This window comes from Psychrobacillus lasiicapitis, assembly GCF_006861795.1.
Lineage (GTDB): Bacteria > Bacillota > Bacilli > Bacillales_A > Planococcaceae > Psychrobacillus > Psychrobacillus lasiicapitis.
In genome coordinates this window covers 63,982-121,652 of record NZ_VDGH01000010.1, presented here as the reverse complement: position 1 = coordinate 121,652, position 57,671 = coordinate 63,982, and the positions used below count along the sequence as shown (strand labels likewise).

51 protein-coding genes and 4 pseudogenes (1 of these 55 running past the window's edge) are annotated in these 57,671 nt (G+C 33.9%); 24 read left to right on the top strand and 31 right to left on the bottom strand.

What is annotated here, in order from left to right; all coding sequences use genetic code 11:
- A protein-coding gene (locus tag FG382_RS16820; protein ID WP_373287639.1) for an ankyrin repeat domain-containing protein crosses the window boundary here: on the bottom strand, positions 1-504 show its 5' portion. The gene continues 204 nt to the left of window position 1, outside the view; 504 of the gene's 708 nt are visible here — the first part of the coding sequence; its start codon is at positions 502-504; its stop codon lies beyond the left edge, outside the window.
- 113 nt (positions 505-617) lie between these two features.
- Here FG382_RS16820 and FG382_RS16815 point away from each other — a divergent pair, with 113 nt between their 5' ends.
- On the top strand, positions 618-1,493 hold the full coding sequence (locus tag FG382_RS16815; RefSeq protein ID WP_142540047.1) for a LysR family transcriptional regulator: 876 nt from the start codon (positions 618-620) through the stop codon (positions 1,491-1,493).
- A 96-nt stretch (positions 1,494-1,589) separates the two neighbouring features.
- On the opposite strand, the gene FG382_RS16810 is transcribed toward FG382_RS16815, so the two are convergent.
- The 3 genes from FG382_RS16810 to FG382_RS16800 form a co-directional block, all read right to left on the bottom strand.
- On the bottom strand, positions 1,590-2,285 hold the full coding sequence (locus FG382_RS16810) for a response regulator transcription factor (RefSeq protein WP_142540046.1): 696 nt from the start codon (positions 2,283-2,285) through the stop codon (positions 1,590-1,592).
- Positions 2,257-3,753 (bottom strand): sensor histidine kinase, encoded by a 1,497-nt coding sequence (locus FG382_RS16805; RefSeq protein ID WP_142540045.1) that lies wholly within the window; start codon positions 3,751-3,753, stop codon positions 2,257-2,259. The genes FG382_RS16810 and FG382_RS16805 overlap by 29 nt, the downstream gene beginning before the upstream one ends.
- 63 nt (positions 3,754-3,816) lie before the next feature.
- Complete coding sequence (locus tag FG382_RS16800) at positions 3,817-4,812, bottom strand: DUF4822 domain-containing protein (RefSeq protein ID WP_142540044.1); 996 nt, start codon at positions 4,810-4,812, stop codon at positions 3,817-3,819.
- Between the two features lie 608 nt (positions 4,813-5,420).
- On the opposite strand from FG382_RS16800, the gene FG382_RS16795 reads away from it, so the two are divergent.
- Positions 5,421-6,725 carry a purine/pyrimidine permease gene (locus FG382_RS16795; protein WP_142540043.1) on the top strand — a complete coding sequence of 435 codons (1,305 nt, stop codon included), beginning with the start codon at positions 5,421-5,423 and terminating at the stop codon, positions 6,723-6,725.
- Between the two features lie 310 nt (positions 6,726-7,035).
- Here the strand turns inward: FG382_RS16795 and FG382_RS16790 are convergent, their stop codons facing one another.
- The 5 genes from FG382_RS16790 to FG382_RS16770 all read right to left on the bottom strand — a co-directional run bounded on the left by FG382_RS16790 (position 7,036) and on the right by FG382_RS16770 (position 14,808).
- On the bottom strand, positions 7,036-8,520 hold the full coding sequence (locus FG382_RS16790) for a hypothetical protein (RefSeq protein ID WP_142540042.1): 1,485 nt from the start codon (positions 8,518-8,520) through the stop codon (positions 7,036-7,038).
- A 1-nt stretch (position 8,521) separates the two neighbouring features.
- Positions 8,522-9,373, bottom strand: coding sequence for a hypothetical protein (locus FG382_RS16785; protein WP_142540041.1), 852 nt, complete (start codon positions 9,371-9,373; stop codon positions 8,522-8,524).
- 333 nt (positions 9,374-9,706) lie between these two features.
- Positions 9,707-11,365 carry a hypothetical protein gene (locus tag FG382_RS16780; RefSeq protein WP_142540040.1) on the bottom strand — a complete coding sequence of 553 codons (1,659 nt, stop codon included), beginning with the start codon at positions 11,363-11,365 and terminating at the stop codon, positions 9,707-9,709.
- Positions 11,366-11,449: 84 nt separating this feature from the next.
- Positions 11,450-13,720 carry a hypothetical protein gene (locus FG382_RS16775; RefSeq protein WP_142540039.1) on the bottom strand — a complete coding sequence of 757 codons (2,271 nt, stop codon included), beginning with the start codon at positions 13,718-13,720 and terminating at the stop codon, positions 11,450-11,452.
- Between the two features lie 113 nt (positions 13,721-13,833).
- Positions 13,834-14,808 carry a helix-turn-helix transcriptional regulator gene (locus FG382_RS16770; protein WP_142540038.1) on the bottom strand — a complete coding sequence of 325 codons (975 nt, stop codon included), beginning with the start codon at positions 14,806-14,808 and terminating at the stop codon, positions 13,834-13,836.
- 194 nt (positions 14,809-15,002) lie between these two features.
- On the opposite strand from FG382_RS16770, the gene FG382_RS23030 reads away from it, so the two are divergent.
- The gene (locus FG382_RS23030; protein ID WP_211356418.1) at positions 15,003-15,320 is read left to right on the top strand and encodes a site-specific integrase; all 318 of its coding nucleotides are present in this window, start codon (positions 15,003-15,005) and stop codon (positions 15,318-15,320) included.
- 357 nt (positions 15,321-15,677) lie between these two features.
- On the opposite strand, the gene FG382_RS16760 is transcribed toward FG382_RS23030, so the two are convergent.
- Both FG382_RS16760 and FG382_RS16755 read right to left on the bottom strand, forming a co-directional pair.
- Positions 15,678-16,217 (bottom strand): sigma-70 family RNA polymerase sigma factor, encoded by a 540-nt coding sequence (locus tag FG382_RS16760; protein WP_170206560.1) that lies wholly within the window; start codon positions 16,215-16,217, stop codon positions 15,678-15,680.
- 120 nt (positions 16,218-16,337) lie between these two features.
- Entirely contained in the window at positions 16,338-16,526 is a 189-nt protein-coding gene (locus FG382_RS16755; RefSeq protein ID WP_142540036.1) for a hypothetical protein, read from the bottom strand.
- Between the two features lie 426 nt (positions 16,527-16,952).
- Here FG382_RS16755 and FG382_RS16750 point away from each other — a divergent pair, with 426 nt between their 5' ends.
- From FG382_RS16750 to FG382_RS16735, 4 genes are all read left to right on the top strand, one after another.
- Positions 16,953-18,203, top strand: coding sequence for a hypothetical protein (locus tag FG382_RS16750; RefSeq protein WP_142540035.1), 1,251 nt, complete (start codon positions 16,953-16,955; stop codon positions 18,201-18,203).
- A gap of 1,357 nt (positions 18,204-19,560) precedes the next feature.
- Positions 19,561-21,039, top strand: coding sequence for a hypothetical protein (locus FG382_RS16745; protein WP_142540034.1), 1,479 nt, complete (start codon positions 19,561-19,563; stop codon positions 21,037-21,039).
- 86 nt (positions 21,040-21,125) lie between these two features.
- A complete protein-coding gene (locus FG382_RS16740; RefSeq protein ID WP_211356417.1) occupies positions 21,126-21,608 on the top strand; it encodes a hypothetical protein in 483 nt (160 codons plus the stop codon).
- A gap of 1 nt (position 21,609) precedes the next feature.
- A complete protein-coding gene (locus FG382_RS16735) occupies positions 21,610-21,879 on the top strand; it encodes a hypothetical protein (RefSeq protein WP_142540032.1) in 270 nt (89 codons plus the stop codon).
- A gap of 99 nt (positions 21,880-21,978) precedes the next feature.
- Here the strand turns inward: FG382_RS16735 and FG382_RS16730 are convergent, their stop codons facing one another.
- The 7 genes from FG382_RS16730 to FG382_RS16705 all read right to left on the bottom strand — a co-directional run bounded on the left by FG382_RS16730 (position 21,979) and on the right by FG382_RS16705 (position 28,274).
- Complete coding sequence (locus FG382_RS16730) at positions 21,979-23,031, bottom strand: hypothetical protein (RefSeq protein ID WP_211356416.1); 1,053 nt, start codon at positions 23,029-23,031, stop codon at positions 21,979-21,981.
- Between the two features lie 63 nt (positions 23,032-23,094).
- Positions 23,095-23,289, bottom strand: coding sequence for a hypothetical protein (locus tag FG382_RS22730; protein WP_211356415.1), 195 nt, complete (start codon positions 23,287-23,289; stop codon positions 23,095-23,097).
- A 1,048-nt stretch (positions 23,290-24,337) separates the two neighbouring features.
- Complete coding sequence (locus tag FG382_RS23550) at positions 24,338-24,490, bottom strand: four helix bundle protein (protein ID WP_142540029.1); 153 nt, start codon at positions 24,488-24,490, stop codon at positions 24,338-24,340.
- A complete protein-coding gene (locus tag FG382_RS22725; RefSeq protein ID WP_211356414.1) occupies positions 24,487-24,669 on the bottom strand; it encodes a hypothetical protein in 183 nt (60 codons plus the stop codon). Before FG382_RS22725 ends, FG382_RS23550 begins: the two co-directional genes overlap by 4 nt.
- Before the next feature lie 53 nt (positions 24,670-24,722).
- Entirely contained in the window at positions 24,723-25,133 is a 411-nt protein-coding gene (locus FG382_RS16715) for a hypothetical protein (protein ID WP_142540028.1), read from the bottom strand.
- Between the two features lie 193 nt (positions 25,134-25,326).
- Positions 25,327-25,806, bottom strand: a complete 480-nt coding sequence (locus FG382_RS16710; RefSeq protein WP_142540027.1) for a hypothetical protein — start codon at positions 25,804-25,806, stop codon at positions 25,327-25,329.
- Positions 25,807-26,048: 242 nt separating this feature from the next.
- Positions 26,049-28,274: a phage/plasmid primase, P4 family gene (locus FG382_RS16705; RefSeq protein WP_142540026.1), complete on the bottom strand. Its 2,226-nt coding sequence runs from the start codon at positions 28,272-28,274 to the stop codon at positions 26,049-26,051.
- Between the two features lie 285 nt (positions 28,275-28,559).
- Here FG382_RS16705 and FG382_RS16700 point away from each other — a divergent pair, with 285 nt between their 5' ends.
- Both FG382_RS16700 and FG382_RS16695 read left to right on the top strand, forming a co-directional pair.
- A complete protein-coding gene (locus tag FG382_RS16700; RefSeq protein ID WP_142540025.1) occupies positions 28,560-29,537 on the top strand; it encodes a ParM/StbA family protein in 978 nt (325 codons plus the stop codon).
- A complete protein-coding gene (locus FG382_RS16695; protein WP_142540024.1) occupies positions 29,534-29,824 on the top strand; it encodes a hypothetical protein in 291 nt (96 codons plus the stop codon). Before FG382_RS16700 ends, FG382_RS16695 begins: the two co-directional genes overlap by 4 nt.
- Before the next feature lie 501 nt (positions 29,825-30,325).
- Here the strand turns inward: FG382_RS16695 and FG382_RS16690 are convergent.
- Positions 30,326-30,604 carry a hypothetical protein gene (locus FG382_RS16690; RefSeq protein ID WP_211356413.1) on the bottom strand — a complete coding sequence of 93 codons (279 nt, stop codon included), beginning with the start codon at positions 30,602-30,604 and terminating at the stop codon, positions 30,326-30,328.
- Positions 30,605-30,958: 354 nt separating this feature from the next.
- On the opposite strand from FG382_RS16690, the gene FG382_RS23275 reads away from it, so the two are divergent.
- Positions 30,959-31,339, top strand: a complete 381-nt coding sequence (locus tag FG382_RS23275; RefSeq protein WP_229677431.1) for a nuclease-related domain-containing protein — start codon at positions 30,959-30,961, stop codon at positions 31,337-31,339.
- A gap of 678 nt (positions 31,340-32,017) precedes the next feature.
- On the opposite strand, the gene FG382_RS16680 is transcribed toward FG382_RS23275, so the two are convergent.
- The 3 genes from FG382_RS16680 to FG382_RS23025 all read right to left on the bottom strand — a co-directional run bounded on the left by FG382_RS16680 (position 32,018) and on the right by FG382_RS23025 (position 34,057).
- A complete protein-coding gene (locus FG382_RS16680; RefSeq protein ID WP_142540022.1) occupies positions 32,018-32,998 on the bottom strand; it encodes a hypothetical protein in 981 nt (326 codons plus the stop codon).
- A gap of 64 nt (positions 32,999-33,062) precedes the next feature.
- On the bottom strand, positions 33,063-33,515 hold the full coding sequence (locus FG382_RS16675) for a helix-turn-helix domain-containing protein (RefSeq protein ID WP_142540021.1): 453 nt from the start codon (positions 33,513-33,515) through the stop codon (positions 33,063-33,065).
- A gap of 371 nt (positions 33,516-33,886) precedes the next feature.
- On the bottom strand, positions 33,887-34,057 hold the full coding sequence (locus tag FG382_RS23025; protein ID WP_244950545.1) for a hypothetical protein: 171 nt from the start codon (positions 34,055-34,057) through the stop codon (positions 33,887-33,889).
- Between the two features lie 927 nt (positions 34,058-34,984).
- Between FG382_RS23025 and FG382_RS16665 the strand changes: the two genes are divergently transcribed.
- Both FG382_RS16665 and FG382_RS16660 read left to right on the top strand, forming a co-directional pair.
- A complete protein-coding gene (locus tag FG382_RS16665) occupies positions 34,985-35,254 on the top strand; it encodes a DNA-binding protein (RefSeq protein ID WP_142540020.1) in 270 nt (89 codons plus the stop codon).
- Between the two features lie 57 nt (positions 35,255-35,311).
- Complete coding sequence (locus FG382_RS16660; protein ID WP_142540019.1) at positions 35,312-36,475, top strand: tyrosine-type recombinase/integrase; 1,164 nt, start codon at positions 35,312-35,314, stop codon at positions 36,473-36,475.
- A 17-nt stretch (positions 36,476-36,492) separates the two neighbouring features.
- On the opposite strand, the pseudogene FG382_RS16655 reads toward FG382_RS16660, so the two are convergent.
- From FG382_RS16655 to FG382_RS16635, 6 genes and pseudogenes are all read right to left on the bottom strand, one after another.
- Positions 36,493-37,234 (bottom strand): annotated as a pseudogene (locus FG382_RS16655) (response regulator transcription factor).
- A 53-nt stretch (positions 37,235-37,287) separates the two neighbouring features.
- The gene (locus FG382_RS16650; protein WP_244950542.1) at positions 37,288-38,334 is read right to left on the bottom strand and encodes a sensor histidine kinase; all 1,047 of its coding nucleotides are present in this window, start codon (positions 38,332-38,334) and stop codon (positions 37,288-37,290) included.
- Between the two features lie 64 nt (positions 38,335-38,398).
- Positions 38,399-38,653, bottom strand: a complete 255-nt coding sequence (locus tag FG382_RS23265) for a hypothetical protein (protein WP_229677433.1) — start codon at positions 38,651-38,653, stop codon at positions 38,399-38,401.
- Positions 38,654-38,709: 56 nt separating this feature from the next.
- A complete protein-coding gene (locus FG382_RS16645; RefSeq protein WP_142540018.1) occupies positions 38,710-38,994 on the bottom strand; it encodes a redoxin domain-containing protein in 285 nt (94 codons plus the stop codon).
- A gap of 403 nt (positions 38,995-39,397) precedes the next feature.
- Positions 39,398-42,229 (bottom strand): annotated as a pseudogene (locus FG382_RS16640) (Tn3 family transposase).
- Position 42,230: 1 nt separating this feature from the next.
- Entirely contained in the window at positions 42,231-42,800 is a 570-nt protein-coding gene (locus FG382_RS16635; RefSeq protein WP_142540017.1) for a recombinase family protein, read from the bottom strand.
- Positions 42,801-43,093: 293 nt separating this feature from the next.
- Between FG382_RS16635 and FG382_RS16630 the strand changes: the two genes are divergently transcribed.
- From FG382_RS16630 to FG382_RS16575, 12 genes and pseudogenes are all read left to right on the top strand, one after another.
- Complete coding sequence (locus FG382_RS16630; RefSeq protein WP_142540016.1) at positions 43,094-43,447, top strand: ArsR/SmtB family transcription factor; 354 nt, start codon at positions 43,094-43,096, stop codon at positions 43,445-43,447.
- Position 43,448: 1 nt separating this feature from the next.
- Positions 43,449-43,876, top strand: a pseudogene (locus tag FG382_RS16625) (DNA mismatch repair protein).
- A 136-nt stretch (positions 43,877-44,012) separates the two neighbouring features.
- Complete coding sequence (locus FG382_RS16620; protein ID WP_142540015.1) at positions 44,013-45,776, top strand: SulP family inorganic anion transporter; 1,764 nt, start codon at positions 44,013-44,015, stop codon at positions 45,774-45,776.
- 25 nt (positions 45,777-45,801) lie between these two features.
- A pseudogene (locus FG382_RS16615) lies at positions 45,802-45,916 on the top strand (acyl carrier protein); the annotation flags it as partial.
- Between the two features lie 141 nt (positions 45,917-46,057).
- Positions 46,058-46,399, top strand: a complete 342-nt coding sequence (locus FG382_RS16610) for a zinc ribbon domain-containing protein YjdM (RefSeq protein WP_142540014.1) — start codon at positions 46,058-46,060, stop codon at positions 46,397-46,399.
- 202 nt (positions 46,400-46,601) lie between these two features.
- Positions 46,602-48,146, top strand: a complete 1,545-nt coding sequence (istA, locus tag FG382_RS16605) for an IS21 family transposase (protein ID WP_142540013.1) — start codon at positions 46,602-46,604, stop codon at positions 48,144-48,146.
- Complete coding sequence (istB, locus tag FG382_RS16600) at positions 48,143-48,901, top strand: IS21-like element helper ATPase IstB (RefSeq protein ID WP_142540012.1); 759 nt, start codon at positions 48,143-48,145, stop codon at positions 48,899-48,901. Before istA ends, istB begins: the two co-directional genes overlap by 4 nt.
- 382 nt (positions 48,902-49,283) lie before the next feature.
- Positions 49,284-49,598, top strand: coding sequence for a hypothetical protein (locus tag FG382_RS16595; RefSeq protein WP_142540011.1), 315 nt, complete (start codon positions 49,284-49,286; stop codon positions 49,596-49,598).
- Between the two features lie 204 nt (positions 49,599-49,802).
- Positions 49,803-50,354 carry a transposase gene (locus tag FG382_RS16590; RefSeq protein WP_229677435.1) on the top strand — a complete coding sequence of 184 codons (552 nt, stop codon included), beginning with the start codon at positions 49,803-49,805 and terminating at the stop codon, positions 50,352-50,354.
- Positions 50,355-50,812: 458 nt separating this feature from the next.
- Positions 50,813-51,901 (top strand): endospore germination permease, encoded by a 1,089-nt coding sequence (locus FG382_RS16585; protein WP_142540010.1) that lies wholly within the window; start codon positions 50,813-50,815, stop codon positions 51,899-51,901.
- On the top strand, positions 51,894-53,351 hold the full coding sequence (locus tag FG382_RS16580; protein WP_142540009.1) for a spore germination protein: 1,458 nt from the start codon (positions 51,894-51,896) through the stop codon (positions 53,349-53,351). Before FG382_RS16585 ends, FG382_RS16580 begins: the two co-directional genes overlap by 8 nt.
- Positions 53,348-54,475 carry a Ger(x)C family spore germination protein gene (locus FG382_RS16575; RefSeq protein ID WP_142540008.1) on the top strand — a complete coding sequence of 376 codons (1,128 nt, stop codon included), beginning with the start codon at positions 53,348-53,350 and terminating at the stop codon, positions 54,473-54,475. The genes FG382_RS16580 and FG382_RS16575 overlap by 4 nt, the downstream gene beginning before the upstream one ends.
- Before the next feature lie 308 nt (positions 54,476-54,783).
- Here FG382_RS16575 and FG382_RS16570 read toward each other — a convergent pair whose 3' ends face one another.
- From FG382_RS16570 to ltrA, 3 genes are all read right to left on the bottom strand, one after another.
- Complete coding sequence (locus tag FG382_RS16570; RefSeq protein ID WP_142540007.1) at positions 54,784-55,107, bottom strand: antibiotic biosynthesis monooxygenase family protein; 324 nt, start codon at positions 55,105-55,107, stop codon at positions 54,784-54,786.
- A 180-nt stretch (positions 55,108-55,287) separates the two neighbouring features.
- Positions 55,288-55,437 (bottom strand): hypothetical protein, encoded by a 150-nt coding sequence (locus FG382_RS22720; RefSeq protein WP_170206557.1) that lies wholly within the window; start codon positions 55,435-55,437, stop codon positions 55,288-55,290.
- Positions 55,438-55,633: 196 nt separating this feature from the next.
- Positions 55,634-56,962, bottom strand: a complete 1,329-nt coding sequence (ltrA, locus tag FG382_RS16565) for a group II intron reverse transcriptase/maturase (protein WP_142540006.1) — start codon at positions 56,960-56,962, stop codon at positions 55,634-55,636.
- Positions 56,963-57,671: the final 709 nt, after the last annotated feature.

Sequence of the window (57,671 nt, the reverse complement as noted above, 5' to 3'; positions counted from 1 at the left end):
GTGATTCACATCCGTGTCAGAGTTAGTTAAAAGCTCCTCCACAATATCCACATGTCCTCGATCCGAAGCTGGAATGAGCGCAGTTCCACCAAAACGATTTGTGATTGTTGTATCAGCTCCTGCTTGAACAGCAAGTTTCACGATTTCCAGCAAACCTTCTGCTCCAGAATATAAAAGCACATTATCCATATTGTTATTGCGGATATCTATGTCTGCCCCTTGTTCGATAAGTGTCTTAACAGTCTCTACATTATTTTTTTGCGTTGCAGCCATTACGGCCGTAACTCCCTGATTATTTGTCGCATTAATATCTGCTCCGCCTTCTAATAATTCTAAAACGGTTTTTATGTCTCCTTCTGTTGCTGCAGTAACTAACTGTTGTTCCACATTAGTTCCCCCTTTTTTGTCTAATTTATCAGTTGAACCTTCTTCTAAGCCTGGAGTCGTGCTACATGCGGTAAGCATAACTACGAGGAAACTTAAACAAATCCCTTTCAGCTTCATAATAGCCTGCACCTCCTTTATAAACATGTTATCATTGTAATACCTATATGAAAAATATTAATAAAATTTGCTTTACTAATGTTTTTCGTATATAGAATGGAAGGATGTTAATGATGGATATTAAGCAACTACGCTATTTTATTGCAATTGTAGAAGAAAGAAAGATTTCTGCTGCTGCCAAAAGACTTCATATGTCCCAACCACCATTAAGCCAGCAACTGAAAGCTATGGAGAAGGAACTCGGTTCAAAATTAGTGGAGAGAAGTGGAAAATATTTAGAACTGACAGAGGCAGGAAATGCTCTATACAAAAATGCTTTACAAATAACCCAATTGATGGAGGAAACCAAAACAGAAGTAATGGAAGTTGGTAAAGGCTTAAATGGAAGGCTCACTATTGGAGTGAACACTTTTTCTGTTAACCGATTGCCTCATATTCTTGAGCAATTTCGAAAACAATTCCCAAATATAACATATAAAATTCAACAAAATGAATCTTCCCACCTTTGCCAATTAGTCAGGGATCGAATTGTAGAATTAGCAATTATCCGCATGCCATTAAATCTAGACGATTTTTCGGTACTTCATTTATGTAACGAGCCATTTTACTTTGTCACGTCTAAGGAACATCCATCATTTGATGAAGAAATCTCACTTACTGATATTCAACATCACCCTCTCCTCTTTCCAAGTACAGAGGGACTAGGTGTGCATTACTTGATTTTAGAAGCGTTTTCTCGTTTCAAACTACAACCTAATATTGTTGGAGAGTGTTCTGATATTAGTCTTTTGATGGATCTAGTTACAGCTGACTTTGCTGCATCTATTGTTCCAGAAACCTTACTTCAACGATTTCGAGGATATCCGGTAAATGCTTATCGGATATCAAGCACAACCAAGTTGACTGGACCAGTTGGAATAATATGGCTCAAAGATCATAATTTATCCAAGGCTGCTCAAAATTTTATAGAGATGATTCAAACTGTATAAAGTAATCACTTTAGGTTTTATTTTGCACATCCAACTAAGAAAATGACAAAGTAAAAACCCAATTTCTCCCTACTAAATAAAGAAATTGGGTTCTTTTTAGTTATTATTAAATCTATACCCAGAACCCCAGATTGTTTCTAAAAATACTGGATTTTTCGGATCGAATTCTATCTTTTCTCGCAGTCGTTTAATATGAACAACAACGGTTGATGTATCACCGAGTGAATCCAAACCCCAAACTCGTTCAAATAAGTCTTCTTTACTAAATACTTGATTTGGGTGCTTCATAAGAAATTTCAATAATTCAAATTCCTTTGTCGTCAAATTAATCTCTTGGTCAAAGGAAAATACTTTATGTGATTTTGTATTCAAACGAATATCATTGACTTCTAAGATTTCATCCGATATGGACTGAGGTCCCTTTGTTAAACGTTCAAAACGGTTTAAGTGTGATTTTACACGAGCAACTAACTCATTAGGGCTAAAGGGTTTCGTAATATAATCATCCGCACCAAATCCAAGCGCACGAATTTTATCGATATCTTCCTTTTTAGCAGATACCATCAAAATAGGTGTATCCACTTCCTCACGTAATCTTTTACAAATTTCAAATCCAGTCATACTTGGAATCATGATATCCAGTATGATTAAGTCATATTTTCCGGTGAGCCCTTCTTCTAAACCAACTAATCCATCGGCAACGATATTGACATTCATCTCATTTAGCTCCAGATAATCCCTTTGCAATTCTGCTATATCCTGATCATCCTCCACTAATAGAATTTCCTTCATTATGTCCATTCTCCTTTAAAGGCAGCGTAAAAGTGATGCTTGTACCCTCACCTAATTTGCTATCCGCTTTTATGATTCCACCGTGCTCTAAAATAATTTGCCTTGCAATAGCAAGACCTAAACCACTGCCGCCTTTATCACTATTTCTGGAGCTTTCTATACGATAAAATCGATCAAAAATCATTTCTAAATTTTCCTCAGCCATCCCTGCACCATTATCTTGTACGGTAATAATCACTTCATCGACTTCTTGTTTTGCAACAATAGTTATTTTTTTTTCATTCTTGTTCATGTGCTTTACACTATTTTGGATCATATTATCTAGCACTCGCCGAATTTGTTGTACATCTATTCGTACAATGGCTTTGTTTAAATGAACATCTTGAAAAGTAAGTTGAATGTTTATTTGCTCAAGGTCTAATTGATATTCTTCAACAAAATGGACGAGAAATTTTTTTAAGTCAATATACTCAAAATGAAACGGTAATTTTTGGAGGTCTAGTTTAGAAAATACAAATAAATCATCAATTAAAAAGTTCATGCTTCTCGCCTTATTATAAACAATATTCAAGTATTTACCTTGTTTTTCTTTTGTATCTGCTACACCATCTTTTAATCCCTCTACATAGCCAATAATCGAAGTGATAGGTGTTTTTAAGTCATGAGAGATATTAGAAAGTAATTCCTTTCTATTTTCCTCGTATTTTTTATTTTCTTTACTGACTCTGTTTAACGCCTCACGCAATTTCTCAAATTCTTGGGCAAGCTCATTCACTTCCCCTTTTTTGCCTGTTGAAATTTCAATTTTCCCTTCCAACTTACCCTCTTTTAGTTGTTGCACTTTTATACTTAAATCTCTTAATGGGATAATAATTGCCTTATTTAGAGAACGGTTAAACATAATAACAAGAAAAATAGCAATGGCTAGAATTAAGGTGATTATAAAGAACCCCCATCTTTGTAAAAATTCCGCAAAGCTATTTTCTTGTTTTAAGATCATCACACTACCTTTTTCGTTATCGGAAAAATGAAAATCAAACTTAAGATAACGATAAAGGCTGCCTTTGTTGTCAATGGTGCCTTGAGTATAAATATTTTCAATATCAAATTTTGGTGCATGAACGATTAAAGATTTTAGAACAAGGTCAGGAGAATGATAAAGGATTTCATCTTGTTTCCGGATAACAATATTCAAACCTTTCATTTCATATGTATCAATACTTTGTTGAATGTTGGGCTTCATCAAATCATCCGGATTTTCCTTAGCAATCTTACGAAAGGTAACCAACGCTTCTTGCTCGTCATAGGTAATTTGTTTTTGCTGCGCAACGGATTTATAAAGCTGAACAGGTGAGGAGACTTGTCCATTTATAGCAAACAACAAAAGCCAAAATATAGCTACCATCGAGCATATAATAACAAACAGACTACCGAGAAAAGTGATTAAAAATTTTGTACGCATATCCATACTGCCTCCTCACCCCCTAGCTATAGTAAGAACCAATTCCTCATTAGGATAACTTAAATTACTTTAAAATCCAAAGGTAGGATTAAATTCGCCTTTATAAGGCTCATGTTCCACATAGATTTCGATGTCATTTCCATCAGCATCTTTCCCCATTCGTTTATAAGTAAAGCGATCATCGTTTAATTCAGTGATTTCCAGAGCAGCACCGTATTTGTTTTCTCCAATCGATACATGTGTACGAATCTTGTTATCATTGATCACATCAAAATATCCAAAATCTCCGCGGCTTTCTCCACTAGTTACATCGAAGAATTCATATTTGCTTGTCTCCGCATCAAATTTAGCAATACTAATGAAATTACTATTGAACTCTGTTACGTCATTGCCGTCTTTATCCACGACTTTAGTACCATTCCACAAAGTATCCGCTAAAATATTAACACCTGGAATATCTTTAACAATTTCGCCCGTTTCACTAGTTAACTCAGGACCAGCGTTTGTAAACTCAAGCTCAGACTCAGTATATGGTACGTGTTCAACAAACACTTCTACTTCGTTGCCATCTTTGTCTACACCCATACGTTTGTAAGTAAAGATTTCATCAGTGATTTCCGTAATATCCACAACTGCTTGATAGCCCATACTTTGAGAAATTAATATTCTCTTTTCTCCATCCTTCGTGATGAAGAATATCCCTTCATCCCCGCGTGTTTCACCTGTTGCTTTATCGAAAAATTCATAGCGATTTGTTTCTTGATCGTATTTTGCCAATCCAATAAAATTACTATTTTCTTCAGTTAGATTATTTCCTTCTGCATCATTTACTTCAGTACCTTGCCAATTCGTAGAAGTCAGGATGTTAGATAGTTCTTCACCTTTAGAAAGCTCTACAACTGGAGCTTGCTCTTCACCATTCGATCCATTTTCAACTTGACTCTTTTCTTCCTGAGTTGGTGTTTCCTTCTCTTTGTCTTCACTTACACTTTCATTTGCACTACAACCCGCAAGAACAAGGCCACCACTCAAAATGACCATCGATAAACTTTTTTTAGTAAACATAGATTTTACATCTCCTTTAATTTTCGTATAACCAAATAATAAACAAAGAGTATAAAATCCATATAAACAATATATAAAATCAAAATGAACAATATATTAAATTTGTATAAACACCATTAGAATGACGGTATAAGAATAATAGAGGTTGCTGATCCTGCCTCTGTCACTTCTAAAAATCTGCCAGTTCTCTCTACTAGTTTTGTCCCTTACTCTTTTTTCATCACTTTTAATTATTGGCTCAGCGGAGGTTATGAAATATGTAATCTTTTGGCTGTAGCTGAAACCTTTCTGCCACAATCCTCTATAGTTACATCCATTAATGAAACCCTCTTGTATATGAAAAATATAAGAAAAACTAACTTTTTTAATATTTCCCATATGATATCAAATAGAATATCATTACTTTATGATTTCTCAATTATCAAACTCTCGTATTTTGTATAAGGATATTAGGGGCATACCTACGCTTTAGAATGTTAGAGGATTTAAGAAATTGAAGAAATTTTGTTAACAGCGGGTGCAAAATAAAATGGCCATAATCAGGAAAAACCTTGATCGTGACCAGATTTTCCCCAGCTGAAATTACATAGATTGTGCAGGTGAAAGTTTTGGATAAGAAATATATTAACGGAACACTTAGTACGTTCCAATGGTTCATCTTCCTTTTGGCGAATGCGATTGCTCTGCCGATTGTAATTGGCGGGGCGTTCGGCCTTTCCATTGATGAAATCACCTCGCTCATGCAGCGTGTCTTCTTCATCGTCGGAATCAGTTCATTCCTTCAAGGATTCATCGGTCACAGGCTCCCTCTTGCAGACGGTCCTGCTGGCTCATGGGTCAGCATATTCGTCATGCTAGGAGCAATTGCGATCCAGCAGACTGGTGACCCGCAGACAGCTTTGCCCCTCCTTATGGGGGCTGTGTTCTTTGCAGGTATTCTTTTAATCGTACTCGGCATCAGTGGACTGGTGCAAAAAATCCTGTTTCTCTTTAGTCCGCTCGTTACTGGAACGTTTCTATTACTGCTAGCTCTGCAGCTGAGTGGTGTATTCCTTGAAGGGATGCTTGCAGTAAAAGAGGACCCGGCTGTGCCTGACTATGGTATGGCAGCGATTGCCTTCTTCGTCTTCATCTTTGTCATCCTACTCTCCAACAAGGGGAAAGGCTGGGTGAAGAGCTACGCCGTTCTTATTGGTATTCTTGCAGGATGGCTCATTGCACTTGTCCTAGGCAAGGCATCAATCAGTACGCCAACACATTCAGCGATATTCCAAGTTCCGGAACTGCTTGCCTGGGGATTGCCGAAGTTGAATGCTGGGATAATTGTTACAGCAATACTGTTTTCTTTCCTGCTCATCTCCAATACGATTGCTGCGGTTACCGCAGTCCGTCAATCTCTTGGCAATGATACAAAGAATTTCGAGTCGACAATCAATCGCAGCTTGTATACAGGCGGCATATCTCATATTCTTGCATCCGGCTTTTCATCGCTCGTGGTCGTGCCACTCCCTGTCACGGCTGGCTTCTTGCAAATGACTGGTGAAAAGAAGATCAAGCCATTCCTATTCGCAAGCATGGGACTTGCTGTTCTCGCACTTATTCCGTCCATCGTCCATGTACTGTCGCTTCTTCCAGGACCGATCGCGAATGCAGCTTTGATGGCTTCTTTCATTAATATGATTGCGATTGCGCTAACGTCACTTACGAAAGAAATACTCGATCAGCGCAGACTGTCCATCCTTGGCATTACGCTTTTGATCAGCATTGGCATCATGTTCCTGCCGACCGGTCTTTTCAGCACACTGCCAGCGGTCATCCAGGATGTTGTCAGCAATGGCCTTCTTGTTGGAACCATTCTGGTCATATTACTAGAGCAGTTCTGGAAACCGCAACGTATATCAGAAAAGTATTGATTTGCCCTATTGGATCTACTTAAGTTTTTCAGAACGACATCTATTATTTATGGGATACTCCTGTGATTTGCGAAGGGAAGAAGCACCATGGATGTCGTTCTCGAAAAATGGGGGGCAGTCAATGCAGACACTGCTTTCCCGGTATTGGTGTCAGATAGCCAATTAATTTTCTTTTTGTCCTTACTCATAAAAAAAGCTGCTCAATCAAACAGCACTTTCATTTATAATTGTAATTGTGCGAGCGCTAACTTACTCAGCACTATTTTTTAAAAAATATACAAAAGACTACCTTCTTAATACCATATTAAATTTAGTTTAAGAAAAATGCCTCTAAATCAACTTCATTTTTTAAAATTCTATGCTCTTCAACACCAACTTCTCGTGCTAATTGAATCGAAGCCGCAGCTAATGTTGCTTTATTCGTATTCAAGTCAAACGCTGCATCAATTAATGTGTTAAACCGCGCATACATCACATCTATTTTTTGAATAATTTCATGATACGCATTATCTACTTTTGCTAATAATCCTGCCATATACTCATCCATATGACGCTTTAATGCAGCTTCTTTTTGACCTAGTTTCCCTTTTGCAATACCCCAAACGAAATTGGTCGTTACCGTACCGATAATCGCTCCTAGTACCGGTATTGGAATAAGTGTTTGACCAATCGCACCACCAATTGCTGCAACACCTGCTTCTAAACATAAAATTTGACCTTGCGTTACAACTTCATCTAAATCAATTTGACCTTTTTGATGATCTACTAAAAGCGAAGTAACTCCCATCGCCGCACTCGTCACTGCCCCTGCAAACGGAGCCGACAACGACGTTAAATTTGTCAAAGTATAAATTGAACCAGCTGTAACACTTGCTTTTGCACCGGCTTTTCCTGACTGTAGTCCGACCTCTTTCCAGTCATCAGCTGTAAAATCGGACAGCTTCGTACCAGATTTTACTTTTGAATAAATGTTTGTACAAGCGCTCAAAGCTGCACTAATTGCTGCGGCAGTACCCGCAACCTTCATTCCTTCTTTTAATGACGGGCCAGCATTTGCTTGTACTACTTCCTTTTTTTGCTCAGCATCTTTATCAATTTCATTTATTTTTTGTTGATTTTCTTCGACGATTTGTTCTTGATTATTTTGGAGTGTTTCGTGTGCTTTTCCTGTTTGTACTTCGCCGTATTTCGAAATAGACTGTTTTACAACATCATCAAATGAACGTCCTGTTTGTTGTTCTATCTCATCTACTTTCTGTAGAATCGATCTAATGGATTTTTCACTTAAATCCGTAGAGTTTTGACCACTGCGCAAAGCTTGAATGATATTGTATTGATCTTTAGGAATTATATAATCCATCGCCTTATCTTGGTATTTATCAAAATGCTCTAACACACTAGACAACGAATTATTCGCTCCGTTAATGAATTTCGATTGCGCTTTTACACCGTTCAAAATAAAATCTTCTGGCGCTGTTCTTCCCACACCTTCGAACATTGCAACATTTGCTTGACCGTTTAAAGCTGCTTTAGCGTTCCGGATATGCACCTCAAAATTTTCAGCGATTTCACCATGCTTTGTTTTTTGAGAACCTAAAATATTTTCTGGTGAATTTAAAAATTGGCGCATTTTTGCTACGTGCTGTAATGCTTTTTCAAAATTTTCATTTTGAATTTGTTTTTCTTTTAATGTATCGCTGACTATTGAATCTAACTGTTTTGCAATCGATTGACTCTTCCAAACATTAAATCCATCGACACCAGCTGCAACGAATTGATCTTTCCAAACTGCCATATTATTTTCCTATTTCTTTCATAAATAATTTCGACAATGAAGAAGTGTTATTAATTATTGCGATTAACTCTTGTCTTTGATCTGACGAATATTGTTCGAATGAAGTAATGTTTTGTGATGCATTCGTAAAATTCGTGATCATTTTATATAATTCATTCATTAATTTTTTTGTCGTAGAAGTTAATTCAACAATTTCATATTGAATCGCATCAATTTTACTACGTTCTTTTGCAATTTCTAATCTTTCTTTATCTGCTTTTATCGCAGCCTCTTTATTTTTTTTGCTTGCATATACGCCACCCGCTAGTAGACTTGCTGCACCAATGCTCCAACCAATTGGACCTGCTAATGCTAATAATGCGTTACCCGTAGCCATACCGCCACCACCTGCAGCTAATGCACCACCACCAAGCCAAGCCAAGGCCGCATTTGTTGCCGCCGCTCCAGTTAATCCTGAAATAGCAGCACCAGTTGAAGCTGTTCCAAAAGTTGTAGCTATTGCCATGGCTGCTGTTGGTGCAAATGCTGCTGTAGCTACACCAGCTGCTACACCGGCTACCGAACCTCCACCAGCAATTTTAATCATTAATTTTTCATCATACGTAATTTCACTTAATGCTTTAAAGCTTGCAGTATTAATGCGAATTGCATCAAATTCCTTGTCAAATTCCTTCGGTGTATTAGCAATTGAATTGATATAGCGTTCTACATTGTGAATGACTTCCAATGCCGATGTACGAGAATTATGTAAATTCACCGCAGCTTTTTGTACATTTTTTTGTGCATTTTCATAATTTGATACTTCTTTTTTTAATTTTTCAACAGCTTCTTTTTTCAATGAACCGTTTAGCATACAATCACCTCTATGTAAAAATTAATATTTTTTTTATTTCTATATACTTCACAAATTTATAATCCATAAATGCAGAATTTAATAAACCTATTATAAAAAACACCTGTATAGCGTCTCCTTCTTTAAGCGTCATCTATTTCTTCACACGACCGACTTTACGGCTTTTGCGAGTGGCTCGTAGGGGTACAGGGTTTTGTTTTGATTGAAGTATTTGAGTAAGTTAAAGCTCTGGTCAATAGAGTCCAAACGTTATTTTTTCATAATCATGTAATACTTTTTCAAATTTAAATCCCAAAGTCGACAATGTATTCGATATTTACAGCTACGTTAAGACTATTCAAACACAAACTTTGTCGTCTTATCGAGCATCTTCTTGCGAAGTTGCTCTTTTGTTTCATAACTCATATTAATATTTTCCGCTTTTACGATGGATGTGAGTATACAATTTAACTCCTCTTTTGTAGAAGCATTTTCAATTTTTTCATTATAAGAACGTACTTTACCAATTAACTCCTCAATTTCTTGGTACGTAATTTGTGCCAGCTCACTCGCCTTTTGAGCAAGTTGCTTATTTACGTTTTCGTAGTACGCTGTTTGTTCTTTAATATTGTCCCTTAACCAATATGAGAACGTAAAAAATTGTTTTACTTCTTGGGCATGGTCAATGAAATATAACAGACCAATACTAATAATCCCTGTAAGGAAAGCGCTTAAAAAGATGGCCAGTGCATCACTAACATCGTCAAATTGACCGAGGCCTGGAATTTTTAAAACCGCCTCATGAATCAGCGTTCCAAGTAACACAGTTGCAAGACCGACAAGAATCTTTGCGACAGCTTTCATCTTTTGAGAAAATGTCGTATGATCGTCACAAAAAAATAGAATTTTAGATATTTCAACGATGCTCGCCCAACATTCACGAATCACTTGTACGACACGCTTTGCTGTTCCTATGAAAATATTAACAATCGTGGTCGTAATTGAAGATAAAACCCCTGCAATCAATCCTTCCTTAAACGTCTCAATAAACTTTTTATACTTAATGATGATGTTTTGAATCGTTGATTTAAAAATATCAGCGATGGCTATGAAAAACTCTTTGATTTGGAAGTTTTGCTTCATTTTTTGAATTAAATTTTTGATGCCTTTACGAACAGAAATCCAAATCTCTGTAAAAAGCAGCCCTAACACTTGGCGTAAGCCCATTTTATAGCCTGTTATTGCTGCATCTTTCCCAGCAGGCTTTAAAAACTTGCCACTTGCATAATACGCTTTTCCAAGCTGTGCATTATAAACTGCTCGCGCTTTTTTATCAGCCTTTTTCATTAGTTCAAAATCAGCTTTCAACAGATTTTCATGCTTCTCAATTTGCTTTTGCTGTTCTGGTGTTGGATTTTTGATGCTTTTTAACTCTTTTAGTTTTTGCTCATTCGCTGCTTGACGTTGTTGTAGCCTAGCAACTACTTCATCCATCGTATCGGCATTTTTACTACGGTTAATGGAAAAATTCGTTGCGTTCAAATTGGTATCTTGGTTCGCTAGCTCGACACCATCTAAACCAGCAAGTAAACGAGCCGGGTCGCCGTGAATTTTTTTTGCTGATATAACATGATCTAAATCGAATTTCCCGTTTAGCGACTCACCAGTATAAGCATCTACTAATGTCCCATCATCACGCATTTTGCTCAAAGTTGCGTTTTTTGAACCGTAGCTCCCACTTTTACCACCACCATGATAATCATTACTGTTATACGCAGAGCGTTTGTCGTAAGCTTGGCGTGCTTGCTCATCTTTAATACCATATTTACGAGCTGTTACTAGCGTATCAACGTTACCACCATTTTGATCATTAAATAACGCCGGGTTTAATCCGAACGCTTTAAAAAGCGATGATACGACAAGATGTTCAAACTGCTCCATAATGGATTGGCTCGGTGGTTGGTTTTCATCGACTGCAATTGTATCCATTTGTTTCAAATTATTTGCTAACATCTGTAACACTTCCATTTGCTTTTAATTATTTAACAAAGAACGTTAAAGGTGATATTACAATGAAACCCATCACCTTTATGAGATTTATACCGTGTATACTAATAACCCTTGTGTAAGGTCGATTGCATACAGACGATTGTTATGATATAAAATTTCGTGGACATTTGAATTTTCAATGCCGATTTCCATCTCTGCTACCATTTCATCTGTATCAAGGTTAAATTCTAAAATTCGTTGCTTACAACTTACACCTATATGACTTCTGTAATCATCACATAGTAAGCGGTAGTCACCCGTTTCAGAATAATAATCTAACACAAACATACGCTTACCAAAAATCGTTACTTTGTTGGCTAAGCCGAAACCTAAATATTTATATAAATAATTATCACGAATTAAGTTTGAATCATAATTATTCGCATTGAAGGCAAAGTTATGAATATATTCATTGACGTTCTTTTTATCTAACATTATCTTTGCCGGTGCCTGTATAGATACAGCTTCGCCATTTTGAACGCGATATAATGCAATTGTTTGTTGGCGTTGATTTGTATATATGTTGTCAATAAAAGATCGCTCTGATGCCATATAAACAAAGCCATCTAGCTCATCACTTGGCTCAATATGAACAATCGTTTGATTCTCCTCTAATGCATTTAAAACTTTTAACGTATTGTCCCATAGCTGTCCACCTTCCTCTGTTAAGCGACCGTTTTCATAAATATATCTGTTATAGTAAACGTTTTGCATGCTGCCTGATAAGCAGCCAAGTAAAATGACTTCAACACGATTTTCTCCTACCGGGTGAAGAGCTGCGCTAATTAATTGATAGGCCGGATCAAAATAATTGAATTCCCCTAAATTTAAGTCAAACTGTGCTGACTTATTGTTTTTCGCATCGTAGATTACAAAACGGTCAAAGCCAAACGTTTTCCCGATTGTTACAATTGAATATCTGCCAGAATGATCTGTATAGATATTGTGTTTACCATCAACTTGGTTAATGCTTGCTTTCCAGTAATCTTTATCGAACGGTACACAATAATCATAAGCATCTGTAATTAAGCTCACATGTCTATATTCTGCAAAATCATGATCATAACTTTGTCTTTCAGAAGCTAACGAATAGCTCGTTGCATTGCCATTACTATAATGACTAGCATAACCTACTAATACGTCCTCAAAAGCACGTCTTACACTACGACCATCTGGCATTTTTTGAACGCTTACTAAGGCACGGTCTTCAAAATGAAGCGTTGTATACTCATCATATTGCTCCTGTAACGAATTAAGCCTCTCAGCACCATAGCTTTCTACTAAACTACGCTCCGAATCTGTAATGACTTGGAAAGCTATATCCGTATTTAACTCATTGCCCTGCTCTTTCGAATAAATTGGCGTATTTAACAGACGCACAGCTAAAGCAACCATTTTTATCACGTTATCAATTACTAAATCCGCGCGCTCATCGTATAACTCATAATCTGTTCCATAAACGTTCATCACATCCATAAACGCTTCAATTTCTGAATCTAAAAGTACTTTCGTTTTCATAAGCTCACTATTTAATGAATGCGTTAACTCGTACAGCTTTTTTAAATCATGATTAATTTTTTGTATGTTGCGGATACAGCTCACAACTTCGCTCATACATTGGTTGATTTCTTCTGTTAACGATTTTTCACGTAGCTTTAGAATCGTTGCTGTAATCGGACTTTCTTTAAACAGCGATAACACGCTAAAATCATTTTCGTAAATTTTAAGAAGTGTCGAATCTAATTTAGAAAACTCAATCCCTTGACCATGATCAATCGCCAATTTTACATTTAACTTTGTTTCAATACTTTTTAGCTTATACTCTGGCTTGTTATGTAATTTCTCAAACTCAGATGCAAAAACCGCTAAGCTATTACGGATATTTTGACGCACCATTCCGCCGTTCTCTAATTCAATAGCTACTTTACGCTCTAACACTTCTTTGTCATCTAACAAGCTATTTAACTCGTTTGCTTTAGCTGTTAAATTTGCATCTAGATCTTTTAAACGTTGCGCTGACAACCTCGCCTTACTACCTGGGAATAGAAGACCTACTAGCTTATCAGCAGGCATATCGCTCACTCGATATTTTAAATCGCTAATTGTACCTGTAGGATTATGTCGTAAGTCCGAAATGAAATCTTTCGTATCTCTCATTTTCCATCTAGCTTCAAATAATACATTTTCTTTTATATGATCCACTTTGTCATACGTTTTCGTAAAACCTTCTTCTACTTTGTCTTTCACTGCATTTCCTGCTCTGCTAGCCTTCCATGCTACTTCGTCTTTAATAGAACCCAACTTATACCAAATACTCATTGTTCACTATACCTACTTTCTAGGAATTTATATTTCAATCCTCAATTTGATCAGTAAATACTGCTTAATTGAAGTAACTTATACTTATATGACAGTTTATAGCCATAGAAAGATTACTTTGTGTACTTCTGATTGATTTTCTTATGTATGATTGCCAATTCATTTCGAAAACTTTCCGGTCCCAACACTTCCACAAACTCCCCTTGACTCAGCAACCACATCTTAATCCCCTTACCAAAAACCTCAGCTTCAAAAACCAAGCCATCGTCCAGCTTTTCTACAACTCTCGCTGTTGGTAATCGGTCAAGGACTGCTTGTGGAGAAGGTCCAGTAAACTTGAACTTAAAATTGATAAGATCTCCTGAATACATGAACTGTACGCGTTTGCGAAATTCGCCTTCTTGGAAACGTTCATGGTATGGCACTTTGAAAGGTATCAATGTTTGCTCAAATCGTTCAATTCGGTCAACCCGATAAATAGTTGGATAGTCGAAATCTTTCACGACCGGATAAGCAATCAAGTAAAAATAGTATTCAGAGAAAATGATGCCAACTGGCTTTACTTTTCGCTCACTTGCTTGTTCATCAAATTCACGTTTATAGTGTATTACTATGGCTTTTTTCGCCTGAATGGCTAACGACAGTTGCCACAACTTATCAAGTAATTCCTTTTTATGAAACAGCTCGACATATAAATGCTTTTCATTCGCCATCATTTTCTGAATCACTGTTTGGTCACCTTTTTTAGCAAGTTGCGTAAGCTTATCGATTAAGCTGTCCATCTCCTTTTTAGGAAATGCACGAGATTCAATTAAAACTTTTAGAATAGCGAAAATCTCTTCATTTCTAAGCCAGCCCGGTGTCTTTGTTTCAAACACATAGGCTTTTTTCCAGCGATCGTAATAAACATATTCGTTACTTTTTTCTAATTCTAGAAAGTCACGGATACTGTCAATATCTCGCTGAATCGACTTTTCACTTATTTGAAAACGAGTTGCTTCTTCCTTTTTAATAAGTGTTTCACCGTTCGTAAGACGCTCATACATAGACAAAATACGATGAATTTGCGGCTCCTTATCTCCTCTCATTGCATCACCTCGTTAAATCTATCTTACTAATGTAATTGGACATATTGTGACCATCCAAACAACTAAACTAAAACTATACACCTCAATTATACCAGTACTTGCATTTCTTTTGTGATACTTTATACACAGAGGTGAAGGAGTATTGTACCAGCACCATATAAAAACTTCAGCTTCTTTACCTGACTTAATTTTACGTGTTGTTACACCTTAATAAACAACATATTGAAGCACCTATATATACAACTAATAAGCGGATTTTAGAGGATGATGGAGAAGAAGCTGAATATTTCTATACACGTGAGCAACTTATTCACTTCCTATCATGCTTAGAACAGGAAATTAACTGCAAGGCCTATTCGTTATTACTTTTATTAGCGTTTAGCGGTATGCATAAAGGTGAGGCACTCGCTTTAACGTGGATTGATTTAAACTTTACTACAAATGAACTTCGCATTAATAAGGCTTTATCAAGTGGCAAGTGTAATTATTTGATATTCATTGAAATTGTTTGATAAATAAAAAATGCCAAACCCCTTATTAGTCAAGGGTTTTGACATATGACATAAACCATAAAATTTCCTTCAAATAAATCATAAAGTTTCCACTCATAGAGCCATATAGCTTTAAGTAATTTTTAAAGCTATAACATTTTTAAAGATTAACATTACGCAATTACCACAAAATATTCTTCTATTTTTCCTTTCTTCTAACTAGGTTGTAGTTTACGTAAGCTCTATACGTATGCTCTTTTGTTAACTCTTGAATTACCATTTATAAATAATCCATCTTTTTTTTCAGAAATGATTAATAAATATAGGGTTATTTACATTGGAAAGCCGACATCTCCTATCATTTGAACAAATTCTACATTATCCATTTTTTATTTCCCTCCTTACTTTCTTTAGAGCTTGATTTTTAGTTTTGGTAATTGCCTGTTGAGATACTCTAAGCAACTTTGCTATTTCAATATCTTTCATGTTATTAATATAAGATAAATAGAGAATTTGTTTCTGCCTTTTGGTAAGTTTAGAAACAATTTTATATACTATAGGGTCTTCAATGTAATCTTCTAATTTAGTATTATTCAAAAAATACACATCTGCTTTTGATTCAAATAAATTCATTATTGAATCTTCGTTATCCTCATCTTTTTTGTCTAAAACTAATTGATTTCTTTCTTTATATTCCCTATCTTTCTTGTCATATCTTTTAGCTTCAAAACCTATAACTTTAGAAAAATAGGTAATGAGTTTAATCTTATAATAAAATTCTACAAACCTTCGATTCAGTAGTTCTCTTTTTTCATTCGAAGGTTCTTGGCAATAAAGATCATATACTTTTGCATTATCTTCTTGGTTTAAAAAACCAATGAGTATAGGATTTTTAATCTGACCTCTTTCAATAATCATTCTCCGATACCACCCAACCATTAAGATAATTTTATTAAAAGGTAAAGAATAAATTCTTATATACATTAATCCCTTTAAAAAATGGAAAGACACTTTATCCTGTTGCGTCCTCCTATAAACTTATTCTTTACTTAAAAGATCAAAGAAGTTTGGAATCAAATCAACCTTTAAATTATCTATTTGCTTGAGTATTTTAATTTTTAATTCTTGTTCAAGCTCTTCTTGTTCCTGGAACGTTGTTTCCTTTAAAGCTCTCTTTATTTTAGGAGTTAAAATATCGATAATTTCTTCATAATCTATTCTTTTCATTACCTTCACCCTTTCCAAAATAGATCATATGTTCTATTTTTAGATAAAAAAAAATGGCCCTTCTATATATAAAGGGTTAAAAGTGCAACTTTTAACAACCTTTTACCAATTTTAGTCTGTCTTATTTTAGAGAATTTTGTTCTTTGTCGGCCGATGACTACACATCATTCAAGTAACTCATCTTAAACACTGTGGGATACCAATATGATATTTACCAAAACTTATTACTCCCCAAGTCATTGCCGCCACTCCATAATTTTATCTTTACTTTCGATAAATCTCAACAGTTTTGTCATTGATGCATAAGCTAAATTACTGACAACTAATTAAAAAACAAAATTTATTGAATGAGAGTTGTTAATTTAACTTTAAGTTTCCCTTTATTTAGTGAAGACCAAAAAATATAAGAATATGGAGGTATTTAAAATGGCATTACTATCTACTTTAACTGAAGCAGAAAACGCATTTGAAACTTATTTTGAATATGGAAATAGGTACAACAAGCTATTGGACCAAATTACCGGGCATCGGAACCTGGCTAATTCAACTACTAAACAACGAATGGGAATGCAACTTCAATTTTTAGCAGCTTTGTATCCTCGAACTGCTGATACTAACCGAAAATCCAGGATCGCTAGTGAAATTACTTTACTTATGAACAATTTTAACAATAGTGGGCAGTTCAATGTAGATAAACTAACTTATAGTGCAGTATTGGACGATCCAGGTCATGGTATGATTTTGTTAGGATTAGCATTGATTAAAAAGGGTTCAACTTATAATGGACTTAATGCTAATACAAAAGGCATCGTGGACACAATCGCAAAGAACCTTTTTGATAAGCTTGGTCAGCATTTATATCAGTTCTGTCTCAATGAAGTTAATACGGACACAACGCCATATAAATATAAAGGTTTAAATCCTGTGCCTAAGTTTTCACTAAATATTGCTGCATTAGTTGCAGGTGCCTTAAGTGTTTACTCAGACCTAGTCAATAAGTCAACAGCACACCGGAGTGCAATTGTGACATTTTCTAATACAGTCGTAGGAAGATATGGGACAACAAATAATTCTCGTACCTTTGTTCCTATCGGTGGTAGAAGTACTAATAGAAAGCCATTCGGTTCCTCTGGATATAATGCCTACACTGGTATGGGATTATCACTGGCCGCACATGGTCACACGGGTACTGGAGATTTAAGAATCCCTTCTAATGGTGGGCAATATTTAACACAGGCCAAACAAATAGCCGCATTCTATACATCAGTATTACTGTCGCGCCAAGCCTATGAAATTCACGAGCCATTTGATTTTAATGGAACACAGCCTACTGTAACTAGTATTAACGCAGTTGTGGAGCAAATGATGAAAGAGCCAGCGAGTCTAGTTACAAGTAAAGATACTATTGGACATGCAACAGGACTGCTGAACCATAAACAACCAACTGCTTATCTTTATAATTTAGCATGGCTAGGTGATACTACTTTTCTAGCAGCAGTAGATAAACGAGTGGTTTTGGCAGGTGAAGCAAAAAATCTAGATCAAGTTTCTGCAATGCGAGCATGTATGAATGCATTGCCTAATCCTGCAGATAACGCACCTGCAGCTAACCGAATCCTTTCAGGTTTTGCAGGATTGCTAGAACGTGGAATTAATCAGATCACTGACGGAAAGTAATTGTTGTAGTTAGTAATGGGGCTGTCGAACTGAGGCTTTCAGCCCTTCTGGTGTGTTAGTTTTCCTAGAAGATAATCGTTCAATACAAAGAAGCTAAGAGAACACTCTCTTAGCTTCTTTGTTATTCTTTAAAGTAAAGGCATTAACCATTCAAGAAATTGAACAGCTAAAAACCAAATTCTTTATAGTGAAGTAACATAAATATCCAATTAAAAATCCGCTAACCTGACGTTTTGTTTTGCGTTAATCCTTCTTTCGTTAAATTCTTGGCAATATGGCAAAGATATACTTAAAGTCACTGCTTTATCAAATAAAAATCAAGCATAAAGTTTCCAAAAGGAAATTTTATGCTTTACGTCACATTGACGTTCACTGAAACTCAATGAAGTTGCTATATGGAGACGGCGGGAGTCGAACCAACTGATTAATATAACGCTGTAATACCAGTGTTTACAAGGTTTTTGATGTAATCTAAAAATGTTTGACCATGGTTTTGACTATGGAGTGAATAAATTACTTACGGAGACAAGAGTTTTATTATGCATTCAACAAAAATGGATCTAAGTCAATATCTTGGTCACAAAAAAGTTATGTCCGTTTGTTGATAAGTCATATCGTTTAGCTGAAACATTTTACAAGTAGTTAGAAACAGTAGTTTGGGATAAAGATGAGAAGGAAGATACAAAAGAAAAGTTGAGGTTGCCATTACCGAGATTGTATCTGACAAACCTAAACGCTCACTAATTTGATTACGGCCATAAGAATGTACCACTTCTGCCATGTTTTTTATCAGCGATTACCTCAAGACTAACCACTCGTTGCCAATGAGGCTACCAATAGGGTTACGTAAAGAAAGTGCAAAATTACATCGTTAAGGATTAGTAACAAAGCTGAAGTTGCAACATTCTCTAACTTTTCCTACAATATTAAAATGTAGAGCCTTCTCATCATAATAAGTTATCTTGTACCATCGTTGGCTTTCCTTATAATAGAAGTAAAAAGTACATCCATAATTATTCTGTAATGCTTCTAAAATCCTTCATATTATATTAATTTAAATTTAAATTTAAATTATCATTTGATAATCCCCAGTCATCTAAAACATCAAAAATTCCAATCATAGTTAATTCACTCCTCTTTTAATTAATAAATGTAGTAAGATCACTTTCGATATTTTAATAAATAGTTTATTTTACAATGTCTATTTATCATGTATTACTTAATAAATGCTACAATATCTATGTGGTACATTTTACCTTATTTTATATTTAATTTAAACTATTCTAATTTGAATTATATTAACCGATTTAAGTGATTTATAGATACCCATTACTGAATTTTAAAAGGAGCTGATTAAATGACTCTAACAGAATTAATAAAAGAATTTAAACATGATAATTTAGAACTATCTATTGATGAAGACAAAGTGTTAATAATTCAATCTAAATCAGATAAGTTTCAGTATAGTACTAAGTCATTGTCTGAAGGCTTAATATTAAACGTTCTATCATTCATTTCAAAAGTTGCATTAGAAAACAAATTCAAGATAGTATCGATAGTAGATGAGGAAATATATTTATTAAATAAGAAATACGATATGCAATTTGTAGTCTATTTAAGCGAAACTGAACCATCAATAGATGAATACGATAAAATATCAAAAATCATCGATATTTTAGATAGTCTTTCACGTGCAAATTCGAATCTCTATATTAATGGAATCCATCAATCTCAACAAATTGTTGTAGGAAATGATGATTGGAAATGTAATGTAAATTTTGATTACGAAGATTTACATACCTTTATTCATGATATTAATGCCTTCTTTAATTTTAAATATAATGAAAATCGCTGTTTATATGGTGATGACTATATAGAATATGTAATTGATTTTCCAGAATTAAAGTCCTTATTTGGATATATGAAGTTACCAGAAGTATACTGCTCCGAAGTTTATAAAGACAGAATATATTATGAAATTACTAAGATATCATTACCATTATTCAATTTAATTATGAAAGAACAAGAATACGGTGATGAGGAAGAGTATCAACATCATGAAAACTTTTCTTTAAAAGTTTTTAATATAAACTCAATATTGGGCATACCTTATACCGACTCTAAGTTTACGGAGATAGCTCTTAAAATTACTAAGAATTTTTTATTTAAACTTTCAATGAAATATAATATTAATTTAAACATTGTTGAGAAAAATATTTATGAAATTAATGCTGAAGATATTGTATCTACTTTGTATGAAAAATTAGAAATGGTTAAAGAAAGTGATTTGTATTATAACCATGAGTATGATGCAGATTTAGTTCAATACTATTATCAAGCATCTTTAATGGAGGATAGTCCGTTTAAATATCTTGCTTATTATCAAGTGGTAGAGTGTATTTACGATGAAGTATTAATGGCCAATACTATTGGAGACATTCAACAGTTAATTAATTCTGCTTGGTTTAATACTAATGATAAGTCAGATATTCAAAAAATCATTGATAAAATCAAATGGCAAAATAACTCTAAAAAAGATGAAGATAAATTAAAGTTAGTAATGGATAAGTATTTTAAGAATAATGCATCTGATGATATTTTCCTTGAAGCTAATAAGGAAATTATAGAATTATGTAAAAAAATGAAAATTATTAAAGATGATTTCGAATTTAAAGACTTACAAAAAATCCTAAAAGTTATATATAGGTATAGATGCGATTGCACTCACTCAAATAGAAATTATCCTATCTCTAAAATAGCAGACGGAAATAGTATTCAAGACTATATAAAGTTAATAAGACTTATTGCAGAAAGAATAATACTAAATTATCGATGATAATTCTTAAGATGCGTTTTAGTTAACAAATTTTGTTTAAACAGTTATATATGTATATAATTCTATCTAAAAATTATTTATAAAGGATGCGATTGTTAGAATACTTTTATAAAAAAATCAAATCGTTATTCGATGATGTTAATTCTGAAAATACTATAATATTCCGTTTTGAAGGTATGGAACAGCTATACTTAGAACTAAAACAATTGTGCGAAGAATATTGGAGCTATCCTCAAGAATTAGCTCAAAGAACAGTTCTCCACAATAGAGAATTTATACAACCATTAGCATTCCATGGAATCCCAAGAACGCATCCATTCCATATCAAAATTTATTTAGATTACTCTCCCAAACTTCATAACGGTCTATTATTAAAAAAGAAGCTTGAAAAGTTAAGACCTTTGATTAAGTCAATTAATGCTCAACTTCCCTTTGGCGAATTAGCTGAGAAAGTACCTCAAATTCAAAATATTGTTAGAGGTATAGATAATAGTATATCAATTGGAGAAAATACAAGCATTGGAAACGATAATGCAATTGGAGATAACGCTTTTGTAAGGGAGAAGTAATTTGCCTGTAAAAATAGAACGTGGTACTAAAATTGGAGATAAAAATGCTATTGGGGATAATGCGAGTGTAAAAATCATCGAGAACAATGCACCTGTTGATAATGGAAGTATAGATATAAAGAGCACTTTGGATAGCAAAGCAGAAAAAAGGTCATGGTTTGGAAAGCATCCTTGGTTATCAGCAATTATTTGCTCATTAATTGCCAGTATTATTATGCTTCTTAATTGGAGACAACTCTTCACTTTCATCGAAGAGTTGTTTAATAAGTAACAGCAATTAATCTCCAGTTACAAATTTAATACAAAGGTGAAATCAATATCTGCATATATAAAAAATCCTTTGGTAAATATTAAATAACCAAGGGATTTTTTATTTGATTGGATTTTTTGCAAATAAATTTAAACATATTTCTATAGCCCTATGTAACCTTGACAAATATAGATTTGCTTGCTCAAAATTCAATTCATTGATTCCAACCTTTTCAAATGAAGATTTGTCCAAATATCCTTTGTGCATTATCTCGTTTCTAAGTGTAAATATATCAAGCAAATTTTTATGTAATACTTCCTCTTTATCAATAAGATTAGCTCCAAACAAATACTTTAAAATAATCTTAAAGTATGTATTTACCATCTGATTTTTTCCCACTTCAGTTAATTTTTCAAGCACTATATCTTTTTCTTTAAGATTTGAATTAACTTTAATAAGTTGTTTAATAAAAGATTCCGCACTAATTGCACAATAGATTATAAATTCTTCGTTTTCTGATGAGTACATCGCTTTAGTTGCTTTATTCAAATAGTTATGCCAAATAGGTTTCAAAATTAGAGAATTCTCATTTCTAAAAACAGATAAAATATCCATATTTATAGGCTTTACTTCTTTCCTCTTAACTTCTTCCATATAATTGTCATTTATTGTATAGTAACTTCTTATATTATCACTAATAGCTGTATCTGGTTCTACAAAAGTATAATCAGTTCGATTACCTATTACACCACTAATGGGATTTAAGGAAATATCAGTAATCCAAAACATTTTTGTTATCTTACTTAATTCAATTAGAAAGATATTTAATTTGTTTTTTACTAATTTAAATATCTCTGTAGTATCTATTTCAGAAACCTCATACGAATTATAAATAACACTGTTCCTAACTGGATAGTCTGAATAATTAAATCGTTTAACAATGGATTCAATCTCTATATAGTTACAAGATTTCTCTCGATACTCTGATAAATAATTACTATTATCCGGATTATCAGAATTAGGAAAAAAAGATACTCTAAAAAGAGAAAACTCTTCATCTGACGGTAATTCGATTTCATATTTCTCTTCATTTTCTAATCTCAAAATATAAGGTAATTTTATTTTAGCCCATAATTTTATTCCCATTATTTTAGAACCCCCTTGTTTCTTCATTATATATTTGTTAAGTCTGATAAAGAAAATACATCCATTTTCTATGGTATACATAAGTGTAAGTCACTGGTGAATTTCTACTTGGATGTCGAGGTATCCTTTTTGGGTTAGAACTTGTTCATATTCCTTATATTTTAAAACATATGTTTTATCCAGTAATTCATATTCCTTTAATAAATCGAATATCACTCTTGTTTCATTAAAGTGGGCTTTTGCTTTAACTTTACTTGGCACATCTCCCCACGCAAAGTACAACATTTTGAGAATTACTTAAAAAGCTAATCTATTCTTATTTTGGATTAAAGTTAACTTTCCTTTTGTAATAACCTTTTATAAAGTACAGGAGAGACCGAAAGATTGTCGATCCTGAAATTTAATAATGGTAATTCTTTAATTGTCATCATCTTAACTTAAGATGCATTGTAACTCAAGCACTCTATGAATTTTTTTGTATAAGTAATAATATCAAAGCGTAAAATCCTTATTCTAATTTTTCATTCATAAAACATTAAATGCTCCTGCTATCGACCACTTTTTGCTCTATTCTCTTACGTTATTTTCGATAAATCTTAAGAATGAGTAATATCCTTCCATGATTATCTTCCCTTCTACCAAAAACACAAGCATAGATATTTTTATTTCTAAGCAATACCCCCCTGATAATCGACTAAATAAACAAATGGATATTTCCTTGTATAATTGTAGCGAATCTCAAGATGAATTAATTTTCCTTATCGATTGTCACAAGATAACAAACTCCCATTTGCAGAAATTCTATAGAAAATGTGTTTATCGTATCTGATATCCTTGGCTTTTAGGCAAAATTAAAAGCATCAACGACAATAGGCAAAGGTCCTTGTTTTTTTTTAACAAGATCCTCTGCCTATTGAAATTGATGCTTAATATTATAGATATTTGAATACAATAACCATATTATAGCTACTGATTTCCAAAATTACAACTCTCAAAATAACTTGTATACATAATTATCAGTTATGAATAGAGTTGGAAAATTCCAATTGAACGAAAGTCTAATTGTTGCTCATTACTAATTCAATTAAAAGCGGAAAAAGTCTCTACATAACTTTTTTAATTGATTTTCTTACGATTTTCTAATAGCCTGAAATTATCTTTTTTCAGTCCATTCATGATGGCGGTAAGAATATATTGAATCTATTTCATCTCTTCTTTTAACTCCCTATACTGTTCTGAGGTAATATATTCTCGATCTAAAATTAGATCGAAAATAGCTCTTACTTCATTTCCGCTACAAATAGTCGAGTCGAGATGTTTAATATACGTCTTCTTATAAATTAAGCAAAATGGAGCTGGAAGCTCGTCTAAGCTGTCCTCCCAATTCAAAAGTTTCGTTAGATGGAAACTTTAACGAAAGTTGATAGCTTTTTTGAACAAGAACTCTAATACGTTTTGAAACAGCTAAATCTTTAGGGTCTCTCAATGTATAGCACCCCTATCTTCTCTTTTCCATCGCTCAACATAAAAGTGTTTAAAAATTTCTTTATCATCAATATTCTTTACCTTTAACAAATCTTCAAGGCTTATATCTAATACACTTGCATAACAAATTGTATCTAACATATTCAATACTCTGTTATTTCCTACATCGTTTTCCGACATACTGTCAAAGATAGTCATTCTACTTATCAACAATAATTGCCCTCGATTCTTTGTTATCTTTCAAACTCAAATTTTTTGGCAATCTCTTTCACTATTATTCCTCGTTTAATTATGATTTCTTGTTCAAAACAACCATAAACTTCGACACCACTTATATAAAAATCTAAGTTGAAATCTTTTGAAAATATCACATAGGGTTTTGAGTCAATATAACGTGCGGCGTGAAAGCCATCGTCTTTAAAGTAACTTTCATTATCCTGAGAATTATATTCAAATTCTAATAGTCCTTCAATACAGTTTCTTTCAGTCCCTTCAATCCATAGAACTCTATCAGCATGTAGAATTAACTTGTTCCCTTTATCAATAATTTCTTTCGCATCTCCCCCTAATTTATTAATGAGAAATCTTTTAATGTCTTCGCCCTTGCCTTTAATTTCAATAATACCTCTACACCAATTTGTCATTCTTTTTCCTCCTAACAATATTTTTTTGATAAATAATCTTTTTCTATTTTGGTTTTTTAATATGTGCTCTTGATAAAATAAAACTCCAAATAAGAATGTTCTATTTCGTTAAACACGAACTGTGGTTCTCACTGCAGATTGCACAATCCAATTGTTTGATTTATGTCTAACCAGAGTTTGGATCTTTTTATTGTCAATCTCCAACTGCCTGATTCATACTATTATCATAGAAGTTATCAAGACTTTCTGTAATAATTGCTTCCCAATACCAACTACATTGCGCCCAGATGTTACTTTCATATTCTATTACACGTTGTTTTAAGTTAAGATTACTGTTTTCGCAATAAACTTGAAGAGGTTTTCCGAATCTATGAAATTCCATCAACTCTTTTTCATTTAATATATCCCCAGGGTTTAAAGACTGTAGCCTGATTTTGCGTAATATTAAATATGATGTATTTAATTTCATAGTAAATTCTTCGTGTCCTACTAATTTACCCGAATGCAAATTTAACATGGCATACGTATTTTCAACCCAAGGATTTATAGAAGCCTCCCAAGCAATATCGAATATTTCGCTACCAGAATACGCATTTAGAATTGACTTTATGGCACTTAGCTCTAATACCTCACTTGGACTTTCCTCACAAATAATTGAACCGCTTGATAACATAATAATTTTCCTCCTTCGAAATTTTTTTTTGTTTCTTACTACTTCAATTTTTGAATTTTAACATTGGATGATAAACTATACATCTACAAGGGGAGGGATATACAGGCACTTGCGGGGTTCTTTTGCATCTTCTATAAAATTTAGATATTCTTTTACTTTTTAAATTTTTTTATTAGTTGAAAAGAGTCTCTCTTTTGCCTGTCCCCTCCCCTTGTAGTTGTCCTCTTCTCTAAATAATGACTTCATAACTTTTTATTAATCCTAATTCCTTTAAAAATAATTCTTTTACTACTATCTTCATTTTTTATGACACTACGACCATATTCCATAACTAGAGACTTATTGAATTTCGCTTGAGATATTGATTGCATATTATTTTCCTGACATGTTTTTTTGTAATGTTGGTAAAGGTTTTGACTATATTCCGTTGCATCTACTTCAAGCTCGCAGTATTCAGAAACATACCAGATTACATTATTGCTTTGCTTTTTGTATTCGAACAGTAGCCCTTCTGTAGTTTCACTTTTACTGAACTGAAAATTATTGTTCATTAACCGTTCTAACCCTATTATTGCCCACTGAATAATTCCATCCACTTCATCTTCTAACTTATTAAGCAATTTAGTATCTATTTTTGTTTCATCAACTTGTTTTAAAAAAGGCAATATAATTAGACGTCTAAAAAATCCATCTGTTCTATCCACGTAATTGGCAGGAAGCTCATTACAAGAAAACAGAAGTCTTGATTTGTTTCTAAAAGAAAACGGTGCTTGAAACTTTTCCTCTGCAACGATTGTATCACCACTAACCAGTGTCTTGAAGATACCAGTGTCTTGCAGAGCCTTATTTGGTAAATCAGCATATATATTAGCAAGTTTTCCGAATAATAATCCTGTCCTGAATTTCTGGGATAAATCTTGTAATGGCACGTTGCTAATATGCTTCTTTCCCAAAATATATTCAATTAATTTCAAAAAAGTTGATTTGCCTGAACGTCCTGGCCCATAAAGAATAAATGCCTTTTCTGCAATTGTTTCAGGAACTAAGAGATAACCAATCAACTCTTGTGCAATAAGGATATCTTTTGGGGAAAGAGAGTCGCTTATGAATTGAAAAAAGTGTGGGCAAGTGGCTGACTCATCGTAATTTGCATTCACTTGAATTGTGGTTACTATTTCTGGAGAATGTGTTTCGAGCTTCTTACTCTGAAGGTTATATATTCCATTTTTAAAATTTACTTTATTTTTCAAGACAGGTGAATCGAATAGATCTTCCTCTATTACCACTCGGTTTTTTAATTGTTCAAGTGTGTCTTGAATGTGATGGGCTTTACTATGCTCTTCCAGTAAATGTTCCTGTATTCTTTTTTTCATTTTTTGAATCGTTAAGTCCTGATAAACACCATTATGGTATTGAAAAAACCGTTCACTTGAATAAATTAGATTTTCATTTTTTTGAAGATGTTTTGCTAATATCCCCGGCATAAAATTCAACGAATGTGTTCCTTTTATATACCATTCAGGCAAATCAGTTAGTTTTGATTTACTTTCTACATTCACCTTATATTTACTACCTTTTTGATTAATCCTCTTTGAAGATTGAAATATGATATTCGTACTGCTAATTGCATCAGCAATTACTTGGTTTCCATAGGTACGACCATCTGTATAATGAATCACGTCCCATTTTTTACGATAAAGTGATGACATTCTGAATAGGGAATCCATTTTATTAGCATCTTTTTGTGTGTAAAATGCTAATGCGTTACAAAAGGCTAAATCTGCTTCGCTTTGCGATGTATAATAGTTTTGCCAGCTTCCTTGATATAATTGTCTTAGTCGGTCTCCGTTTTTATGTGAAAACATGATCTCTAATAAATCTTGACTCTCATACCCCTTCTCTTCTATTAATAAGTTCATTTGTTTCTGATTCTCCTCCTTCTCAAAAAATTTAGTGCAAATATGGTTAATTACTTCAGTAGAATATTCGATTTTTTCATACCCCTTAATCATGTTTCCTGTTACCGTAAAGTACCTTTTGTCTTGATAAATCTCCAAGTTATATTCACTGTTTTTTGATCGGGCAGATTCCTTTGTACCTTTAGTAATAATGTGAATTCCTTTACCGCTTGGTGAAAATTCTGCATAGCCTCTTCCCTCGAAATAACTTAGTATTTCCTCTGCCACTTTGTTAAACTTCCCATCTTCATTGATACATGCATCTATATCAATTCCTACAAAGTCGTCTTCGATTGTAAAGACAAAACCAATACCTGATACCAAGTTAGTATCTATATATTGAATGGCTTCCTCAAAATCAAGCCAGTTCTCATCCTTGTTTGAATCAATCGGTTTCCCGGTAGTTGGGTTAACAGGGATTTTCGTTATCTTGTCACCACCTCTTGGCTTTGCTTTATAGCAAACCCATTGTTTCTTAGTTTTCATTTCTATTGGAATATTTTTATACATTAAAAGCCTCCTTTCTAGTTGATATTCACATTCTAATCTATCTTTCTACTTCTTGAAATAGATTTTTGGTTCTACCTTTGTCGAACACTAAAAAAAAGGCACTGATACAAGTGATACCTTTTGTATTAATCAACTTTCAGGAAGGCATTTTCTTCTCAATTTATGAAAAATTAATAAAAGCTTGAACAGACTACGACCAGTTATTATGAAATTTTCTTATATCCAATTGCTAATCTGTATAGAATACAAAGAAGAGAAAATAAATTTTGAAAGGAGTGATTTAATTTGAAAGAACATGTTTTTATTGCAGTAGACTCTGGTAAATATGCTACGAAAGCTATCATGAAGTATAAAGGAAAAACCCATATAATGATGTTCCGGACAAAAATGCAAGAAGTAAGTGATATGGGGGTGGAAATTCAGCCAAATTCATTCAAAGCTGAATTTGAGGGAAAACAATATTTGTTAGGAGATATGGTTTCTGAAAACCAAAGTGATTTCAATCTGAGCAAAGAAACATTGATTCATAAAATGGCGATTTACACAACAATTGTCGAGCTTATGAAAAAAACGAATGCATATTTTCATAATGTTCATTTGCACGTTGCGGTTAATGTACCTATCAACGTATACAAAACCAGAACACTGAAGGATTCTTTTAAGGAATTCATTGAAAACGAAAATAAGACTATATACTTTCGCATTAATGAAAACTCGCATGTTTTTAGCTTAAATGATGTAACGATTTGTTTTGAGGGTATGGGGACGGTTTATGCAAATACTGAGGAACATTTAAAATACACCTCGGCAGTCGTGGACATTGGAGGGCTAAATACAACCTACTGCACATTCAACGGTATTCAACCTGACTTCAACAGCATGACAGTATCCCATCTTGGAATGAATGCGTTAAAAGCCAAGCTCGAACAAGAACTTTTACAAAAATATAATCAAAATGTATCGGCCAATGATTTAGAACGGATTATCCAAAAGGGCTTCTTCACTCATATGGGTAAAATTGATGAAAATAGTAGAATATTAATCGAGAAAACAAAAGAAAATCACCTTGAGCAAATTTTAAACTACGCAAAACAACACAGCTATACATTTAATCAAGACAAGATTTATTTTACAGGTGGAGGTTCTTTACTGTTGCAGAATGAAATCAAGCGTAGTTTTCCTCACGCTACATTAGTGATTAACCCACAATTCGCAAACGTGAAAAGTTTCTTAGAGATTATTAAGGTAAAATACACTACATGATTGAACGTAACAAAATCACTATCAGCTTCCTTCCACATGATAATGACTTGTGGGAATTTATTCAAAACAAAAAAGAAACTTGTAATTTAAGTGAATATATACGTAGCCTTATTCGGGAAGATGTGAATCACGATACTTCTTTCATCGCTGAAGAAACAATTGTAGAAAAGATTCTACAATTGTTACAACAGAATGGATCTATCATTAATAATAAAGATTCTGACACAGTCAATCACCAGGTACAGACGATTGAAGAAATGAAAAACACCATAAATAACTTGTTTTAAAAGAAAAAAATGCTGATGTTTATCAGCATTTTACATAAGTCTTCGTTTTGAGTTTACTTTAATCATATTATAGAACGATTAATTTAAACTCATAACAGCATCGGAAACACCAATAATAAAAACACTGATTTACCGGTAGTTTTGGTTAACTACTAACACCATTTTTGAAGTAAAATTAAACAAAAAATAACCCACCCTACTAATAAGTAAGATGGGCTCCTCTCCACGTCGAAGTAAGAGGATGGCTCTCGTAAAAAATGTAATCAAATTGATTAAATGTATTAACACCTCAACGACCAAATCAAGATGTGTTTACAAAGTACTTGTGTAGAAAAGGTGCTTTATAGGATATTACTCTTTATTATTATATCCTTTCAATACAATTTATTCCACTTTTAAAGACAAGTTGAATTAAAACAAGCAACAAAAATTTAATACAAGGACATTAAAACAAAGAAGCAAGAGAATTTAATAAATCCTCCAAATTTCATATATTGTATCCTATTTTAGTCGTGAGATGGATTTTAATGCTACCTTTTCAAGTGCGTTTAATTGTTCCATTTTATATTGAGATATAAACCATCGTTTTCTTGAAGTATACTCAACAACTTGTTCAAGCGCTTCTTTTAACGCTCTGTTTGCTTCTTCACTTTGTGGACTTATTTCAACAGTAGCTAACTTGATTCTTCTTTTTCTTCTTGGAGTTTCCATAATATTCGTTTCACCTCTTTTAAACGTGACATCTTTTCGAAATTCCATTATATTAATTTCTATTTCCAATCATAAATTGTCGAGTTATATTATACGTTGCATTTGCAATTTGTAGTTCTTCGTTAAAATTTTTTAGATGTATTTTCTTCATTGTAAGATAAGTACAAAATCTAGACTCAAAGACAGCTCAACCACATATGTCCAGATTTTTTTCTTCTACACTATTCAATGGTCTACAATCAAACCAGCTTATAAGTCCAACCACTGAATCCCCTACATCCTCACTATCTTCAACTAAATGTGATATTGTCTCAAATTCATTCTTAATCTGACTTACATTGTATTCTCATAAGCTCATTCAAGTTGGCTCAATGTATGTCGATATAAATATAAAGTTTATTTCCTGTAGGAATGAGGCAAATTATGTTTCTAAATTTTTTATTCAAGAAAAAGAACAACAACTCTAATAATGATATGAAACAAACTCCAGGCATTGTAAAAAAGACAGACATCGATAAAACAAAGATAATAAATGAACGGATTGCAGTCAGAAAAGGCGAGCTCGGAGAGTATAAAATCGACATTCAACTATCCCAAATGCCTATAGAGTATAATAAGTATCTAAGTGATTTACTAATTAGAAATCCAAAGTCATCAACGGGATACTCCCAAATTGACCATGTTATTATTACTCCTTATGGATTATTTGTAATCGAGACAAAGAATTATCAGGGAACTATTTATGGAGGCAAAGATAGAAAAACTTGGTCGATTAATGGTAAGTTTAAAATGATGAACCATTAATGCAGAATTACGGTCATATTCAAGCACTTAAAAATCATATTGACGTGAAATATCACCCATACTTTATCTCAATGGTTTCCTTTACAAAGAGATGTACTTTTAAAATTGAAGAAGAATTGAGGAAGATACATACTAATCAATTAGTCATTTATGATGTGGAATTGACTGAGTTCATTAATAGAAAGGTTGCTGTACTTAAATTACAGTCCAAAAAGCCCTTTTTAAGGAAAGATGATATTGAATCAATATTCAATTCTCTCTCTATGTTCAATATTATAGACGAATCAATTAGAAAACAACACATTTATAGCATCCAAACAAAAAAGAACAACAATGATAAAACAAGTAGCGAGAATAAGTGCGTAGTATCTCAAAAAACTGTTTCCGAAAAAGTGATCTCATATTGTTTATCCAACAAAAAATTCCAAGGTGAAATTTTTTGTTATGAGCATCAAAAAATATAAACAAGATGTCAAAATCACAAGCTAAAAATTGCACAAGAACTTGCAATCGTTCAAAGAATGGAATGTTTAGAATGACAAGTTCTTATTCAAGATTGAGTATGAACCAAAAGACCGAACAAAATTTAAGAACAGAGAATTTGGCAAAGAATTCATTAAACGTATAAGGACAACTAAAAAGGCATTGGATTTCCCAATGCCTTATAATTTATTTTTTTCATATCCCTTGTGCATGGTAATGCCACATCTGTTTATTATCCTCATAGAAATAATAAGTGTAATTTGAGAAAGCAACAATCATTTTCTCGAATATATCTACCAATTTAACAACTGTGTCCTCAACATTTTTTAAGGTCTTAAACTTTACTGAGATACAATTATCCTTAAAATTAACTGCTCCATCAAATCTCTCTTGGACATTTATTTCTTTTTCTTTAATGGAATTGTATATTTTGCTATTATTATCGCTAAACCTCAATTCTACAAAAGCCAAATTTCTTCTGTCACACAAAGAGATGAAATAATTACAATCACTGCGACCTGCTCCAAAACTGATAATACGAATGTTTCCTAAATTAGCCTTTTCACGATGGAGAGGGAGAAAGTATGAAATACGATTTCTTAGAGCATCTAAAAGATATTCGTTAGCTCCTTTTCTTGAATTTAAATCATAACTTTTATTTTCTCTTACCAACCTTTTAGCCACAATCGGCTCAACAATACTCTCCTTTACTAAGTATTGAATAGGATTCAATGTATTTAACAAGTTTAGATTCTCATAGATCTTCAGCTTGTGCATTTGGTTTAGCTTTTGAAGATTATCAAGAATATTTGAATTCAATTTTAAAAAGTAAATACTTATTGCTTTACCAGACGATTGTCTAACCTGATTCAGTTCCTCTAAGTGTTTTGGTTGAAAATCAAGTGCTAAATAGACAATAATACCTTTATCCATCATATTAATCAGTTTTAAGACCTTGTTTTGATGTGCCTTATTACTCTTAAGCAATAAACTTTCAACAAATACCTCTGTGCCTAAATTATAATCACATGCGTACATATCAATTTTCATGCCTGGATAATGTTTTTCTAACTGAATATTTTCTAAAGTAAGGTTAAGCTCTTTCTCAAGAATTTCCTTGTTTTTAGATAAAAACAAACTCAGTAAATATTCTTTTTCGCTCCCTTTAAAACTCATTTCTTCTCAATTCCTTCCTGTTAAAAATAGGAGAACTCGAAACAAGTCCCCCAAATTCCCAAGTCTATTTACTTACCTCTTTAAAATCATCAATCAGCTCCGACAGGTCAAATAACTGCTTAATTTTATCATCTTGATCCCGTCTCATTTCAAGAACAAATTCAATGATTTGAATAAAGGATTCCTTCTCGTCTTTACTCATTAGGTGCTCTGAGTCTATTTTGCAATCGTTATACAAAATTAGCTCTGCTACTAATGGAGCTTCATTGGTCTTAGTTTCAGAAATTGAAATGTCTAATAACAGTGAAAGTGGAATTCCGAGTGCATCTGCGATTTTAGAGGAGATTGGAATGGATGGTGCTTTTCTATCTCCACGCTCAAGTCGTGAGATGTAACTATTCGATACTCCGGTACGCTCAAAAAGCTCTTGTAGGCTCATGCCTTTTTTCTCACGATAGTACCGAAGAGTAGACCCAAAATTATTACTCACCGCTCTATCATTTTCATTCTTTTTCATATTTATTTTTCCTCCTGTTCAATCTGTCTAATCAATTGATTAGACCCATCCTATTTTAATAGGTTTCTTAATAGAATCCTTACTTGTATTAACCTTTTATTATAGATTTTGTAGATTGAAATATAACTGATAGAACAGGAGTAGTGCATGGTTCGGCATGTTGACACAAAAAGACACCTTACCACTGCTGGGCAAAGTGTCTATCAATAGCCATTTTATTTTCCTTATATTTATTTCAGTAGCATCCAAGAAATTTAATTCATTGTTATCTATATCAAATGTCCAATCAGCAAAGTTCGAGAGTGACGCTTTAAATTTCACGACATAACAATATGTATCGCTAATCCAGTCATATTCAATGTTTGGCAATCCTAAAAAATTTTCCTCCAGAATTCAGCAAACTCCTCTGATTTATAGATAGCGTCTTTACGTTTTACCTTACTTGATTCTGGTATTTTAGGAGATGGTGGAGCATCCACCCCATCTTCTATATATTCTTGCTGTAAACGGGACACAAAAGATTCGTACTTTTCATTCGCCACAACTGTTAAAACGTTTATATTATGATTATCCGTTCTCTTACCTTCTTGAAACGAAAGCTAAGAGAGACAATGGCTTAGATGTCTTTGCCTGTCGAAGCTCTCTTTAAAGCTTGTTATTCCATGCTTGAGATCAAAAGTAGTTCATTCTTATTCCCCATTCCATTAGTACTTACTCTGACTTTATCCAATGGATCAAGAGTTAAGTTAATAAGACTTTAACCAGTCTTTTCATTTCGGCCTTTACCTTGTACCTTGTCTTCTTCTATGTCACCATAAAAAATACCGTTCCCTGCTTCACCAACTCTCCTCACACGCCCTCTTCTTCCTTATTCCCATATGCTACTAAATAAAATTATTTACCCGCTTTTTATTCTTTTGTGTAATGAATCTTTTCACTGAATTCGACATAATAATAAAGTTCGTAGTATACGTAAAGATGGCACTATTCGAACACATTTGTTATACAACAATCAAACATCTTTAAATAATGTTATATAAAAGGTTGAACCGATAATCTATTGAAATAATTTCTCGTTTCTAATATATTAAAAGTGTTGAAGGTTTCAAAAATTTCATTCCTCAAAAAATCCACTAAACAATTAAACTATCCTTCCTAAATCGAACCAGTTAATTCCATTCCAATTTATATTTCTTTATTTGATTTATCCTGAAGAATAAATTGATCACACTCAAATAGGTATTAGAGTTGCAATGTAAGAATTAATCTTCGAAAAGTATTAGCTGTAAAAACTAAAAAATCATTCTCATTCAATAACAACCCCTGCCATTCAATTCAACATTACCCTATCTTCTAAAACCTCTTATTTATACTTCATGAAAGTGTCTGTATAAGTACGACATTTTCACTTATCTTACGTCCAAACAAACTTCAAAATAACAAACAATTCATTTAAAGGAGAGATATATTTGGAACAACCCCTAAACAATTTCAACTCTACCACTCTTGAAGTAGAGTTGAAAAATTTAATTATTACAACACTGGATCAAGTTATAAAAGAATATCAACCCAAAACATCTGAATGGATGAGTTTAAAAGAAGGAGCAAAGTACGCTGGCGTTTCTTACAATAGCTTCATTAAATTTCGGGTAATGGGATTAAAGGTCAGTGAAATCGACGGTATAAAACGTGTATCAAAAAAAGTGATTGATAATTTTTTAAACGAACATAGCTGTTAAGAGAACAACATTCGAAGAAAGTTAGTGGTTGAAGACTGAAAACATAAGGAGAACATTATGAATAAAGCTAAAACAACTTCAATTAAAGCTTATATAAAAAAAAATAGAAAGTATTATATGTTTAAAGTCTACCTCGGAGTTGATCCTTTAACTGGAAAACCAAAATCAACAACTCGTCGTGACTTCAAATCAAAAAAAGAAGCAGAATTAATGTTAGCTCGAATAAAACTTGAAGTTTATAATGGAACATATCGTAAGCAACATGCTGAAACATACCAAGAAGTATATGATTTATGGATCGCACAATACGAAAAAACAGTAGAAGAAAGTACATTTGTTAAAACAACTGGTCTTTTCCGTAATCATATATTACCTGCAATGGGTGATTATAAAATTAATATGATGAATCATTTAATATGTCAAAGACATATGAACGAATGGGCAGATAAGTTAAAAAAGTTTCGAATTGTGAAATCTTACGCTTCAAAAGTTCTTGATTTTGCTATTAAATGTGGCTATATTCAAACAAATCCATTTGCATTAGTAGAGATATCGAATCGTACAAAAAAATTTCAATATGATGAAGATAAAGTTGAAAATTTTTACACTAAAGAACAGTTAAATAAATTTTTACAGTGCATGGAACAAGAATCTAACTTTAAAGCCTACGCTCTTTTTCGTTTGCTCGCATACAGTGGTATCCGTAAAGGGGAAGCACTTGCCCTTAATTGGAATGATATAAATTTCAGTAAAAATGAAATTCATATTAATAAGGCTCTTTCCAAAGGTAAAGAAAATAAACTGTGTATTAAATCTACAAAGACAGGAGTTAAACTAAATTTAAAAATGGATTCAACCACTATGGGGATTTTGAATGAATGGAAAAGGCAACAAAGTCAAAATTATCTCGTCTTAGGGTACGATACATTGCAACAAAACCAACTTGTTTTCAATAATCGTTACAATGAATTTTTACAACCTACTATTACCCGTAAATGGCTCGAAAACATTTTAACAAAATATAAACTTCCTCATATCACAACACATGGGTTTAGACACACACACAGCTCACTTCTCTATGAGGCAGGCTGTGACATGAAAGAAGTTCAAGATCGTCTCGGCCATTCTGATTTAAGGACAACGATGAACATATATACTCACGTGTCCCAACAAACAAATGAGAGTGTGGTTAATAGATTAGAAACGTTTATGGCTATCTAAATAAGTTATTGGCCCTGTTAAATATTATTCAGCTTGTTATATAAACTATTGTTGATTAATGCGTTAAAAATAAAAAGGATTGCATTTTTGCAGTCCTTTTTATTTCCCCATACTGTCTTAAGAAACTCATTAGTAGGAAAACCATTCGTTTTTAACTTTTCTCTTAAATTTCGAATATGTGAATCCACTGTTCTTGTATCTGTATATGTGTCAAATTCCCATGCAGCATCCAATAACTCTTCGCGTGTATACGTCTTTTTAGGGCGAGAAATTAATGCTTCGATAATATAAAACTCTTTTAAGGTGAGTTGTACGATCGAATCCTCGTATTGCAATGAAAACGTTTCTTTTTCTAACTTCAAACCCTCGTAAATAAGTTTCTTCCTCTGATTTATCTTCATCTAAACGACGTAAAATCGCATTAACTCTTGCGACCAATTCATTTTCGTCAAAAGGTTTTGTTATATAATCATCGGCTCCAGTGTTTAATCCTTTTACTAAATCTAACTTATCTGATCTTGCCGTAAGCATAATAATAGGTACATTAGAAAACTCACGTATCTTTTCACATACTTCCCATCCATTCGTCTCCGGCATCATGACATCTAATAGGACAAGATTAATTTTTTCATTTTTCAGTTTCTCTATCGCTTTCTCGCCACTTGTTTCTTTCATACATTTGAATCCAAGCGGTTGGAGAAATAATTCAATTAGATTTAACATTCTTTGCTCATCATCAACTAATAAAATCGTCCGCATCTATGCTCAGGAACCTCCTATTCAATTACGCCTTGAGTAACTTCCTAGTAATACTAAATTATTATGGTAAATGTACTTCCTTTTCCAAAAGTACTTTTTACTTCAATGCTACCCCCATGCGCTTCCACTAACTCTTTCACAACAGCAAGTCCAATTCCCGATCCACCTAATGAACGAGAACGTGACTTTTCAACACGATAAAGCTTCTCAAATATGAACTCAATTTCATCGGTGGGAATCCCTATTCCAAAATCAATTACAGAGATGATTGTTTTCGTCTCTTTTTTATGAACTACCAGTGTAACTTCTGTATTTTCTTTAGAATACTTCTTCCATGCATTATCTAGTAAGTTCAATACAATTTGCTCTAATCGTAAGGAATCCGCATGGATTTGAAAATTGTCTTCACACACAAAACTAAGCTTAATATTCTTCATTTCAAAAGAAGGTCCAACTAATTTGATGATGTTTTCAAAAAACGTTTGTGCCCCAAAATTTTCCTTGGACACAGTGAAAGTATTCTCATCCATTTTTGCTAAGTCTAATAAATTTTTAACCAGTTCTTTCATTCTTTCTGACTCTTCTACAATTATTGCAAGATACTGTTCTCGTTCTTCTCCACTAATTTCTTTTCTCATGGCTACATTTGAATATCCAATTAAGTATGTCAAAGGCGTATTTAATTCATGGGCAACTGAAGCTAGAAATTCATTGCGCTCCGTCTTCAACCTTTCTAAGTCATTGGCTAATTTCTGAATTGAACCTGATAAATCCCCAAGCTCATCTTTACCGATGTACGGAAGACTCACGGCGAAATCCCCTTTGCTTAAGTTTTCTGTAGCTTCTTTCATACGGATTAAAGGTCTCGTGAGAAGTCTAGAAAGGGCAGTATAAACGATAAATAAGAGGATAACACTTGTCCCACCAGCTATCCCGAAATGCATGTTTAGATTATCCACCAATTGTTTAATAGAACTCGTACTTTCAAACATGACAACATAACCAGATTGATCATTACTCACTTTGTAAGGATGTGCACTAATAATATAAGGTGACTCTCTCCAATCTGAAATTAGTACCTTATCTATCCTCGAATCCAATTTTTTTATAAGTGGAAGAAATTCATCTAAATACTTAGTATTTTCAAACGAGCTACTTATGATTTCACCTTTTTTTATCCGTAATAACTACTTCTCTATCTCCCCCTTTTTCCATCAATACGATATGTTTCATCGTTGTGTCAGAATAGTATTCTACAAGTACTTCCCTGTGATTTGATCCATTTTTCAACAATAAGGAGAATTCATCCTCAATTCTTGTGTGAATAATATTTTGGTGAAGATAAAAAATAAGAAATGTCTCCATAATCAGTACAGCAATGAAAAAGTAGGCTGTTAACTTTGTCGAAATTCTATTCATTAGAACATTTGCACCTTCTCACTAAAAAATCTAAATAGTTTATATGAAATCGCATTTTAGATAGGCATTATTTGCTTCATATAACGCTTAATGCTTTCTTCACTCATCTCGCCTGTGATTATTTTCTCTATTTTCCCTTCTGGGTTAATAAGAATAGTAGTTGGCAAAGGGTTAATATAATAGGTTTCCATTACACTTTTATTGTCATCAATTAAAACTGGAAAAGTTAAGCCTTTTCGATCAATATATTTTTGTACGACAAAATCGGATTCTCCTATATTTACTGCTAGTATTTGAAGTCCTTGATCTTTCACTTCTTGATACTGTTTGGTGAGTTTCATATCTTTATTAATTTAAATATTGTTATAAAGCTATTAATATCAATAATATTAATAGTTTTATGTTTAAATTAATTAAACCGTAAATTTAATGATGAAAATTTAACCCCCTTTTCTAAAATTCAATCTCATTTCATCCAATTTTTTCTTACTTTTATTTTTCCTCCTTTATTCTTTGTTTCACCTATCACTTATTTCTATACCAATTAAAAAGAGACCTTTAGGATTAATGGCTTACATCATTAACCCGAAAGGTCACTTGCTTATTTAAATATGAAAAAATAAAAAAATAGGTAACTACTATTATTGGAGTCCTACCAACAAAACGCGGAAAACATACGCTAAGAGAATTTTGGGAGGAAAAAAGCCGATTTTCCCTACGCTAAGGAATCATCGGCCTTTAGTATTATTGAATAAGAGGGCGTAGTGAATGTAAACTTGCTACTTTATTTGCATCAAAGTTGTATTCACCAAGAAAATTAATATGTTCCCACCCTGACGGGGAAATATGTTTAAGTAAATCTTCTCTCAAATTCCCCTTTTCCTTCATTAATTTTGTTGCTTCTGTAAGATAAACGGTATTCCATACGCTAATAGCGTTAATTAGAATGTTTAAAGCACTTGCCCGTTGTAGTTGGTCTTGTAATCCTCGTTCACGTAACTCACCCCGTTTTCCAAAGAATAAGGCTCGCGCTAACCCATTCATGGCTTCCCCTTTATTTAGTCCACGTTGAATTCGACGGCGTAGTGTTTCGTTAGATATGTAATCCAAAATAAGTGAACCGGACACTTTTCCTTCTCGAATAGAATGAGCTACACGTAATACGTCATCGAAATTTTCTTGAATCATTTTAGTATTAATACGACCACGGAGTATATTTTCTAATTTGGGGAATTCATTTGGCGTTTGCGTTTGGATGGTGAATAGCTTAGAGTCAGCTAAATCACGTAGCCTTGGTGCAAAACGAAATCCTAGTAAATGACTCAATCCAAATACTGAGTCGGCGTAGCCAGCTGTGTCTGTAAAATGCTCTTCAATATTTAAATCTGTCTCATGATGAAGTAATCCATCAATAACGTGTACAGCATCACGAGCATTGGTATTAATGACTTCCGTATAAAAAGTTGAAAATTGATCACTAGTAAATCGATAAATGGTTGCTCCTTTTCCAGACCCATAGTGTGGATTGGCATTGGCATGTAACGATGAAACACCAACCTGTACACGCATTCCATCAGAAGAAGAGGTACTTCCATCTCCCCAATATAAAGCTAGTTTAAGCTTATGTTGAAAATTTACTAATGTCGCTTGTGCACGACTTATAGCATCATCAATAAACGCCACTGCGCTGCATTAGCCATTTGATGATAGGTAACTCCTGGTGTGGCTTCTGCCATTTTAGTAAGTCCTATGTTAGTTCCCATTGCCATGAGAGCAGCCATGAGAACTACTTTTTCCTCTCCCTTTGGTGGACGATTGGTTGAGGCATGTATCAACATTTCGTCAAATCCTGTCCAGTGTGCTACCTCCATTAAAAGATCAGTGAGCTTTATTCTCGGCAACATATTATATAAAGACAGGCTAAACGCTCTTACTTCTTCGGGTGTATTCTTCTCCAAACGATCCACTCGGATCTTAGCCTTTTCGATATTTACTCCTTCCAGAGAATCAAGATTATTTGAAACCCATGTAAGGCGTTGAGCTAATGACTTTCTTCTTTCCTCAAGATATTCATCTGCCTATGAATGAACGGCTAGTTTAGTTTCCGTGAGACGAGTTGTTGTCCACTCTTCTCTAGGAACAAGATACTCTTCAAAATCTTTATGAAGTCTACTACCGACTACAGATATATCGCCTGATCGAATATGATTTTTTAACTCTGTTAGTGCAGCCATCTCAAAATAGTGTCGATTAATTACTCCATCTTCACCATAAACATGCTTCTTCCAACGCTTAGGAATAAAATCTACTGGGGCATCATTTGGAATTTTCCTTTTACCAGATTCATTCATTTCATTTAGGGTCTTCAAGGCTTGCAATAGTGGCTCTGTACCTTGTGTAGAACGAAATTCAAAAGATTTAAGAAAAGTAGGAGTATATTTTCTTAGGTAAGAAAAACGATTTTCTAACAAATCTAGATAATCGTAATCCATCGGTCGGGCTAATTTTTGTGCTTCTTCGACGGAAGAAACAATTTTATCCCATGGCATAATCATTTCAATAGCATTAAATGGATCAAGCCCTTCATTTCTTGCTTGAATAAGTGCTGCACCAATATCTGCAAAATACACGACTTTTTCATTCACTGCTTTTCCATTTTCTTTTTGCATTTCCTCTTGTGTTTTACGGCCCTTTGATTGTAAAATCATCATTTGTCGATAATGAATTTCAATTGCTTGGTCAATTAGATCTTGGCTTAGTGTTACTAGATAGGCAACCAGAATTGCATATTTCTTCTTTTCTTTAAACCTTCGAAATGAGTGTGGTTCATACCGTGCTCCAATTCGAGATAATTGAAGTAACCGATTGGGATGGATTTGTTCTGTATTTATTTCTAATTTTAAATCTCGAATTTATTCTAAGCGCTTTATTACTTTTAAAAAGGCTTCAGGTGAAGATTGGCCGGGAAGTTCCCTCAGCCATGCTAAAGGGGTTTTTCTATTGTCTACAAAGGGATCTATAAGTTTATCTAACTTTTGTTTTTGCCATTTGGAAAGAGTACAAGTTAATGATTTAAAAATCCTTTCCTCAGCTCGTTGACGAGTTTCCCAAACAAGCCTTTCTATAGTAGTCATACCAGGGAGGATAATTTTCTGATTACGTAGTTCTTCTTGTGCTGTACGAAGAAGATACATTGAATTTCCATTTTGCAAGGCATGATTTACAAGAAACTGAGCTACCTTGCGATAATTCCCTAAGGAGAAATTCTGATAACCATATACTTGACGGATTTCTTCCATATGCTCATGTTTAGTTGGCATTTATCTGTCTAGCTATGTATTCGATTATGTAATCTGGAATAAGCCCAACATCTGAAAGGGACCATCCAGGATAGCTTAGAACACATAATTGAATAGCAAAGCCTAAGCGATTATGATCTCTTCTGTGTCGTTTAATAATTTCAAGGTCATATTGTGAAAAAGTATAGTAAGTTTCTAGTTCACTTTCGCTCATATCATCTGGAATTCGTACAAATTCCGTTCTTTGATCTCCAGTCAGTAATTCTTTCCCTCTTATGCTACAACTCCTCGCTAGATATCTTTTTCTTTTTTAGATAACGATATAACGTTGTCGCTCCAATCCCTGTTGCCGTCTTTATTTGAGATAACGAGTAATCTTTGCTTTCATACATTTTTATAGCAAGTTCTATTTTCTTTAAATCAACCTTCGGTCTTCCTCCGTTTCTTCCCATAGCTCTAGCAGCCGTCAATCCATCTTTCGTTCGTTCACTGATAATATCACGTTCTAATTCTGCTATGCTGGCCAACATTCTGAAAAAGAAACGTCCCATAGCAGTTGTTGTGTCAACCTTGTCTTGAATGGAGACAAAATGAATTCCCTTTGCTTCAAAATGTTCCATAAGCTCAATTAAATGTTTGGTACTACGACTGATACGATCTAATTTATAGACAACCACCGTGTCGCTTTTACGTAAAACTTTAAGAAGGTTATCTAACTGTGGTCGTTTTTTTTTCTTACCTGATTCTTTTTCTTCAAAAGTCTGGTCCACTCCGTAGTGAGCCAATGCATCAAGTTGTAACGATAATGACTGATCTTGTGTACTGACACGTGGATATCCAAATTTCAACAAGAATCCCCCCTTATTAATGCCTTAACTATACCAAAAAGGGGGTAGAGATAGATATATTGGTATTTAGATTTTGGTTATATTTTTGGTTATGTATTTAAATAGTTTTTGAGGTTTTTAGAGAAGTTCACTTACCATATCAAAAACGGTCGTTTATGGTTTTTTTTTACGTTTCAAAATTTGTATTGAAAATTGTAAGTTCTATATGTATTATATATATATTCAAAAATTTGAAGATGTATATGATACATATAGATTTCTTAAAATCAAGGATAAGTAATGGAGGCGTTAAAATGGGAGACGAAATGCAAAAATTTAAGGCTGATTTTTTTAAAGCCTTATCACATCCCTTGCGAATACATATTCTCGAATTATTGTCAGAGGGTGAAAAAAGTGTAAATGAAATCCAGAGCATTCTTAATAAGGAAGGCTCTGCTGTTTCTCAACAGTTAAGTGTACTACGTGCTAAAAATATTGTTGTCGGCACCAAAGATGGAAAACGAGTTTTATATTCTCTTCGGGATCCTATGATTATGAATTTACTGGTAATTGCACGGAAAATTTTTAACAACCATTTAATCGACACGATTTCAATGTTAGAAGAACTAAATGAAACAGAAGGTGAATCGATAGTTAAGGAGGGTTAGGTTGAAAATTGAGGTTAAGAAAGAAGATATCATCCAACATGGAATGGAAATATTTCGCTCAATAGGAGCCCATTATGTTTGTAAGGTTTGTATTAAAAGTGGAAATTCCTGTTGTTTTTCATGTCAACATTTACAAGATGGAGTTGGATGTCAAAAAAGAAATACAGCTTGTACAGCTTGGTTATGTGGGATTCAAGGTTTTTTATTTGATCAAGTAGGAGTATTAGATGAATGGAATCGTTTATGGAATGAAATCCCAGGACAAATGTTCCGCAGAGATATTACTCCAGATAAGGTATGGATTACATCGTTTATAGATACGAAGAAGTTAGATAGTCGAGCCGGAGAGCTTCTAGCGGAGGTTAACAAGAAGGTGGAGATATAGGTAAATTAGAGCGGCATTTAAGCAAAACGTATAACCAATATTAGGCTGATACTCTCTTGTAATGAGATAGAGAGCTTTTGTATAAAAGTATGAAAACTGCATTTGTAATTCAAAATTATCAAAAGAAAATATTCTTCAGAAGAAGTAAGATTCAATAAAAATAGAAAAGAAGGGTTTGGAATGAAAGAGTTATTTACGGGAAGATTTGAAGGATATTCATTTGGACATTTTCAAAAGGATCTTCTTTCTGGAATGATTGTTGGAGTTGTCGCGATTCCACTTGCTATGTCTTTTGCTATAGCCTCTGGTGTTAAACCGGAGTATGGGATTTATACAGCCTGTATTGCCGGGATACTTATTTCGCTATTTGGTGGTTCGAAGTATCAAATTGGAGGGCCTACAGGTGCTTTCGTTCCAATTCTTTTAGGAATTGTAATTACCTATGGGTATGAAAATTTACTACTTGCTGGTTTAATGGCTGGAATTATCTTATGCCTTATGGGGATTTTTAAACTAGGGTCTTTAATTAAGTTTATTCCACGTCCTGTAACAATTGGCTTTACGTCAGGTATTGCTGTCATTATCTTTACGGGACAAATTGCTAGTCTTTTAGGTCTAACAGGTATAAAAAAGCATGAGGAATTTATAGCAAACCTAAAGGAAATCTTCACTCATATTGGTACTGTCAATTTTTACAGTGTTATAACTGCTTTGATTTGCTTTTTTGTTATACTTATAACACCAAAAATTTTACCGAAAGTACCAGGTTCATTAGTAGGTGTTGTTATCTCAACTGTAATTGCAACTGTATTCTTCTCAGGGCATGTACCTACTATCGGTACAGCATATGGTACGATTCCAAATACACTTCCTCAGTTTGACATACCGGTAATCACATTAGAGCGCATAAAACAGTTAATTGGTCCTGCATTTGTTATTGCAATGTTGGGTGGTATCGAATCTCTTTTGTCCGCTGTCGTGGCAGATGGTATGACTAATAGTAAACATAACAGTAACAAAGAGCTTATTGGTCAGGGAATTGCTAATATTATTACACCGTTATTTGGAGGGATTCCTGCAACTGGAGCGATTGCTCGAACAGCAACTAATATCAAAAATGGAGCTGTATCTCCGATGTCGGGTGTTATACATGGGGGATTTGTATTATTCACGCTTCTTCTGTTAGCTCCATATGCTTCACATATTCCACTTGCTAGTATGGCTCCCATTTTAATGGTGGTAGCTTGGAATATGAGCGAACAAAAACACTTTGTTCACATACTAAAAATGAAGACAGGGGATTCTCTTGTATTACTTGTAACATTTTTACTCACTGTATTTACAAGCTTGACAACAGCTGTGGAAATCGGTCTTATTTTAGCTATTATTTTGTTTACAAAACGTATGAGTAATATGCTTGTCATATCTAAAGTGCTCCCTGATCATACAAAAAAGAATGAAAAATTGTTACCACATGTGGTAAATAAAGCTCATGATTGCCCACAAATTAGTATTTACACAATAGAAGGTCCATTATTCTTTGGGGCTGCTCAAACATTTGAACAAAATATTTTAGCGACCATTCATTATAAACCCAAAGTTTTAATTTTACGTATGGGAAAAGTTCCTTTTATTGATACGACAGGAGAGTCTTACTTTAGGAATATTGTTCAGTATTACAAAAAACAAGGTGGCATACTTCTCATTTCAGGAATTCAACCTGAGTTAAAAACAACTCTAGACAAGAATGGATTGTACGTTGAAATTGGGGAAGAAAACTTTTTTTCTCATACAGGAGATGCAATTAATTGTGCTTTAGAGCATTTGAATCCGAAAAAATGTATAGGATGTAAGCATTTCGCTTTTCATGAATGTACTCAACTTTCTCAGCAATCCCAGGAAGTAAATACAATAAAGAATAAGGCAAATGCATTAGATTTTTAAAATTTCACTTCACATACAAAGTTTTATATTAGTAGAATTTCAAGAACGGTTTAGACATCGACGTGTCTATTTCTGACTTTGACCGTGATGAATGGGCGACACCAAATATGATTATTAAGAAATTAAAAGATATGAGATAAAAATAGGTGCTTGGGAAACAGATAAGAAACGCTTCCCAAAATTAAAGTTTGTAACTACTAGTCTTATAAATTTGCAAAAAAGTAATTGAAAAATACTGCTATCTATTCAAACGAATGATAACGGGTGGAGGGAATAAAAATATGTCTAATTTACCAAATTGTCCAAAATGTAATTCAGAGTACACATACGAAGACGGAAATCTTTTTGTTTGTCCAGAATGTGCCCATGAGTGGACTTTAGACCCGGAAGCAGAAAATAGTGAAGATACTAAGGTTATCAAAGATGCAAATGGAAATGTCTTAAACGATGGTGATTCTGTAACAGTCATCAAAGATCTTAAAGTAAAAGGAACGTCATCAGTTGTAAAAATCGGTACAAAAGTGAAAGATATCCGTTTAGTTGATGGAGACCATGATATTGATTGTAAAATTGATGGTTTTGGAGCGATGAAATTAAAATCTGAATTTGTTAAAAAGGTTTAAATGTGAGTTTAATGTAACAGAACTAAGTTGATTATTGCGGATGAATAGAGCCACTTATGTGGAGTTTTGAGCCAGTAAGTGCGGATAAAAGAGCCATCAATTGCGGTGCAGGGAGCCACTATGAATAGAATAAAGAATAGCCTCTTGTATACTTAATTTGCATGCGAACTCGCATGACATTAATGTACAGGAGGTTTTTTTTATGATTAACTGTCGCAAGATTTTGGAACTTTATTTTGAAGGAGTCAGTCAAAGAACCATTAGTTCTAGTACTGGCCACTCAAGAAATACAGTTTCGGATGTCGTTCAATGCACCAAGAAGCTTGGTCTAGAGAGTTTGAACGATGAGATGACTAGTCCCTGGTTAGAATCGTTTCTCTTTCCAGAGAAGCAAGCTGTTGAGAAAGGGTACTTCCCGGTTGATTGGGAAAAAGTGCATAAGGAGTTACAAAAAAAGAACGTCACTTTGACTTTATTGCATCATGAGTATGCGACTGAAGCACGTGAAAGTGGAAAGATCCCCTATGCTTATCGGACTTTTTGTGAAAGCTATGGGAAATACGCGAAGAAGTATAAGTTAACGATGCCTATTCGAAGAAAACCAGGTCAAATCATGGAGGTGGACTGGGCTGGATCGACACTGCAGATTATAGATCGTTCAACAGGAGAATCAATTCCGGCTTATGTCTTTATCGCTACCTTGCCCTATAGTCAATACAGCTACGTTGAAGCGTTTTTAGATATGAAATCAGCTAATTGGCTTATCGCTCATATCCATGCATTTGAGTACTTTGAAGGTGTTCCAGAAACCTTGGTTCCGGACAATTTGAAAACAGGTGTTACAAAGGCGCTTCGGGGAGAACCGGTTCTGAATGAGGCTTATCGTGAACTCGCAGATTATTATCATACAGTCATTGTCCCAAGCCGTGTCCGTAAACCCAAAGACAAACCAAGTGTTGAAGGGACTGTTGGGTACATTTCCCGGCAGATTATAGCTGCACTAAGAAACTATCAATGTTTCTATATTGATGATCTGAATAAGCAAATCTTTAAAAGTCTAGAAGAAATCAATACAATCAATTTTCAAAAGCGACCGGGCTCGCGTAAAAAGGTGTATGAGGAAGAAGAGAAATCCCACTTTCAACAGCTTCCTCAAACACGTTATAAACTTGCGGAATGGAAAACAGCAAAAGTTCAACTGAACTACCACATCCAGGTTGAAAGAATGTATTATTCCGTTCCATATGATTACGTCCGGGAGAATGTCGATATAAGACAAACCACGGATTTAATTGAAGTTTACTTCAAAGAAGTCCGAATTGCATCCCACAAACGGTTATATGGTGAAATTGGACAGTTTTCTACAAACACAGACCATATGCCTGATAATCACCGATCATATTTAGAACATAATCCTGAAAACAATCGAAAGTGGGCGGAAACGATTGGACCATCTACACTCCAATTTGTCTCTTCTATCTTGGAAATGAATGTGGAGAAAAAGTCATTAAGTATCCTCAGCACGCTAAGGAATTTAGCTACAAGATATACAAACAGTGAAATGGAAAAAGCAGCAGAAACACTACTTGAAATCTCTACAAACCCAACGGTTTCTGTTTTGAAAAGCATACTAGAAAGAAATAAAAAGCGAAAACAAAATCAGAAAACCGATAGTAAAAATCACACCAACGCTGATGACTATGGATTTGTGCGCGGAGCTAGTTACTTTGGGAGGGATGATAAATGATGAACGAAGAAACTTTACGTAAATTAAATGAAATGAAAATGGGTGCAATGGCAGAATTATATCAGCAACAATGCCAGAATAAAGATTACAAAAGCATGGATTTTGATGATAGATTCAACCTTTTAGTAGACTTTGAGTATGACAGACGTAAATCAAATAGGCTTGAACGATTAATTAAACAAGCAACATTCAACGAACCAACGGCAGCCATTGAAGATATAGAATATCATCCTGATCGTAAGTTAGACAAGAACCTGATATTAGAATTAGCAACGGGAAATTACATCCAAAATCACCATAATATCATTTTAATGGGGGCGTCAGGAAACGGAAAGACGTGGATAGCAAATGCCTTTGGTGTCCATGCATGTCGTCAATCTTATAAAGTGAAATATATTAGACTACCAGAATTACTAGATGAATTAGCTGTGGCAAAGTTTGAAGCAGATGGCAGCTTCCGAAAGATAATTCAAAAATACAAAAAGATTGATTTACTAATCCTAGATGAGTGGTTATTAACCGAGCTTTCAGAGGAAAATATACTTCATGTGCTGGAAATCGTGGAGTCACGGTTAAAGAGGGCGTCGACTATCTTCTGTTCTCAATTTTCGCCAGAAGGATGGCACTCGAAACTAGGACAAGCACAAATAGCTGATGCCATTCTTGATCGAATCGTTCACGATTCATATAAGATTCTAGTTGATGGGGAAGTTTCTATGAGAGAACGTCATGGATTGGTGGGGACATCTGAATAATTCCAACAGAAGTTGAAATTCGTATAGCTAGTTACGTATTTCATAGGTATTTATCTGATGAAATGATGAAAGAGATAGAAGATAGGCTATTACCCGCCTGCATATGGAACGATGAGGAGCATTTAGATCACGATGAATGTAGATTTGTAAAAAAGATTGATTATTTATAATAAAGATCGATTATTTGAAATAAAGTTTGATTAAAATCATTTTTCCTAAATTAGATTTCTTAGAGGTTAGATGAATTTTTATCGGGCATTTCTGTTAATATCACTATAAAGATTGTGAAGAAATGCTCAAATTAACGGGAGGTTAGTTTAAAAAGGAATAATTCTAACTGAACAGGATAAACTAAACTTAAATATAATTTAGGATGATGAAATTGGATAAAAGTAAACTTCTTCTATTGGTTTTATTTAGTATACTAATTTGTGGGGTGGATTATAGAACAGTAAATGCACAACTGAACGATTCTCCTCCCTTTTTTGAGGAAAAATCTACTAAAGTAAGACAATACACCCCTTTAGAACTCCAGTTAGAGTCTTTTATAGGTGGTCTGCGCGTAGGTGAACCGAAACAAGCAGTTGAATTTTGGATATTAGGCGTGAATAATCGAAGTGGGCCATTCAATATACGATGTTGTCCCCTTCGCTTCAAGAAAAAACAAGGAGTAAATTTGAGGAAACTCGCTGGATAACAGGGCAGTCAAGCCCTTCGGTTAATAACTTTCGTTTTACCAACGAAGAAAAGCTTAGCGAATCCAAAATGCGGTATACCGTTAAATACGATGTAGAGACATCTACGCAGAATTTGGTAAGTGGGGAGAAGATTATTATTGTGGAAAAGAATCTAGAACCATTTAGAGAAAATTGGTTTATTTCATCAATAACAACGAAATATAATGAATGGGAAGCAGATTGAACTGTTAAACGAAGAGGTGGCTACTAGATTATCCCCCCACCAAGAAGATATTGAGCGATTGGATTCCATTCCCGGCATCGCCACTCGAATGGCCGAACAAATCTTAGCCGAAGTCGGTACGGATGTCGAGAAGCAATTCCCCAGTTCGGCGCACTTGTGTTCCTGGGCAGGATTAGTACCTGGACATAATGAGAGTGCGGGCAAGAGAAAATCAAGCAACATGAAAAAAGGAAACAAGTACTTGAAATCGGCATTAATTGAAGCAGCTCACTCTGTCAGAGGATCCAAAACCTATTTGGGAGCCCTGTATAGGCGTACTGCATCAAGAAAGGGTAAAAAAAGGGCAGGAATATCTGTCGCTCATGCCATTTTAAGAATCTCCTATTATCTCTTAACTCGCAAAGAGATGTACGTAGATTTAGGAGAGGATTACTTTGACAAGCAAAAAGAACAATCCATTGTACGATATTCTGTTCGAAGACTTGAGAACTTAGGATACAACGTTACAATAACTGAACCAAGTGCCTCCTAATCCAACCCATAATTTGATCCCCATTTAGGCGCTGCATTTTTTAAAAAATAAATGAGCTGCGTCTGATTTAGTATTGCCTTTTTCTCTAAATCGAAGATTTTAATTTTCATGGGAGTTGAGTATGAAGTTTTAGAAAGTATGTTAATCCTGATTCTCCCCTCCAATAAACTAAACATCGTCTGTGAATTCATTCCATTCTAATCTAATGTAATCTCATTCGCTTTAAGTTTAATACTACAAAATTGTTAGATTCACCAATCCGTACCATTCATCTCATATATAAGGTGGTTATCAAATGGCTTTCGATTTATTTTTAATAATTCCATCACAGCAAATGCACTAAATTGATCTTCTCAGCCAACTTTGCTTCAAAATAACCTCGTAGAGTTTACTTTTAGAATAAAGAAAGTTTGGCGATAGTAGTAGCATGATAATATTACCCTACTGGAGGATATCAAATGACAAAGATCACCATTTCACAGCTCTTCACTATCATCCTGTTAGGTACTGGTTTAAGCAATCATGTAATCGTTACTCCTATATTAATTAACGCTTCAGGTCGTGATGCATGGATCAGCGTTATTATTGGTTATGCATTTATCCTTGTCTTTTCACTGTTATTGCTCTACGTAACAAGGCACTTCCAATCGATATCTCTATTTGAATGGTTATCATCCAAGTATTCTCCATTGCTAAGTCGGATTATAGCTATTTTTATAGTAGTTTACCTCCTAATAACAGGTTGGATTACCTTAAAAGAAACAGTTATGTGGACTGAAGAAACATTTTTGTTCAATACACCTACTATTTTTATAGCTCTGTTTTTGTTAGCTTGCTCCCTCTACATTTCATATGAAAAACTAAATGTCATTGCCATTTGTGCAGGTGTCTTACTTCCATTTGTTTTAATATTCGGCATATTTGTAGCAATTGGCACTATTCCTGATAAAAATTACCATCTTGTTACCCCGGTACTTGTGGAGAATGGATGGCAAGAGGTATTTCATGGTGCATTCATTGTCTTTAGTTCAATAATCGAAATTTTTTTAATAATAATTCTTCAGCACCAAGTTACACAAAAATTAAAATTCAAACATTTTATTGTTCTTACTACATTTTTGGCCATATTGACGGTTGGACCACTGCTTGGCACAATTGCAATATTTGGTGTAGAAGAAGCATCAAAACTTAGATATCCCTCTTTCTTTCAATGGAGAATCTTGGGGATTGGAACATATTTTAATCATCTAGATTTTTTATCGATTTATCAATGGACATCTGGTAATTTTATTCATTTAGCAATTATTTTGTATTTAATTACAGAAGTCTTTGACATTAAAAAGAAAAAGCAGCGCGTTAATATACAAGTATTTATTTGTATCATTTACCTACTGGTCATTATAGCTCCTATATCAAATGAGGTTTTTTTAATCTTTTTAAGTCGTTATTATTATATTATCTCCAGTGTAATTGGGGTGTTTATTACTCTCTTTATTGCATTATTAATTAAATTTTCCAAGAACAGGAGGAGTACCCAGGTTGAATAATGAACAAACAAATGAAGAATATTTAACTAGTCTCTTCAATAATTCGTCGGATATAACCATCGAGAAGCAATATCTATTTAGTCCTAAAGAGAAGCAAGCTATGCTAGTTATATACTGCAATGGTTTAATTGATAATAATGTTTTACTAGATAATATCCTCCCAGATATTCAAAATAAGTACTATAACAATGGTCTTAAAGGGATTGCATACTTAAATTCTTCAAAGCAAATGCATTGGTCTAAAAAGGAAGAGAAGGTTGGTGTAACTCTGCTAGAAAAAGTATTTAATGGATTTACAGCAATTGTTATAGAGGAAACCATCTATTTCTTTAATACATCCAATCCACCAAAGCGTTCCCCAGAAGAATCCAATTCAGAAGTATCCGTACGAGGACCAAGGGATGCATTTGTCGAAGACATAGGTACAAACATTGCATTAGTTCGGAAACGAATTAAATCGAAATCCCTTGTTACCACTACCTTTGTTATAGGTGAAAGAAGTCAAACGCAAGTAAAACTAGTCTATCTAACGGATATACAAAATAAAAAAATGATTAAAGAAGTTACTGATCGATTGAATAATATTGATATCGATTTCTTAAATGGCGACAATCAATTATTAGGGATTCTTGGTGACAACAATTATTCACTTTTTCCTTTATTAAAAGCAACATCTCGTCCTGATGGTGTTGTCAGTAGTTTAGCTGTAGGCAGATTTGCTATTTTTATGGATAATTCTCCGAATGTGCTTTTAGGTCCAGCTAATCTCGGATTATTACTTAAAACTGCTGAGGATGAACATACTCCTTATTACTATGGAACCTTTGAATTGATTCTTAGATTGTTTGGACTTATAATAGCTCTTTTTCTTCCATCTTTCTGGGTGGCTTTATCATCTTTTAATGCAGATCAAATTCCATTTCCATTACTAGCTTCAGTAGCTTCATCTAGACTAGGTATCCCGTTTAATGCAACCTTTGAAATGCTATTAATGCTCATATTATTTGAACTGTTTCGTGAAGCGGGTGTTCGACTGCCTAAAGCAGTTGGACAAACTGTTGCGGTTGTTGGTGGGCTGATCGTGGGTAATGCTGCAATTCAAGCTGGAATCACTTCTCCAACCATGTTGGTAATCTCTTCGCTTACGACAGTTGCAACTTTCACCCTTGGGAACCAGGCGATATATGGAACTGTTTCCATTTTGAGATTTTCTTCTATACTTCTTTCATCAGTCTTTGGAATGTTTGGGTTTTTCATAAGCCTTTATGCAGTTCTTGGTTATCTCGCTAAACTCGAATCATTTGGATTGCCTTATTTAAGTCCAGTATCTCCGTTTGTGAAAAGAGATTTCTTTAAATCAGTTCTTAAGCGACCTGTAGTTAAACAGAATGAACGTGCATCAATACTTAACCCTATTGATAAGGACAGACAGGGGGATGGAAAAAAATGAAACAATCAAAAATTTTAATAATATGCTTCATCTTATTATTCCTAACAGGATGTTGGGATGAGAAAGAAATTGGTGAAGTAGATTATATTACTACATTAGGAATTGACTATAAAGATGAAAACTATATTATTTATGTACAAATGCTTGATTTTTCTAATGTAGCTAAGCAAGAAGTCAGTAAAGTCTCACAACCCGCTACTTTGTACATCGGTAAATCATCAGGTAAAAATATAAATGATGCTGTCTATAATTTATATCGAACAACACAACAACAGGTGAACTGGTCACATGTAGGAGCAATTATCTATTCAGAGTCCGTTTTAAAAAAAGGAATAGAGAACGTGGAGCAATCCTTAATAAAACACGGTGATTTTCGTTATACTCCATGGATGTTTGGAACAACGGAATCCATCGAAGAAATACTTAGTACTACAGGTTTCTTTCAATTGCCTCCATTATATACGATTTTGTATAAACCAAACGATATGTATAAAATTTATTCATATATTGAACCGATGCGTATGCATAGGTTTATCTCTGAGTATAAAGAACCAGGGGGAACTGCCTTGCTACCTTCTCTAACTATTAATGAAACAGACTGGAAGCAATCGGTTGAAGAACCAAAATCAAAAAAAGTATTACAAATAAATGGTGCGTTTCCAGTTAGCAATGGAACATATAAGGAGTGGTTATCTTATGAGGAGATTGCTGGCCTCAGATGGACACAAACTCAAACTCAAAGCACACCAGTTGATATTGTCATAGGGGATGAAATAAAAGGTACAGTAAGAATAATGAAACCATCTGCAAAAGTTGATTTGATTAGAAAAGGAAATGATTTTCACTTTAATATAAATGTTGAAGCTGAAGGTACTTTAATAGATTTGGAAGACCAATTGTCTCTAAAAAAAATTCAAGAGTTAGTATCAAAACAGATAGAAAAAGAAATTAGAACAACCTATCTAAAAGGTATTGATAAAGATGCAGATGTCTATAATCTGAAAAATGTACTTTTTCATGATAGGATAAAACCCGAACAATTAAATGACTATCCATTAACTGCAGATTCCTTAAACAAAATTACTGTCAACTTCATTTTGAAGAGCAAGGGGGCATATGAATAAAAATGGATGCTAAGAAACACCCAATCCAATTCAAGAATTAAAATTAATTCTTATGGCACGTTGTCTCTTTTTATTTTTTTACCATAAGACTGTAAAATCTAGCAGCAGAAAAATAAGAAAGATTTAGCAAAGTTTAAAAAGTGAATGTATTTAAAATATATAAGAAAGTTAAAAAAACCACTTCTAAATACAGTCATATATTCTAAAACGTTTCATTATTAATTACAAATAACGATTTGACTCTTTACCATTATAGACAAATCATACCTACAAAAAAAGCTTCATGTTTATACATGAAGCAAATCCTTTTAAATGTTTGAATATTCTCTTTCAACTTTACAAATCCTAGTTGAGTAAGAAGAGTACCAATCTTGTTTACCTTTTTCTTTAACCTTTCTGTGAGAATCATTTTCTTTCCATTGCTTAATGGCTTCTAAAGAGACCCAGTAGGATACGGTTATTTCTAATCCCTCTAAATCGCAGGTCCTATCTACTCCTAGAAACCCCTCTTGTTTTGAGGCAAATTCAATCATCAATTCAGCTGCTTTCATATAATTTTTTTTATCCTCTTCGGTTCTTTGAGAGGTAAAAATAACTGCATAATATGGGGTAGCCGTATTTGCTATAAACATAAAGTAATTCCTCCTTACATTTAGTCTGATAATATCGCTGAGTAGGTTTTGATATTTGAACATAACTAGAGCTAAGATATTCAGATTTTCCCCAAAAAGAAATCTATTCTAGCTTATATATTATAGACATGTTAAGTGGTATTTAAACCCTACCTGAAACAACATAGAGAGGATTTAATTTTAAAAGAAAGTTAACTTTAATACTTTAGCTTTTAAAAATAATGAAGTAATAACAATAAGAGCCTTTTCAATCTGACTCAATTTAGAGGAAGGAACTGCTACAGAAATAATCCATTCAAAAACAGTACAAATGTTACATTTTTTTGTCAATCAACATTAAAACTCCCCCTTATCTTATTCAACTAACCTTCCCCGATAGTCTTTCATGAAGCTAAAAACACCTGCTCTTCCTTCTTCAACTAGTCGAGTAGAAGAGAACCTCTCTACCTTGCGGTAGATTGTGTTCTTCCCCCCTCACAGAACCGTGCTTGCGCTATTTACGCACACGGCTCCTCCAAATCATCATTCACAAGATATAGCTAATCTCTTTTCTTAATTCGTATATATTCACCTTAATTCTTGGTGACGGTAACGGATATTTATGAAGAAAGAGATTGAATTTATCCCAAGTAAAGGATTTTCTTTGACTTCTTCTGTTGAGCCATTTAAACAGTAGATATTGGATTTTGTCTTTAAATTGGTGAACACTTGGAGTGTTATCCGTGATGCAATAGTAGTTGTAATAACCTACAAGCGAGCGTTTAAATCTATCCATTATCATATGAATATCATTATTTCGGTTCTTCTTTATCCATTCCTTCGATTCCTTTAGTTTACCTTGTAGCTTTTTCCTGCTTGATTTCCGTTTCACACGAAAGTATCCAGATTTACTCTTTCCACAGTAGTGTGTAAAACCTAGGAAATCAAAAGTTTCAGGTTTTCGATTTCCCTTTAGTTTTGCGTCTTTCTCCGCAAATCTCCCGAAGGGAATAATTTTGGTTTTATCCTCCGCTATTTCTAAGTTAAACTTCTGTAATCTCAACTTTAATGATTGAAAGAATTCCTGAGCTTCGCTCTTATATTGGAAGCAACACACAAAATCATCGGCATATCTAACTATGTATGCATGTCCTTCACACTGTTTTCTGACTTCCTTCTCAAACCACAGGTCCAGGACATAATGAAGGTATAGATTGGCGAGTACCGGAGATATGACCCCACCTTGCGGTGTGCCTTTATCAGTCTTGTATTTCTTTCCTTCCTCCATGTATCCACCTTTAAGAAACCTACCAATTATTCTTAGTAAGTTAGGGTCAGTAATTCGCAGTTTTAAGAACTCCATCATCCATATGTGGTCAACGTTGTCAAAGAACCCTTTAATATCTACATCTACTATATAATTTACTGATTTCTTTTCAATATAATGATTTAATATTTTCAAAGCATCGTGGCAGTTACGATTTGGGCGGAACCCAAAAGAGCAGTCTAGAAAATCATTTTCATAGATGGCATTTAGTATTTTGGTAATGCCTTTCTGTACAATCTTATCTTCATGTTCCGGTAACCCCAATGGTCTTTTCTTGTTGGAGTTAAGCTTAGGAATATACATTCTCCTTACGGGAACAGGATGATAGCTTTTACTTTTAAGCCTACTTACTAAGTCCTCTATATTTTCCTCTAGTGTTTCACTGTATTGCTCTTTAGTTGTGCCATTAATCCCAGTTGCCTTCTTATTAGGTAATTCAAGATGACATTGAACTAGAGATTGCTTATTTAGTAAATGTACAATAGATGTAAATTTCATTTTGGGATCAGATTTTGCTAATTCAGCTATCCTTAATAGTTTTGTTTCCATTTAGTATTCCTACCTCCGAGTGTAGTAAATGTGTCCCTAGTAAGGGTGATAACTTGGTAGCAGCCTTTCCTCCATCGGCATTACCCAACTTCATTGGTACTACGCTGCTATCCGACTCCCTACAACGGCATTTGGTTTCCTTGCTTATTATCACTTGTACACCATACTCTTCTATAAGAAGAGACCGGTAGGGTCTCCCGAGTTGCCGTATCATATCAATGTGTGACGTGCCAAGGTCTCTGACCCCAGAGAGGTTTTATCCTTCTTGCCTATATCGAAGAATAAAATGTAGCTTTCTACCGCAGTTAAGGCATCAGCCCTCTCGATTTACTAACATTATGGAGCTCAATCCCTTCAACCATTTGGCTTTCGGCCCGCCACCTAACTGTCTACGCTTAAAGGCTAATGTTACCATTAGCCCTCCAAGACTCGCTACGAGTGAATGGCTAGTTCTTTCTCGACGGGAATCCCACCCGCTATATGATACGACCTAGGCTCGGCCGCACAACTGCCCCGTTAGTTTAAGTGCAACATTTCACAATGGACTTCTGAGAATTACTTGATATTTTGGACATAAAAATAGACCATCGAAAGGATGGTCTTAATTAACTAAACCAGCTAATAGGATGTCAATATTTTTCTTTAAAATTACTATTAATCTTATGATATACTATTTTGTGCATGACAAATAGACCTCCAAAAACCTTCT

Coding starts and splice junctions, on each gene's coding strand:
- FG382_RS16810 (WP_142540046.1), bottom strand. CDS start 2,285: ATGAAGGAAATTCTATTAGTGGAGGATGATCAGGATATAGCAGAATTG.
- FG382_RS16780 (WP_142540040.1), bottom strand. CDS start 11,365: ATGTTAGCAAATAATTTGAAACAAATGGATACAATTGCAGTCGATGAA.
- FG382_RS16620 (WP_142540015.1), top strand. CDS start 44,013: ATGAAAGAGTTATTTACGGGAAGATTTGAAGGATATTCATTTGGACAT.
- FG382_RS16630 (WP_142540016.1), top strand. CDS start 43,094: ATGGGAGACGAAATGCAAAAATTTAAGGCTGATTTTTTTAAAGCCTTA.
- FG382_RS16815 (WP_142540047.1), top strand. CDS start 618: ATGGATATTAAGCAACTACGCTATTTTATTGCAATTGTAGAAGAAAGA.
- FG382_RS16645 (WP_142540018.1), bottom strand. CDS start 38,994: ATGAAACTCACCAAACAGTATCAAGAAGTGAAAGATCAAGGACTTCAA.
- FG382_RS16575 (WP_142540008.1), top strand. CDS start 53,348: ATGAAACAATCAAAAATTTTAATAATATGCTTCATCTTATTATTCCTA.
- ltrA (WP_142540006.1), bottom strand. CDS start 56,962: ATGGAAACAAAACTATTAAGGATAGCTGAATTAGCAAAATCTGATCCC.
- FG382_RS16805 (WP_142540045.1), bottom strand. CDS start 3,753: ATGGATATGCGTACAAAATTTTTAATCACTTTTCTCGGTAGTCTGTTT.
- FG382_RS16710 (WP_142540027.1), bottom strand. CDS start 25,806: ATGTTATCAAGCGGTTCAATTATTTGTGAGGAAAGTCCAAGTGAGGTA.
- FG382_RS16745 (WP_142540034.1), top strand. CDS start 19,561: ATGACTCTAACAGAATTAATAAAAGAATTTAAACATGATAATTTAGAA.
- FG382_RS16800 (WP_142540044.1), bottom strand. CDS start 4,812: ATGTTTACTAAAAAAAGTTTATCGATGGTCATTTTGAGTGGTGGCCTT.
- FG382_RS16770 (WP_142540038.1), bottom strand. CDS start 14,808: ATGAGAGGAGATAAGGAGCCGCAAATTCATCGTATTTTGTCTATGTAT.
- FG382_RS16610 (WP_142540014.1), top strand. CDS start 46,058: ATGTCTAATTTACCAAATTGTCCAAAATGTAATTCAGAGTACACATAC.
- FG382_RS16585 (WP_142540010.1), top strand. CDS start 50,813: ATGACAAAGATCACCATTTCACAGCTCTTCACTATCATCCTGTTAGGT.
- FG382_RS16730 (WP_211356416.1), bottom strand. CDS start 23,031: ATGAAGAAACAAGGGGGTTCTAAAATAATGGGAATAAAATTATGGGCT.
- FG382_RS16750 (WP_142540035.1), top strand. CDS start 16,953: ATGGCATTACTATCTACTTTAACTGAAGCAGAAAACGCATTTGAAACT.
- FG382_RS16695 (WP_142540024.1), top strand. CDS start 29,534: ATGATTGAACGTAACAAAATCACTATCAGCTTCCTTCCACATGATAAT.
- istB (WP_142540012.1), top strand. CDS start 48,143: ATGATGAACGAAGAAACTTTACGTAAATTAAATGAAATGAAAATGGGT.
- FG382_RS16760 (WP_170206560.1), bottom strand. CDS start 16,217: ATGATTATTGAAAGAGGTCAGATTAAAAATCCTATACTCATTGGTTTT.
- FG382_RS16715 (WP_142540028.1), bottom strand. CDS start 25,133: ATGACAAATTGGTGTAGAGGTATTATTGAAATTAAAGGCAAGGGCGAA.
- FG382_RS16570 (WP_142540007.1), bottom strand. CDS start 55,107: ATGTTTATAGCAAATACGGCTACCCCATATTATGCAGTTATTTTTACC.
- FG382_RS22725 (WP_211356414.1), bottom strand. CDS start 24,669: ATGTCGGAAAACGATGTAGGAAATAACAGAGTATTGAATATGTTAGAT.
- FG382_RS23265 (WP_229677433.1), bottom strand. CDS start 38,653: ATGAATAGAATTTCGACAAAGTTAACAGCCTACTTTTTCATTGCTGTA.
- FG382_RS16790 (WP_142540042.1), bottom strand. CDS start 8,520: ATGGCAGTTTGGAAAGATCAATTCGTTGCAGCTGGTGTCGATGGATTT.
- FG382_RS16740 (WP_211356417.1), top strand. CDS start 21,126: ATGCGATTGTTAGAATACTTTTATAAAAAAATCAAATCGTTATTCGAT.
- FG382_RS16680 (WP_142540022.1), bottom strand. CDS start 32,998: ATGAGTTTTAAAGGGAGCGAAAAAGAATATTTACTGAGTTTGTTTTTA.
- FG382_RS16590 (WP_229677435.1), top strand. CDS start 49,803: ATGAATGGGAAGCAGATTGAACTGTTAAACGAAGAGGTGGCTACTAGA.
- FG382_RS16775 (WP_142540039.1), bottom strand. CDS start 13,720: ATGAGTATTTGGTATAAGTTGGGTTCTATTAAAGACGAAGTAGCATGG.
- FG382_RS16705 (WP_142540026.1), bottom strand. CDS start 28,274: ATGTATAAAAATATTCCAATAGAAATGAAAACTAAGAAACAATGGGTT.
- FG382_RS16755 (WP_142540036.1), bottom strand. CDS start 16,526: ATGAAAAGAATAGATTATGAAGAAATTATCGATATTTTAACTCCTAAA.
- FG382_RS23275 (WP_229677431.1), top strand. CDS start 30,959: ATGTTTCTAAATTTTTTATTCAAGAAAAAGAACAACAACTCTAATAAT.
- FG382_RS22730 (WP_211356415.1), bottom strand. CDS start 23,289: ATGTTGTACTTTGCGTGGGGAGATGTGCCAAGTAAAGTTAAAGCAAAA.
- FG382_RS16675 (WP_142540021.1), bottom strand. CDS start 33,515: ATGAAAAAGAATGAAAATGATAGAGCGGTGAGTAATAATTTTGGGTCT.
- istA (WP_142540013.1), top strand. CDS start 46,602: ATGATTAACTGTCGCAAGATTTTGGAACTTTATTTTGAAGGAGTCAGT.
- FG382_RS16785 (WP_142540041.1), bottom strand. CDS start 9,373: ATGCTAAACGGTTCATTGAAAAAAGAAGCTGTTGAAAAATTAAAAAAA.
- FG382_RS16660 (WP_142540019.1), top strand. CDS start 35,312: ATGAATAAAGCTAAAACAACTTCAATTAAAGCTTATATAAAAAAAAAT.